53 protein-coding genes (1 of these 53 running past the window's edge) are annotated in these 56981 nt (G+C 61.4%); 26 read left to right on the forward strand and 27 right to left on the reverse strand.

The window, feature by feature from the left end; genetic code table 11:
• Positions 1–81 precede the first annotated feature (81 nt).
• The 9 genes from DET50_RS02185 to DET50_RS02225 all read left to right on the forward strand — a co-directional run bounded on the left by DET50_RS02185 (position 82) and on the right by DET50_RS02225 (position 9627).
• Positions 82–873, forward strand: coding sequence for a carbohydrate porin (locus DET50_RS02185; RefSeq protein ID WP_258546031.1), 792 nt, complete (start codon positions 82–84; stop codon positions 871–873).
• A gap of 45 nt (positions 874–918) precedes the next feature.
• Positions 919–2175, forward strand: coding sequence for an ABC transporter substrate-binding protein (locus DET50_RS02190; RefSeq protein WP_404932713.1), 1257 nt, complete (start codon positions 919–921; stop codon positions 2173–2175).
• A gap of 6 nt (positions 2176–2181) precedes the next feature.
• Entirely contained in the window at positions 2182–3174 is a 993-nt protein-coding gene (locus DET50_RS02195; RefSeq protein WP_113861263.1) for a carbohydrate ABC transporter permease, read from the forward strand.
• Entirely contained in the window at positions 3171–4013 is an 843-nt protein-coding gene (locus DET50_RS02200; protein ID WP_113861264.1) for a carbohydrate ABC transporter permease, read from the forward strand. Before DET50_RS02195 ends, DET50_RS02200 begins: the two co-directional genes overlap by 4 nt.
• Positions 4014–4029: 16 nt before the next feature.
• On the forward strand, positions 4030–5640 hold the full coding sequence (locus tag DET50_RS02205; RefSeq protein ID WP_113861265.1) for an alpha-amylase family glycosyl hydrolase: 1611 nt from the start codon (positions 4030–4032) through the stop codon (positions 5638–5640).
• A gap of 50 nt (positions 5641–5690) precedes the next feature.
• Positions 5691–6827: an ABC transporter ATP-binding protein gene (locus DET50_RS02210; RefSeq protein WP_113861266.1), complete on the forward strand. Its 1137-nt coding sequence runs from the start codon at positions 5691–5693 to the stop codon at positions 6825–6827.
• A 27-nt stretch (positions 6828–6854) separates the two neighbouring features.
• Positions 6855–7904: a LacI family DNA-binding transcriptional regulator gene (locus DET50_RS02215; protein WP_113861267.1), complete on the forward strand. Its 1050-nt coding sequence runs from the start codon at positions 6855–6857 to the stop codon at positions 7902–7904.
• A 21-nt stretch (positions 7905–7925) separates the two neighbouring features.
• On the forward strand, positions 7926–8882 hold the full coding sequence (locus DET50_RS02220; RefSeq protein WP_113861268.1) for a carbohydrate kinase family protein: 957 nt from the start codon (positions 7926–7928) through the stop codon (positions 8880–8882).
• A 133-nt stretch (positions 8883–9015) separates the two neighbouring features.
• Entirely contained in the window at positions 9016–9627 is a 612-nt protein-coding gene (locus tag DET50_RS02225; RefSeq protein WP_113861269.1) for a Yip1 family protein, read from the forward strand.
• An 81-nt stretch (positions 9628–9708) separates the two neighbouring features.
• Here DET50_RS02225 and DET50_RS02230 read toward each other — a convergent pair whose 3' ends face one another.
• Both DET50_RS02230 and DET50_RS02235 read right to left on the reverse strand, forming a co-directional pair.
• Positions 9709–10812 carry a PilT/PilU family type 4a pilus ATPase gene (locus tag DET50_RS02230; protein ID WP_113861270.1) on the reverse strand — a complete coding sequence of 368 codons (1104 nt, stop codon included), beginning with the start codon at positions 10810–10812 and terminating at the stop codon, positions 9709–9711.
• 107 nt (positions 10813–10919) lie between these two features.
• The gene (locus DET50_RS02235; RefSeq protein WP_113861271.1) at positions 10920–13346 is read right to left on the reverse strand and encodes a phosphoketolase family protein; all 2427 of its coding nucleotides are present in this window, start codon (positions 13344–13346) and stop codon (positions 10920–10922) included.
• Positions 13347–13515: 169 nt separating this feature from the next.
• On the opposite strand from DET50_RS02235, the gene ilvD reads away from it, so the two are divergent.
• A complete protein-coding gene (gene ilvD, locus DET50_RS02240; protein WP_113861272.1) occupies positions 13516–15192 on the forward strand; it encodes a dihydroxy-acid dehydratase in 1677 nt (558 codons plus the stop codon).
• Here ilvD and DET50_RS02245 read toward each other — a convergent pair.
• Positions 15189–17795: an EAL domain-containing protein gene (locus DET50_RS02245; protein ID WP_113861273.1), complete on the reverse strand. Its 2607-nt coding sequence runs from the start codon at positions 17793–17795 to the stop codon at positions 15189–15191. The two genes, ilvD and DET50_RS02245, sit on opposite strands and share 4 nt — an antisense overlap.
• 213 nt (positions 17796–18008) lie before the next feature.
• On the opposite strand from DET50_RS02245, the gene pbpG reads away from it, so the two are divergent.
• A complete protein-coding gene (pbpG, locus tag DET50_RS02250; protein WP_258546032.1) occupies positions 18009–18926 on the forward strand; it encodes a D-alanyl-D-alanine endopeptidase in 918 nt (305 codons plus the stop codon).
• An 18-nt stretch (positions 18927–18944) separates the two neighbouring features.
• Entirely contained in the window at positions 18945–19424 is a 480-nt protein-coding gene (locus tag DET50_RS02255) for an asparaginase domain-containing protein (RefSeq protein ID WP_113861274.1), read from the forward strand.
• On the opposite strand, the gene rsuA is transcribed toward DET50_RS02255, so the two are convergent.
• The 8 genes from rsuA to DET50_RS02295 all read right to left on the reverse strand — a co-directional run bounded on the left by rsuA (position 19425) and on the right by DET50_RS02295 (position 26771).
• Complete coding sequence (rsuA, locus tag DET50_RS02260) at positions 19425–20123, reverse strand: 16S rRNA pseudouridine(516) synthase RsuA (RefSeq protein WP_113861567.1); 699 nt, start codon at positions 20121–20123, stop codon at positions 19425–19427.
• Between the two features lie 5 nt (positions 20124–20128).
• On the reverse strand, positions 20129–21157 hold the full coding sequence (locus DET50_RS02265) for a metal-dependent hydrolase (protein ID WP_113861275.1): 1029 nt from the start codon (positions 21155–21157) through the stop codon (positions 20129–20131).
• A gap of 32 nt (positions 21158–21189) precedes the next feature.
• A complete protein-coding gene (locus DET50_RS02270; protein ID WP_113861276.1) occupies positions 21190–22434 on the reverse strand; it encodes a lytic murein transglycosylase in 1245 nt (414 codons plus the stop codon).
• A 133-nt stretch (positions 22435–22567) separates the two neighbouring features.
• Positions 22568–23890 carry a phosphate regulon sensor histidine kinase PhoR gene (phoR, locus tag DET50_RS02275; protein WP_113861277.1) on the reverse strand — a complete coding sequence of 441 codons (1323 nt, stop codon included), beginning with the start codon at positions 23888–23890 and terminating at the stop codon, positions 22568–22570.
• A 55-nt stretch (positions 23891–23945) separates the two neighbouring features.
• Positions 23946–24638, reverse strand: coding sequence for a phosphate regulon transcriptional regulator PhoB (phoB, locus tag DET50_RS02280; protein ID WP_092003304.1), 693 nt, complete (start codon positions 24636–24638; stop codon positions 23946–23948).
• A gap of 77 nt (positions 24639–24715) precedes the next feature.
• Positions 24716–25603: a 4-hydroxybenzoate octaprenyltransferase gene (ubiA, locus tag DET50_RS02285; protein ID WP_113861278.1), complete on the reverse strand. Its 888-nt coding sequence runs from the start codon at positions 25601–25603 to the stop codon at positions 24716–24718.
• A gap of 84 nt (positions 25604–25687) precedes the next feature.
• The gene (locus tag DET50_RS02290; protein ID WP_113861279.1) at positions 25688–26233 is read right to left on the reverse strand and encodes a chorismate--pyruvate lyase family protein; all 546 of its coding nucleotides are present in this window, start codon (positions 26231–26233) and stop codon (positions 25688–25690) included.
• Entirely contained in the window at positions 26214–26771 is a 558-nt protein-coding gene (locus DET50_RS02295) for a hypoxanthine-guanine phosphoribosyltransferase (RefSeq protein ID WP_113861280.1), read from the reverse strand. Before DET50_RS02295 ends, DET50_RS02290 begins: the two co-directional genes overlap by 20 nt.
• Before the next feature lie 301 nt (positions 26772–27072).
• Here DET50_RS02295 and DET50_RS02300 point away from each other — a divergent pair, with 301 nt between their 5' ends.
• The 3 genes from DET50_RS02300 (at position 27073) to DET50_RS02310 (ending at position 29387) form a co-directional block, all read left to right on the forward strand.
• Positions 27073–27240 carry a rubredoxin gene (locus tag DET50_RS02300; RefSeq protein ID WP_008173532.1) on the forward strand — a complete coding sequence of 56 codons (168 nt, stop codon included), beginning with the start codon at positions 27073–27075 and terminating at the stop codon, positions 27238–27240.
• Between the two features lie 17 nt (positions 27241–27257).
• The gene (locus DET50_RS02305) at positions 27258–28412 is read left to right on the forward strand and encodes an FAD-dependent oxidoreductase (protein WP_113861281.1); all 1155 of its coding nucleotides are present in this window, start codon (positions 27258–27260) and stop codon (positions 28410–28412) included.
• Between the two features lie 117 nt (positions 28413–28529).
• Complete coding sequence (locus DET50_RS02310; protein WP_113861282.1) at positions 28530–29387, forward strand: acyl-CoA thioesterase; 858 nt, start codon at positions 28530–28532, stop codon at positions 29385–29387.
• 15 nt (positions 29388–29402) lie between these two features.
• Here the strand turns inward: DET50_RS02310 and DET50_RS02315 are convergent, their stop codons facing one another.
• From DET50_RS02315 to DET50_RS02325, 3 genes are all read right to left on the reverse strand, one after another.
• On the reverse strand, positions 29403–31970 hold the full coding sequence (locus DET50_RS02315) for an EAL domain-containing protein (protein WP_113861283.1): 2568 nt from the start codon (positions 31968–31970) through the stop codon (positions 29403–29405).
• An 85-nt stretch (positions 31971–32055) separates the two neighbouring features.
• Entirely contained in the window at positions 32056–32502 is a 447-nt protein-coding gene (locus DET50_RS02320) for a flavodoxin (protein ID WP_113861284.1), read from the reverse strand.
• A gap of 78 nt (positions 32503–32580) precedes the next feature.
• Complete coding sequence (locus DET50_RS02325; protein WP_113861285.1) at positions 32581–33684, reverse strand: GGDEF domain-containing protein; 1104 nt, start codon at positions 33682–33684, stop codon at positions 32581–32583.
• Positions 33685–33889: 205 nt separating this feature from the next.
• Between DET50_RS02325 and DET50_RS02330 the strand changes: the two genes are divergently transcribed.
• A complete protein-coding gene (locus DET50_RS02330) occupies positions 33890–35452 on the forward strand; it encodes an inorganic phosphate transporter (RefSeq protein WP_113861286.1) in 1563 nt (520 codons plus the stop codon).
• Positions 35453–35540: 88 nt separating this feature from the next.
• Positions 35541–35807 carry a hypothetical protein gene (locus DET50_RS02335; protein WP_092003337.1) on the forward strand — a complete coding sequence of 89 codons (267 nt, stop codon included), beginning with the start codon at positions 35541–35543 and terminating at the stop codon, positions 35805–35807.
• A 236-nt stretch (positions 35808–36043) separates the two neighbouring features.
• Here the strand turns inward: DET50_RS02335 and panP are convergent, their stop codons facing one another.
• From panP to DET50_RS02355, 4 genes are all read right to left on the reverse strand, one after another.
• Complete coding sequence (gene panP, locus DET50_RS02340) at positions 36044–37720, reverse strand: pyridoxal-dependent aspartate 1-decarboxylase PanP (RefSeq protein ID WP_113861287.1); 1677 nt, start codon at positions 37718–37720, stop codon at positions 36044–36046.
• Between the two features lie 190 nt (positions 37721–37910).
• A complete protein-coding gene (locus DET50_RS02345) occupies positions 37911–38252 on the reverse strand; it encodes a DUF503 domain-containing protein (RefSeq protein WP_113861288.1) in 342 nt (113 codons plus the stop codon).
• 196 nt (positions 38253–38448) lie between these two features.
• Positions 38449–40149, reverse strand: coding sequence for an acyl-CoA dehydrogenase family protein (locus DET50_RS02350; RefSeq protein WP_113861289.1), 1701 nt, complete (start codon positions 40147–40149; stop codon positions 38449–38451).
• A gap of 2 nt (positions 40150–40151) precedes the next feature.
• Positions 40152–40781, reverse strand: a complete 630-nt coding sequence (locus DET50_RS02355) for a TetR/AcrR family transcriptional regulator (RefSeq protein WP_113861290.1) — start codon at positions 40779–40781, stop codon at positions 40152–40154.
• A gap of 276 nt (positions 40782–41057) precedes the next feature.
• On the opposite strand from DET50_RS02355, the gene DET50_RS02360 reads away from it, so the two are divergent.
• The 4 genes from DET50_RS02360 to DET50_RS02375 all read left to right on the forward strand — a co-directional run bounded on the left by DET50_RS02360 (position 41058) and on the right by DET50_RS02375 (position 45959).
• Positions 41058–41279, forward strand: a complete 222-nt coding sequence (locus tag DET50_RS02360) for a hypothetical protein (protein WP_092003349.1) — start codon at positions 41058–41060, stop codon at positions 41277–41279.
• A gap of 273 nt (positions 41280–41552) precedes the next feature.
• Entirely contained in the window at positions 41553–42575 is a 1023-nt protein-coding gene (gene hemB, locus DET50_RS02365; protein WP_113861291.1) for a porphobilinogen synthase, read from the forward strand.
• A 54-nt stretch (positions 42576–42629) separates the two neighbouring features.
• On the forward strand, positions 42630–44774 hold the full coding sequence (ppk1, locus tag DET50_RS02370; protein ID WP_113861292.1) for a polyphosphate kinase 1: 2145 nt from the start codon (positions 42630–42632) through the stop codon (positions 44772–44774).
• Positions 44775–44789: 15 nt separating this feature from the next.
• The gene (locus tag DET50_RS02375; RefSeq protein ID WP_113861293.1) at positions 44790–45959 is read left to right on the forward strand and encodes a DUF945 family protein; all 1170 of its coding nucleotides are present in this window, start codon (positions 44790–44792) and stop codon (positions 45957–45959) included.
• A 73-nt stretch (positions 45960–46032) separates the two neighbouring features.
• Here DET50_RS02375 and DET50_RS02380 read toward each other — a convergent pair whose 3' ends face one another.
• The 5 genes from DET50_RS02380 to DET50_RS02400 form a co-directional block, all read right to left on the reverse strand.
• Positions 46033–46281 carry a YfhL family 4Fe-4S dicluster ferredoxin gene (locus DET50_RS02380; RefSeq protein WP_113861294.1) on the reverse strand — a complete coding sequence of 83 codons (249 nt, stop codon included), beginning with the start codon at positions 46279–46281 and terminating at the stop codon, positions 46033–46035.
• A gap of 18 nt (positions 46282–46299) precedes the next feature.
• Positions 46300–46776, reverse strand: coding sequence for a pantetheine-phosphate adenylyltransferase (gene coaD / locus DET50_RS02385; RefSeq protein ID WP_113861295.1), 477 nt, complete (start codon positions 46774–46776; stop codon positions 46300–46302).
• A gap of 282 nt (positions 46777–47058) precedes the next feature.
• On the reverse strand, positions 47059–48651 hold the full coding sequence (locus DET50_RS02390) for a GMC family oxidoreductase (protein WP_113861296.1): 1593 nt from the start codon (positions 48649–48651) through the stop codon (positions 47059–47061).
• Between the two features lie 26 nt (positions 48652–48677).
• A complete protein-coding gene (locus tag DET50_RS02395; RefSeq protein ID WP_113861297.1) occupies positions 48678–49316 on the reverse strand; it encodes a hypothetical protein in 639 nt (212 codons plus the stop codon).
• Between the two features lie 169 nt (positions 49317–49485).
• A complete protein-coding gene (locus DET50_RS02400) occupies positions 49486–50931 on the reverse strand; it encodes a coniferyl aldehyde dehydrogenase (RefSeq protein ID WP_113861298.1) in 1446 nt (481 codons plus the stop codon).
• Between the two features lie 177 nt (positions 50932–51108).
• Here DET50_RS02400 and DET50_RS02405 point away from each other — a divergent pair, with 177 nt between their 5' ends.
• Complete coding sequence (locus tag DET50_RS02405; RefSeq protein ID WP_113861299.1) at positions 51109–51777, forward strand: TetR/AcrR family transcriptional regulator; 669 nt, start codon at positions 51109–51111, stop codon at positions 51775–51777.
• A gap of 193 nt (positions 51778–51970) precedes the next feature.
• Here DET50_RS02405 and yihA read toward each other — a convergent pair whose 3' ends face one another.
• The gene (gene yihA, locus DET50_RS02410) at positions 51971–52609 is read right to left on the reverse strand and encodes a ribosome biogenesis GTP-binding protein YihA/YsxC (protein WP_113861300.1); all 639 of its coding nucleotides are present in this window, start codon (positions 52607–52609) and stop codon (positions 51971–51973) included.
• Positions 52610–52783: 174 nt separating this feature from the next.
• Here yihA and DET50_RS02415 point away from each other — a divergent pair, with 174 nt between their 5' ends.
• The 3 genes from DET50_RS02415 (at position 52784) to DET50_RS02425 (ending at position 55108) form a co-directional block, all read left to right on the forward strand.
• Positions 52784–53392 (forward strand): c-type cytochrome, encoded by a 609-nt coding sequence (locus DET50_RS02415; RefSeq protein ID WP_113861301.1) that lies wholly within the window; start codon positions 52784–52786, stop codon positions 53390–53392.
• A 157-nt stretch (positions 53393–53549) separates the two neighbouring features.
• Positions 53550–54185, forward strand: a complete 636-nt coding sequence (locus DET50_RS02420; protein ID WP_113861302.1) for a thiol:disulfide interchange protein DsbA/DsbL — start codon at positions 53550–53552, stop codon at positions 54183–54185.
• A gap of 62 nt (positions 54186–54247) precedes the next feature.
• Positions 54248–55108: an endonuclease/exonuclease/phosphatase family protein gene (locus DET50_RS02425; protein ID WP_113861303.1), complete on the forward strand. Its 861-nt coding sequence runs from the start codon at positions 54248–54250 to the stop codon at positions 55106–55108.
• 62 nt (positions 55109–55170) lie between these two features.
• On the opposite strand, the gene rpmG is transcribed toward DET50_RS02425, so the two are convergent.
• The 3 genes from rpmG to radC form a co-directional block, all read right to left on the reverse strand.
• Positions 55171–55326, reverse strand: coding sequence for a 50S ribosomal protein L33 (gene rpmG / locus DET50_RS02430; RefSeq protein WP_008173465.1), 156 nt, complete (start codon positions 55324–55326; stop codon positions 55171–55173).
• An 11-nt stretch (positions 55327–55337) separates the two neighbouring features.
• Positions 55338–55574 (reverse strand): 50S ribosomal protein L28, encoded by a 237-nt coding sequence (gene rpmB / locus DET50_RS02435; RefSeq protein WP_008939672.1) that lies wholly within the window; start codon positions 55572–55574, stop codon positions 55338–55340.
• 219 nt (positions 55575–55793) lie between these two features.
• Positions 55794–56468, reverse strand: coding sequence for a RadC family protein (gene radC / locus DET50_RS02440; RefSeq protein ID WP_113861304.1), 675 nt, complete (start codon positions 56466–56468; stop codon positions 55794–55796).
• A gap of 187 nt (positions 56469–56655) precedes the next feature.
• Between radC and coaBC the strand changes: the two genes are divergently transcribed.
• Positions 56656–56981, forward strand: partial view of a bifunctional phosphopantothenoylcysteine decarboxylase/phosphopantothenate--cysteine ligase CoaBC gene (coaBC, locus tag DET50_RS02445; RefSeq protein WP_113861305.1) — the 5' portion only. It continues 871 nt past the right edge of the window; only the first 326 of its 1197 coding nucleotides appear in the window; its start codon is at positions 56656–56658; its stop codon lies off the right edge, out of view.

Genomic DNA, 56981 nt, shown 5'->3' on the forward strand with positions numbered 1-56981 from the left:
GCGGTTAGTGTTGGTTTTTTGTGTAGGAGCTTGAAATCATAACACTTTCAGCCGCTTCTTCCTTCCTTACGCTACCTTCTCATGAGAAATCCGGGCTATGGCCGCAGTTTTATCGACTTTCCCGCGGATACGGATTTTGTCCCGGAAGGGAGCTACAGCACCGATAACCTGATCCTTACCGCCAACAATTACTTCGGCAACGTACAGTGGATGATCAGTGGCATGAAGGCCCAGAACAACGACCAGCGCGTTGTCGAAGGCAATGCCACGGCCGCCGAGACCGGCGTTCACACCATGTTGGCCTACCATGGTGACAGTTTCTTCGGTGTTTCCGACGGCAACTTCAAGGTTGCGGTGATGCACGGACAGGGGCTGGGGGCCGAGGCCAAGAATATCGGCGCCGATGGCGACCTGCACGAGGACGCGGTCAGCACCCGCGTCGGGGTGTATGGCACGACCTATCTGAGTGACAACTGGCGTCTGGCGCCGGCGATTCTGGCGGAAACCAGCGAAGACCGTTATATCAAGGGTGATGAATACCAGTGGCTGACCCTCAATGCCCGCCTGGCCCAGGAGTTCAATGCCAATTTCGAGATGCAGTATGAGGCCTCCTGGCAGACCATGGATATTACGCCTATGGGCTATTCCGGTCGCAACGCGGTAGAGGGCGACTACAGCCGTTTCACGGTCGCGCCGACGTTCAAGCCCCAGGTTGGTGGTTTCTGGAACCGTCCGGAGATCCGGGTGTTTGCCAGTTATTCCACCTGGGACGATGAGCTGGACACATACGCCGGTGGCGATGCCCTGGGTGCGGACAGCGATTTTGCCAGCGGTCAGTGGACCTTTGGCACCCAGATGGAAATCTGGTTCTGAGCTGAATAACAACAAGACGAGGTAATGATTATGTCCCGTTTTACGATCAAGCACCTGATGCTCGGTGGTGCGGCTGCCTGCCTGCTGGCTGGCGGCCTGCAGGCCAAGACTGTCACCATCTCCTGCGGCGCGGTGGGCGCTGAACGACAGCTATGCGAGGAAGGTACCCGGGCCTGGGAACAAAAAACCGGCCACGAGGTGCAGGTGGTATCCACCCCGAACTCGGCTACCGAGCGTCTGTCCCTTTATCAGCAGTTGCTCGCCGCCCAGTCCGGCGATGTCGATGTGTTCCAGATCGACGTGGTGTGGCCGGGCATGCTGGCCAACCACATGGTGGATCTTTCGGAGTACACCGAAGGCGCCGAGGACAAGCATTTCCAGTCCCTGGTCCGCAACAACACCGTGGACGGCCGGCTGGTGGCCATGCCGTGGTTTACCGATGCCGGTGTGCTCTATTACCGCAAGGACCTGCTCGAGAAATACGACCAGCCGGTGCCGGAAACCTGGGAGCAGCTCACCGAAACCGCCGAGACGGTCATGCAGTCGGAACGTGAAGCCGGCAATGACAAGTTCTGGGGCTTTGTCTGGCAGGGCCGGGCCTACGAGGGCCTGACCTGTGATGCCCTGGAATGGGTGGCCAGCCACAACGGTGGCACCATTGTGAATGCCGATGGTGAGGTCACCATCAACAACCCGCAGGCCCGGGAGGCCCTGGCCCTCGCCAGTACCTGGATCGACACCATCTCCCCCCGTAGTGTCCTGAATTACACCGAAGAGGAGGCCCGTGGCGTCTTCCAGTCCGGCAACGCCCTGTTCATGCGCAACTGGCCTTACGCCTGGAGCCTGGCCCAGAGTGCCGATAGCCCGGTGAAGGGCAAGGTCGGCGTGGTGGCACTCCCCACGGGGGGCGAAGACGGTCGTCATGCGGGCACTCTGGGTGGCTGGCAGCTGGCGGTCTCGAAATACTCGGATAACACCGCCCTGGCCGCCGATCTGGTGCGCTACCTGACCAGTTACGAGGAGCAGAAGCGCCGCGCCATCGAAGGCAGTTACAACCCCACCATTCCGGCCCTGTACAAGGACGAGGAAGTGCTGGCTGCGGTGCCGTTCTTCGGGGAGCTGTTCGAGACCTTCAAGAACGGCGTTCCGCGCCCGTCGTCAGTGACCGGTGAAAGCTATGGCCGGGTCTCCAACGCCTTCTTCAACAGCGTGCACGACGTGCTGTCCGGTGAGGCGGAACCGGAGCAGGCACTGAGTGGCCTGGAGCGCGAGCTCCGTCGCCTGGGCCGTCGGGGCTGGTAACTCGCCATGACACATTCAACCCCGGCACCCGCAGAAACCGAAGCGCTCGGCACCTCGCCGACCGCTTCGTCTCCTGCCCGGCGGCGGCCGAGCAGAGTGCACCGCCAGCGCCTGCGTGCGGCATGGCTGTTCCTGATCCCCATGCTGCTGGTGCTGGCTGCCGTGGCGGGCTGGCCCCTGCTGCGCACTATCTGGTTCAGCTTCACCGATGCCAGTTTTGCCAGCATCAGTGAATACAACTGGGTGGGGCTGGAAAACTACCTGGTCTACGACGACGGTATGTGGTTCGGGGTGCTCGCGGACCCCGCCTGGTGGCAGTCGGTGTGGAACACCCTTTTCTTTACGGTGGTCTCTGTGGGCCTGGAAACGGTACTGGGTCTGATCATTGCGTTGACCCTGAACGCCCAGTTCCGGGGCCGCGGGTTGATCCGTGCTGCCACGCTGATTCCCTGGGCGGTGCCTACCATCGTCTCGGCCAAAATGTGGGGCTGGATGCTGCACGATCAGTTCGGAATCATCAATGACCTGCTGATGACCCTGGGCATCATCGCCGAGCCCCTGAACTGGACCGCCAATGCGGACCTGTCCATGTGGGCGGTGATCATGGTGGATGTCTGGAAAACCACCCCGTTCATGGCCCTGCTGACCCTGGCGGCCCTGCAGATGCTGCCCTCGGACTGCTATGAGGCGGCGAAAGTGGATGGCATCCATCCGGTCAAGGTGTTCTTCAGGGTGACCCTGCCGCTGATCACTCCGGCGCTGATGGTGGCCATCATCTTCCGGGTCCTGGATGCCCTGCGGGTGTTCGATGTCATCTACGTGCTGACCTCCAACAGCGAGGACACCATGTCCATGTCGGTCTACGCCCGCCAGCAGTTGGTGCAGTTCCAGGATGTGGGTTACGGCTCGGCGGCGTCCACCGTGCTGTTCCTGATCATTGCGCTGGCGACCATCACCTATCTCTACCTCGGCCGCAAACAGATCGGAGGTGAGGCATGAACTCCCGTTTGCTGAAAAGAATCGCCGGCAAGATCGGGTTTACCATTCTGCTCGTGGCGATCCTGCTGTTTACCGTATTCCCGTTCTATTACGCGATCCTGACCTCGTTCAAGAGTGGCTCGGAGCTGTTCACGGTGGAGTACTGGATCAGTTCGGTCGACTTTGCCAACTACGCGGCGGTACTGGGGCAGGGCTCGTTCGTAAAGAGCATCTGGAACTCTGTACTGGTGTCCTTCGCCACAGTGCTGATTGCCATGGGGTTCGGCCTGACTGCGGCCTACGCCCTGGGGCGGGTGCAGTTCCGGGGCCGTAGCGCGGTGCTGATGATCGTGCTCGCGGTCTCCATGTTCCCCCAGGTGGCGGTGCTGTCCGGCCTGTTCGAGGTGATCCGTGCCATGAACCTGTACAACGATCCGCTGGCACTGATCTTCTCCTACACCATTTTCACGCTGCCATTCACGGTTTGGATCCTGACCACCTTCATGCGACAGCTGCCGAAGGAGCTGGAGGAAGCCGCCATTGTGGATGGCGCGTCGCCCCTGACCACCCTGTTCAAGGTGTTCGTTCCGCTGATGTGGCCGGCCATGGCCACCACCGGGTTGCTGGCGTTTATCGCCGCCTGGAACGAATTCCTGTTCGCACTCACCTTCACCCTCACCGACGATCAGCGCACGGTTCCTGTGGCCATTGCCCTGATTACCGGTGGCTCCCAGCACGAGTTGCCCTGGGGCAACCTGATGGCGGCCTCGGTGATCGTGACCGTGCCACTGGTGGTGCTGGTGCTGATTTTTCAACGTCGAATCGTGTCCGGCCTGACGGCGGGCGCGGTCAAAGGTTAATCAAGGAGTTTTCTGTATGACCCAGCCATGGTGGAAAGGTGGCATCATCTACCAGATCTATCCCCGCAGTTTTATGGACACCAACGGGGATGGCATCGGTGACCTCAAGGGCGTCACCGAGAAGCTGCCTTACGTGGCCTCACTGGAGGTGGATGCGATCTGGCTGTCGCCGTTCTTCACCTCGCCGATGAAGGACTTCGGTTACGATGTTTCCGACTATCGCGGTGTGGACCCGATGTTCGGCGATATGGCCGACTACCAGACCCTGGTAAAGGAGGCCCATCGGCTCGGCCTGAAGGTCATCATCGACCAGGTGCTGAGCCACACCTCCGACGTCCATGCCTGGTTCGAGGAAAGCCGCCAGAGCCGTGACAATCCCAAGGCCGACTGGTTCGTGTGGGCCGATCCGAAACCGGACGGCACGCCGCCGAACAACTGGTTGTCGATCTTCGGTGGCAGCGCCTGGACCTGGGACAGCCGCCGCGCCCAGTATTACCTGCACAACTTCCTGGCCAGCCAGCCAGACCTGAATTTCCATAATCCGGACGTTCGCCAGGCCCAGCTGGACAACATGCGCTTCTGGCTGGATATGGGCACCGACGGTTTCCGGCTCGATACGGTGAACTTCTATTATCACAGCCAGGGCCTGGAGGATAACCCGCCGGTGCCGGCGGATCAGCCCAAGACCTTCGTGGCCAGCGGCGTAAACCCCTATACCTACCAGCGTCATGTGTACGATCTGAGCCAGCCGGAAAACCTGGATTTCCTGGCGGACCTGCGTCAGCTGATGGACCAGTACCCGGACACCACCCTGGTGGGTGAGATCGGTGACGACAAGCCACTGGAGCGTATGGCCGAATACACCCGGGGCGATGGCCGGCTGCACATGGCCTACTCCTTTGACCTGCTGTCCGACCGCCATGGTCCGGACTGGGTCCGCGACGTGGTGCGCCGGTTCCAGTGCGGTCTGGGCGAGGGCTGGCCCTGCTGGGCCCTGAGCAACCACGACGTGGTCCGGGTGGTGTCCCGCTGGGGCGAGGGCGTGGACGATCCTGCGGCCTATGCCCGTGTTCTCATGGCCCTGCTGCTGACGCTGCGCGGCAGTGTGTCCATGTACCAGGGCGAGGAACTCGGTCTGCCCGAGGCCCGGGTGCCGTTCGAAGCCCTGCAGGATCCCTATGGCATTGAGTTCTGGCCGGAATTCAAGGGACGTGACGGCTGCCGGACACCCATGCCCTGGACGCCGCAGCCCGGCGCCGGGTTCACCACCGGTGATCCCTGGCTGCCCATCGACCCGGCCCACCGGGAGCTGTCGGTTCAGGGCCAGGAGCAGGACCCGGACTCCACCCTCAACCGGGTGCGAGAGCTGATCCGGTGGCGCCAGCAACAGCCGGCCCTGGTGGAAGGAGACCTGGAGCTGTTTGAGGACACCGGCGATGCCCTGTGCTGGGTTCGCCGAACGGATGAGCAGAGCCTTCTGGTTGCCCTGAACCTGACTGGCAGGGAGATCCGGACGCCCTCGCCCCTGGCTGTCGGCAAGGTCGTGAGAGAACCCGGCTTCGAGGGCCGTATCGAGGGCGGCGACCTGGTGCTGCCACCCTACCAGGCCCTGTTTGCGGAACTTTAAACTTCGGAGCGCCCGGCCGGAGCCGGGCGATCAACAGAGGAGTCTCCACCATGGCTTGCGTGGAACTGAAGAACATCAACAAGACCTTTGGTAAAGAAGAGATATTGCCCTGCGTGAACCTGCGCATCGAAGACGGGGAGTTTGTTGTCTTTGTCGGTCCGTCCGGTTGTGGCAAGTCCACCCTCCTGCGCCTGATCGCCGGCCTGGAAGACCCCACCGGTGGTGACATCGAAATTGACGGCGAAGTGGTGACCGAACAATCCCCGAAGGAGCGGGGTGTGGGCATGGTGTTCCAGTCCTATGCCCTTTACCCCCATATGTCCGTGTACGAGAACATCGCCTTCGGGCTGAAACTGGGCAAGGCCAACAAGGGACGGATCCGGGAGTGGGTGGAAAAGACCGCCCAGGTCCTGCAGCTGGAGAAACTGCTGGACCGCAAACCGAGGGAGTTGTCCGGCGGCCAGCGCCAGCGGGTCGCCATTGGCCGGGCCATGGCCCGGGAGCCCAGGATCATGCTGTTCGATGAGCCGCTGTCCAACCTCGATGCCAGCCTCCGGGTCCAGATGCGTACCGAGATCGCCAAGCTGCACGACCGCCTGCAGTCCACCATGATCTACGTGACCCATGATCAGGTGGAGGCCATGACCCTGGCCGACAAGATCGTGGTGCTCAACAAGGGCAATGTCGAACAGGTCGGTACTCCCTATGAACTCTACGAACATCCGGCCAGCCTGTTTGTTGCCGGCTTTATCGGGTCACCCCGGATGAACCTCATGCCGGGCAGGATCGCCGCAGGTGCCGGCAGCGACAGGACCCAGGTCGACGTGGATGGACTTGGTACACTGGCGATCAACCGTGATACCGCAGAACTGGCACAGGGCGACGCGGTCACCGTGGGCGTCCGGCCCGAGCACTTTCACCTGGAAGTCTCCGGCCCGGATCAGGGTCTCGAGGTGGTCAACGTGGAGTACCTGGGCAACGAGGCCTACGTTTACATCGAGTTGCCGGTCATGGAAGAGTTGCTGGTGGTGCGTCAGCCGGTACCCTGTGAGATCACGCCCGGGCAGCGAGTGGTGTTGAGTACCGACGCGGACCTGGTTCACGTCTTCGACAGCAACGATCGGGCCCTGGCGGCCCATGCGCAACAGCCCGAGACGGCCGGGCTGGCCGAGGCGGCAAGCCGTTGACCACAGACACACACCGTTGGAGAAGCCATGACCGTCAGTAACACGCCGAAACGGTTAACCGTGAAGGCAATGGCCGAGAAACTGAACGTCTCCACGGCCACCATTTCCAATGCCTTCAACCGGCCGGATCAGCTCTCCGAGGCCAAGCGCCGCTGGATTCTTGAGGAGTGCAAGCGTCTGGGATACATGGGGCCGAACGCCGCAGCCCGCAGCCTGCGGACCGGACGCACCGGTATCGTCGGGGTCATGCTGGCGGACAACCTGGCCTACAGTCTGACCGACCCGGTGGCCAACGAATTCCTGCACGGGGTGGCGGAAGTCCTCGACCGCCGGCAAATGAACATGCTATTGCTCTCCAGCCACGATGAACAACGCAGCCGCCTGCAGGAATCGATGGTCGATGGCTTCATCATCTACGGCTGGCTCAAGCAAGAGGACACCTACGAACGCCTGAAACAGCACGGCAAGCCCATGGTGGTGGTGGACTTTGACCTGGAAGGCTGTACCTGGGTCAACATCGATAACTACGATGGCGCCCGCCGCAGCGCTGAGCATGCCCTGCGCACGCCGCCGGAACAGGTGGCCATTCTGGGCCTGAGGCTGGTGGACACGGATCGGGTCTGCCGGATCCGGGACCGTGAGCTGTTCAGCGAGACCCGGGCGATATCGGTGCGACGCCTGAACGGCTATCTCGATGCCCTCGAGGCGGCCGGCTACCGGGTGCCGTCGGAGCGTATCTGGTCGACACCCACCAACACCCATCAGGATGCCTACCAGGCTGCGCGGGAGGCACTCACCAGCACGCCCCGGCCGGATCTGCTGCTGTGCATGAGTGACCGGATCGGTCTGGCGGCCATCCAGGCGGCATTGCAGATGGGGCTCAGGGTGCCGGACGATGTCCGGGTGGTCGGCTTCGACGGCATCCCTGAAGGCGCCAACATCCATCCGTCCCTGACCACCGTCTATCAGCAAAGCGCCGAAAAGGGCCGGGTGGCGGCCCGTATCTTCCTCGGCGAGCAGGAGGACCGGAATGTCCTGCTGCAGACCCACTTGCTGGTGCGTGAGAGCTGCCCTTAACTGTTCAAGAGGTTCCAGAAGATGTGCGATGTTCTGTGCTTCGGCGAAGCACTGATTGATATGCGGGGTGAGCAGGGCGAGGGTGGTGTACATTATGTACCGCAGCCCGGAGGTGCCCCGGCCAACGTGGCGGTGGGTGTTGCCCGTCTGGGCGGGCGCGCCGGGTTTGCCGGCCAGGTGGGCAACGATGTGTTTGGTCAGATGATTGTCCGCGCGCTGTCCGGTTACGGGGTCGACACCTCCCTGTTGGCGACGTCGGACTCGTCACTGACTGCACTGGCAGTGGTATCACTGGATGCGCAGAGCGAACGCAGCTTCAGCTTCTACCGAACCGTCACGGCGGACCTCCTGTACCGCTCGGATCAGTTGCCGGAGACTGCGCTGAAGGCCGCCCGGATCTTCCACCTGTGCTCCAACACCCTGACCGAACCGGCGATTCGTGACACCTCGTGGCGCCTGGTGGAACGGGCCCGCCAGGCCGGCTGCCTGATCAGTTTCGACGTCAATTTCCGGACCGGCCTCTGGCCGGTGTGGCAGGACGCCCCGGAGATCATCGGCCAGCTCGCCCGTCAGGCGGACATCGTCAAGTTCAGCCGGGAGGAACTGGAGCAGTTGTATGGAGAGAATGCCAATGCGCTGGTGGACACCCTGCGAGAGCAGGGCGTGCCGCTGCTGGTGGTATCGGATGGTGCCGCCACCCTGCGGGCGTTCGCGGGCGGGGAAACCTTGCGGGTTGAGCCGCCACGGGTCAGCGCCGTGGATACCACCGCAGCGGGGGACTCCTTCGTGGCGGGACTGCTCTTCCGGCTCTGGCAGGACCGGGTTTCCGGCGCCGGCTTCCGGCAATGGCTGGCGCGAGAGGGTGAGCTTGCCAACGCCCTGGAATTCGCCAGCCGCTGCGGTGCGGTAACCGCAACCCGGTTCGGCGCGTTCGATGCCTTGCCAGAACCAAAGGATCTGAAAGCCGTTTCTAAATGACAAAAAGGCATTAAAGCTGCCTTTTAACCCCCTCATTCTTGACTATAGTTAAGTTCAGGTATCGTTCTCAGATCCAGCAGCGTGCGGGAAACGTACCTACCCATACCAACAACAGCAAGAAAAGGGGGTGTCCATGCTCCTGCAACATGCCTTCGGTCTTTTCACGCACCCCGATGAAGAGTGGGTGTCCATTCGCAAAGAACACGAGACGCCGCGACGACTGTACGTGGCCTACGTTCTGGTTCTGGCGGCGATCGCTCCGATCTGTGCTTACATCTCGACGGCCTATTTTGGCTGGACGGTGGGCAACGAACGGTTGATCAAGCTGACGGAAATCAGTGCCCTGCAACTGAGTGTGTTGACCTATCTCGCCATGCTGGTGGGGGTTTTCGCCCTGGGTTACGCGATTAACTGGATGGCGAAAACCTACGGCGCCCGGGAAGAACATGTGCCGTCCAACGGCATTGCTCTGGCGGCCTACTCATGCACTCCGCTGTTCCTGGCGGGCTTCGCCCTGCTGTACCCGGTGCCTTGGTTCAACGCGATCGTGTTCCTGATTGCGGCCTGCTACGGTGCCTGGCTCATGTACGACGGCCTGCCGATCGTCATGGGTATCGAGAAGGAACGGGCCGTCATGTATGCCGGTGCCTTGCTGACCGTGGCCCTGGTGATTCTGGTGTCCACCCGTGTCGGTTCCGTCATTCTCTGGAACTTCGGCGTCGGCCCGGTATTCGTCAGCGGGTGAACGGCGACAGCATCGTCAAACTACTATGAAGCACAAATTAAGGGAGCCGGCGGGCTCCCTTCGAGGTTCTGGCAGCGGGGGTCAGTTGCCGTCGTCGATCCGCAGCCCTGAACTGTCACCCATCTTGCCCTGCTCCAGGCGAATGGCCACTTCCAGATTGTGTCTGGAGTCGGCGTTGGCAAAGGCTTCATCCTTGGTAATCTTGCCCTGGTGATACAGATCCAGAATGGCCTGATCGAAGGTCTGCATTCCCATCTCCCGGCTCTTTTCCATCACCTCGCCAATGCCTCCGATCTCACCCTTGTTGATCAGTTCCCTGATGTAGGGGCTGGACAACATCACTTCCACCGCCGGAACCCGATTGCCGTCGACGCTGCGTAACAGGCGCTGGGAAACCACTGCCCGAAGGTGCAGGCTGAGATCCATGAACAGCTCACGGTGGGCCTCGTCCGGAAAGAAGTTGACGATGCGCCTCAGGGTCTGGTCCACGTTGCTGGCATGCAGAGTGGAGATGCACAGGTGCCCGGTTTCGGCGTAGGTCAGGGCCTGTTTCATGGTATCCCGGTCTCGAATCTCGCCAATCATGATCACATCCGGAGCCTCCCGCATGGCTCGCTTCAGGGCATCCGAGTAGGAGTGGGTATCGACGCCCACTTCCCGCTGGTTAATCACGCTCATGCCATGACTGTGGGTATATTCAATGGGATCCTCAATGGTGAGGATGTGGCCACTTCGATGACGGTTCCGGTAGTCGATCATCGAGGCCAGCGTGGTGGACTTGCCGGAACCGGTGGCGCCCACCACCAGGACCAGTCCGCGGGGTTCCATGATCAGTTGCTCCAGGATGCCGGGCAGGCCGAGGGATTCGATCGATGGAATATCGTTCTTCAGGTAGCGGATCACCATTGCCACCTCACCCCGTTGCCAGAACACATTCACCCGGAATCGGCCGATGTGATCGACGCCGATGGCCATGTCCAGCTCCAGATCCCGCTCGAACGCGGCCCGCTGCCGGTCGTTCATCACTGAATAGGCCAGTGCCTTGACGGCACCGGGCTGAAAGGGGTTCTGGGTCAGCGGCCTGGTCTGGCCTTCGATCTTGATCATCACCGGTGTGCCGGTGGAAAAGTAGAGGTCCGATGCGCCTTTGTCGGCCATGACCTTGAGGTATGCGGGCAACTCCATAAAACTGACTCACTCTCTACAGTTCAAAGTCCACATATTAGCCCAGAGTCCCCGGATGTGCCCGGCCGGAGCGTCAACGGGCTCCGGGCCGGAGTGCCCGTTTCTGCTCAGGCGGTGGGCAATCCCCGGGTAATGGCCGAGGGATCTCCCCGGCCTTCCACAGCAGCCAGTTCGGCGGTGGACAGCCACTCGCCCGGCGGTTGCTCCATGACCTGGGCGCAGGCGGCCAGAACGTGGCCCCAGGAACACTGGTTGGCAAACAGCATGCCGGCTACGTTCAGGGTGCCCCCCTGATTGATGTAGCCCAGCACACGGGCGTGACTCATCTCGGGGAACAGGGTATGGAGGTGCCCGCGGAAGACCTCCGGGCGCATGTGGGTCAGGCAGACCCGGCGCTTAAGGCGATGGGGGAAGAGCCGTTCCCGCTCGAACTCGGAGACGCAGACCGACGTCTCGTGAGCATCCCGGGGCTGGCGGAAACGGCCGGGCTCCTGAACATAGACCAGCCGGAAGGGGGTGCCGGTCTCCCGCAGGCGTTCGCAGGCCCGGATGGCTTCGGACAGCTGATAGGCTCCGTTGGCGATCAGCAGCAGCGGTTCCCCGGCACAGGTGTCCTCATCCACCACCAGGGCGCCTTGCCGGGCCAGGGTGTCGGCTTCGCTGGCGTCAAAGACACAGGGGCGCTCCCGCTTGGGCACCACCATGCAGGTCAGTCGCCCGCGGTCAGTGTAAACCGAGGGCAGGACAGCCAGGGTACTGTTGTAATCCGCCGGGAAGATCACCCGGGAAACGTCGTTCATCTCGCCCAGCAGGTTCTCGCAGAAGGTGGTGTCCTGGTGCGACTGTTCATTCTTGCCGTTCTCCCAGGTGTGAGACGTGGCAATGACCGGAAAGCCAAGCCAGCGCGCGGGCCGGCCGACGGCTTTCTGGTGCCTGGCGAAAATCAGTTCCTGGCGGATCGCTCCCAGCATCTTGACGCAGAAAGCCTCATAGCTGGCCACCAGGTTAAGCCCGGCCTTGTTGGCGAGGCAGGCGGAAATCACCGCTTCCTCGTTCAGCACGGTGATGATCTTGCCTTGGATATCTTCCTGATCATTCTCGGGATCATTGACGCGGTGCTTGAGCGCTTTGAGGATGCCGGTCAGCCGGTTGCTGGCAAGTTCGTCCGGATTGCCGACCCTCGGTCGCAGGCAGGGATTTTCTGCCACCAGCGCGCGGAAAAAGTGATCCACGGCCTTCATGGGCGAGGATGACGGATCGCGACACGGAGCAAGCCGGGGAATGACAGGGTCCACCGGATTGCGGCTGGCCAGGGGGTGATCACGCTCCAGGGGCCGGTTCTGCAGATCATGCTCACCCAGTTGCCGGACCGCCCGCCGGAGCTCGTCCGGATTGACCCAGAGGGGTGCGATGTGAGTATGGAACAACTCCCTGGCTCGGGCGTCGATCCGGGGATTGCCGGGCAGGGGGAGGTTATGGGCGGCATTGCTGCCGGCGCCGTAGAACCCGTAACCCTTGACGGTTTCGGCAATACCATAGGGTATGCGTACCGGGTAGTGTATCTCCCCCCTGAGCGCCGCCTCGCCATGATCCCTCAGAGCCTCTTCCATGAACAGCAGGGCGCAGACAAAGGCCGCCGGGTCGCGGCCGTCGAAGCGGACCGGGTCAAAGCCCCGGTGGCCCAGGTGGGCTTCGAACCGCTCGAGCCCTTCCCTGGTGCCCAACTCGGTCCGCTGCTCAATGCGCCGGCCATTGGCGATCATGATCGGCAGAACGAGACCGCAGTCTTCCTGGCGCCACCACCTTGGGATCCAGTCACTGCCCCGCTGCTCCTCGGCAGCGCCATCGGAAAGGAATGCCACCAGGGATTCGTCCGGCAGCGGCATGTGGGCGTACTGCAGTTCCGCGAACCCGAGGTAACCGCCCTCGATGATACCGCCGGCGGTGTGCGGGTTGACGTGGCTGCCGACCGGCGCTGCCATGGCACCATCGGGTTTCTGCCGGTAGCTGTAGAAATCGTCGGCCAGATGGGACAGACCTTCGATACCCTGGTACCGCTCCCTCTGCTCAGCGTGGAGATTGCCGGTCAGCACGTTGAGTGCATCCACCGCGGCCACGCAATGGCCCTGGCCCATCAACCAGCTCCGGGTCTCACCCGTCAGGTTGTTCAGTGCCAGGTAGGCGGCGTACGCAGGAACCATGTTAAGGGCGCCGCCGGTATGGCCCTCCGGGCTGGTTTTGAAATCCCGGGGACTGAGCGGGGCTCCGGTGATATCCACGCGTCGGCTATAGGTCATGTGTACCACCAGCCACAGGCCGGCGCTGGTCAGGCGATCCAGTGCCGCGAGTTTGCGATAGACCGCTTCGGTGTCCGGCTGCAGCCCCCGTTGAACCAGGCGCTCGGCCAGCAACTGGACCTGGGCACAGGTGGAATCGGTGTGCCGTATCACCCCGTAACCACGGCGCCACAGATCGTACTCCGGGCGGGAATGACCGGTGGTCGGCGCCGGCTGGGATTGTGTTGGCGATGGCATATGATGCCTCCGTGGCTGGGAAGATCTGTCAACGATTGTAAAAGCTGGCATCGCCGGACCGCTTGATGCAGGTCATTCGGAACTGCATATTGTTTTCGACGGGTTTTTTGAGGTTAACTGCCGAATCTGAGATCCTGAATCGATCATTCCTGAAGACCTGGAGGCTGCCATGACCGACGACAAACGACGTCAATACTCTTCTCCCGTGGTGGATGGCATTGGCAAGTCCGCCAGTCGGGCCATGCTCCGGGCCGTGGGCTTTACCGATGAGGATTTCCGCAAGCCCCAGGTAGGCATTGCCTCGACCTGGAGCAATCTCACGCCCTGTAACATGCACATCAACCGGCTGGCCGAGGAATCCGCCGCCGGTGCCGACGAGGCGGGCGGCAAGTCCCTGATCTTCAATACCATCACGGTGTCCGACGGTATCGCCAACGGTACCGAGGGCATGAAGTACTCCCTGGTTTCCCGTGAGGTGATTGCCGATTCCATCGAGACCACTGCCGGTTGCGAGGGCTTTGACGGCCTGGTGGCCATCGGCGGCTGCGACAAGAACATGCCCGGTTGCCTGATGGGGCTGGCGAGGTTGAACCGGCCCTCAGTGTTTGTCTACGGCGGCACCATCATGCCCGGCAAGAACCACACCGATATCATCTCGGTGTTCGAGGCGGTCGGCGCCCATGCCCGGGGTGACCTGGACCTGATCGAGGTGAAGCAGATCGAGGAAACCGCGATACCCGGTCCCGGTTCCTGCGGCGGGATGTATACCGCCAACACCATGGCGTCGGCTATCGAGGCCATGGGCATGAGTCTGCCCGGAAGCTCGGCCCAGAACGCGGTTTCCGAGACCAAGGAGGAGGATTGCCGGGCCGCCGGTGCGGCGGTATTGAACCTGTTGGAAAAGGGTATCCTGCCCTCGGATATAATGACCCGGGAGGCGTTCGAGAACGCAATCACCGTGGTCATTGCCCTGGGCGGTTCCACCAATGCGGTGCTGCACCTGCTGGCGATGGCCAGCACCATCGGTGTGGAGCTGGATCTGGAGGACTTCACCGAGATCGGCAAACGGGTGCCCGTGCTGGCGGACCTCAGGCCCAGTGGCCACTACATGATGTCCGAGCTGGTGGCCATTGGTGGTATCCAGCCCTTGATGAAAATGTTGCTGGAGCGGGGGCTGTTGCACGGTGACTGCCTGACCGTGACCGGCCGGACGCTGTCGCAGAACCTGGCGGACGTGGAGCCCTACCCCGAGGGCCAGGACATCATTCATGCCTTCGAGGATCCCATCAAGGCCGACAGCCATCTGCGCATTCTCTACGGTAATCTGGCGCCCACCGGTGCGGTGGCCAAGATCACCGGCAAGGAAGGCACCCATTTCACCGGTTGCGCCCGGGTCTTTCATTCCGAGGAGGAGGCCCAGGCCCGGATCCTTGACGGCTCCGTGGTGGCCGGAGATGTCCTGGTGATCCGTTACGAAGGCCCGAAGGGCGGCCCCGGTATGCGGGAAATGTTGAGTCCTACGTCCGCGATTATGGGCAAGGGACTCGGTAGTGATGTGGCGCTGATCACCGATGGCCGTTTCTCCGGTGGCAGCCACGGCTTCGTGGTCGGCCATATCACCCCGGAGGCGGCGGAGGGCGGCCCCATCGCGCTGGTGGAGGATGGCGACACGATTACCATCGACGCCGTTGCTAACCGCATCGAGCTGGACGTGTCGGAAGCCGAACTGGAGCGCCGGCGCCAGGCCTGGCAGGCACCGCAGCCGAGGGTGATCCGCGGGGTGCTGGCCAAGTACGCCCGGACTGTAAGCTCCGCCTCCAAAGGTGCGGTCACAGACCTGCCCTAATCCGCCTCCGGCAGCACCGGTGGCCCCCAGTAGTAGCCCTGGCCATGCAGGCCGGGGAACTGCTGGAGCCAGATGGCGATGGCTTCGTCCTCGACCCCTTCCACGACCACATCCAGATCCAGGCTCTCGCCCAGCTCCAGGGCTACCCGGAGAATCCGCTGGCGCTTGGGATAGCGCATGATGTTTTTCAGGAAACTCCGGTCGATCTTCAGTTCATCCAGGTCGAAGGTAGCCAGAGTACCGAGCGAGGAGTGTCCGGCGCCAAAATCGTCGAGAGCAATCCGGAAACCGGTACCACTGAGCAGGCTGATGGTTTTCCGGGCAATGGCGGGATCACTCATCATGGCGGTTTCGGTAATCTCCAGAATGATGTTCTCCGGTGACAGGCCGTGGCTACGGGTGATACGGGCGGCAACCCTGTGAAAGCCGGGCTGGGCAAGATCCTTGGCAGAGATGTTGACCGAGACGGAGATGTGCTGGCCGAACCGTTCGCGCAGGGCGGCAAAGTCCTGACAGGCGCGGTCCAGCACCCACAGGGTCACCGTATGGATGATGCCGACCTCCTCCGCCAGGGGAATCCACTGGTCTGGCGGAACCCTGCCGAACTCGCCGTGATGCCAGCGGATCAGTCCTTCCAGAGAGTCTGTCCGGCCATCCCGGATGTTCACCTTGGGTTGGTACTCCAGCCACATTTCACCGGCCTTCAGAGCCTCCTCAACATCCAGGATCAGCATTTGCTGGCGGTACAGGCCGCGGGCGACCGAGGGGTCATACACCGACAGCGGCCGGGAGTCATCCAGCGAGGCGAATCCCGCGGATGACAGGATGGTGGTCGCATCCCTGCCGTGCTCGGGGGCATGCGCCAGGCCAAGCTTGGGAGCCCAGGAAAAGGAGAACCGGCCTTCCCGGAAGTTCTTGCCCAACCATCCGGTGATGGCATCAAGCGCCGGATCCTCCAGCCCTGCGTTCGGGTCCCGATAAAAGGCGAAGGCATGGTTGCTGGTGTCGAGCGTGGCCAGACCCTGGCCGTTGATGGTAATCAGACGGCCGCCCAGGCAACGTTTCAGGACGCTGTTCAATTGTCTGAGGTATTGCTTCAGCAGGTCTTCCGCCGTGTGGTAGCCGAGCGCCTGCTCGAGCTCGTTGAATCTGGCCAACCGGACGATGCACAGGGTATAGGGTGACTGGCTGCTGTTAATGGCCTGCAGCGCCTCTTCCAGGACGGGGCGGTTGGGTTTTCCGGTTACCCGGTGGGTTTTCATCAGCTGGTCGTATTCCTGTTCGATCCTGGTTCTGAGCTGCCGTTCCTGACGAACGCGGATATCGGATCCCATTCGGCGCTTGCGTTCCTGCACCAGTAACCGGCCAACGCCGCTGGTCAGGATCAGTGAGCCCAGCGCTGCCCCCAGGAAGAAAGCAGAGTCGGTCAGGGTGTTGACCGGGAGCCAGCCGATGGTACGCAGGGACGTTATCGTTGCACCCAGGAGGATGACCAGGATGGACATGGCAAAATAGCGGCCGTAAACATGGTGCCGGTGCCAGAAGGCCAGAGCGCAGATAAAGGCGCCGCCCAGAACGCTGGTTACCAGGAAGCTATCCTGGCCAATCAGCTTGATGGCAAAGGGGGCTGCCAGCAGATGCAGGCTGCCCAGCAGACTGAACGTGCGCAGAAGCCTGGCCGAGGACCTGCCAACGGACAGAAAGTGAGGAGTGAACTCACACAGGGCAATCAGGCAAAGGGGGAGGGTGATCCCCAAAAGCGCATTCAATTCAGGGTGGTAGGGCCACAGTAGCCAGAATCCCAACCCGTCCATCACCAGCTGACTATGAATGACGGCCACCATGAGTACGCTGAGCCAGGCCAGCCCCGGACGCCGGAGCCGGACCACAATGCTGAGATTCAGTAACAGCGCGAAAACCAGGAGGCCTGTAATGAATGCCTTCCAGACCAGTTTGGCGGCACCCTGGCTGGCCACTTCGTTCGCAGTGGCCAACGAAACGGGAAGGAGCACGGGCCCGTTATTCTGCACCTCCAACAGCAGAGTGGTCCGACCGGGTTGCAGGGTAACGGGCCAGATCCACTGGGGCAGGCCAACATAACGGTGATCGAACGGGTAACGATCGCCCAGGATCGCGAGCCGCTCAGTGCGTCCGTCCGGATGGACCAGTGCGGGCTCCAGGTGGTCGAGGTAAGGGGCGGACACGATCAGCTTCCGCTGAGCTGACGTATCGGAGTTGTTTTCCAGCTGAAGACGGTAAGTGACAGGGCGGTAGGGGTAGCCCATGCCGGATTTTTCAGGATCGACCCGGGTCCAGCCGTCTGGCGAGGTCCAGGACCGGCTGGCAAGTATCGTCGTCAGTGACTGGATCCGGTAAGCCCACTGGGGAGAGATGGAAACCGGGGTGTCTCCGGGCGTTTGCTGGATACCAGATAATTCCCGGGCGCCGCTGCCAGGTGCGAGCCAGAGGGTGGCGGCCAGCCCGTAGGTGACGCTGGCAATCAGCATCATCAGGGGCAGCCACCGTTTCAGCCAGGTCGCCGGGAATCGCAGAGTGGAGCCGGGGGCTCGCGCGTTGGCATGACTTTGGGCTTGCGAATCCATCCGGGGTTTCCTGGGGGCCGAAAATGCGGATTGTTACAGTTCGGCTACGTTTGGAAATGAATTGTAATAGCATGAATTAACTGAAATTTTACAGATTTTTAAGTTGTTTTGCATGTGCTCGCCAGTACGCTTCAGGGAAAATGTGACATGTCAGACATTCGTCTCCGCTGATATAGTGGGAGGCTATCACCGAGGCTCGATACAGGGGGAGCAGTGACAGGCACGATCGGGAAATTGAAAAGCGGGGCGTTGCTGCTTCTGCTGATGGTCCTTGTGACTACAGTGCACGCCGGTACGGGACCGAATCTGGCGTCGGTTAACGCCGCGGTGGCCCGCGTTGGTGACGATAATTTGGTCTTTGGCAAGAATGCGGACCGGCAGGTCCCCATCGCCTCCGTCACCAAGCTGATGACCGCCCTGGTGGTGCTGGAATCCGGCGAGCCCCTGGATGAACCGCTTACCTTCCATGAACGTCACACCCCTGCGGCCAACAATGCCTACACCCGGATTCGTGTGGATTCGACCCTGTCCCGCTCCGAGGTGATCCGGATCGCGCTGATGTCTTCGGAGAACTTCGCCGCCTATACGCTCGCCAGCAATCATCCCGGCGGTTACGACGTTTTTGTGCAAGCGATGAATGAAAAAGCCCGGGCTCTGGGGATGTCCGGCACCCGGTTCGTGGATCCCACCGGTTTGTCAGCGCTCAATGTTTCCACGGCCTCGGATCTGGTTCGTCTGGTCAATGCCGTCCTGAAACATCCGGAGATCCGGGAGTATTCCACCACCGGCTATTACCGTGCCCATTTCCGGAACCCGAGATACAGTCTGTCCTTCGGCAACACCAATCCGCTGGTGCATAGGGACAGCTGGGGCGTCGAGTTGAGCAAGACCGGTTACCTGTCCGAGGCGGGGCGCTGCCTGGTGATGGTTTCAGACATGAACGGTGAGAAGATCGTGACCGTCCTGCTGGACTCCCTGGGCACCCGGTCGCCACTGGGGGATTCCGGGCGCATCAAACGCTGGCTGGATACCGGTGAGCCCGGTAGCGTCGCCAAGGCCGCCCGCCGCTATGAGCAGGAAAAGAATGCGGCCTATGCGGTTGCCGGCAACGCCCCCTCCACAGTGAACTGACAGGGACAGACCCGAGCCATGATCGAGATCTTCACCACCGGTGGCACCATCGACAAGGTGTACTTTGATGCCAGCAGCCAGTTCGAGATTGGTGATTCACTGTTGCCCGAACTGTTGTCTGAATCCAACATCCACGAGGGCTACCGTGTCCACGAGGTGTTGCGCAAGGACAGCCTGGATATGACCGATGATGACAGGGACAGGATTTTCGATGCCGTGGCCGGTTGTGAGGGGCAGAAGATCCTGATCACCCACGGTACGGATACCATGGCCCGGACGGCGGAATGGCTGTCGTCCCTGATCGACCGGACCATCGTGCTGTTCGGAGCCATGCAGCCGGCGCGGATGCGCCGTACCGACGCCCTGTTCAACCTCGGCTTCGCCTGGTCAGCGGTGCAGTTGCTACCACCGGGGGTCTACATCGCCATGAACGGCGAGGTGTTCGAGGCCGGCGCCGTTCGCAAGAACCTCGAGGCCAAACGCTTCGAGCGGATCTGATCAGTCCTGACTGACGCTGGCGATCTCCTGCCTGGTCAGGGCGCGGTACTCGCCGGGTGCAAGCTCCGGATCCAGGACGATGTCGCCTACCCGTAGCCGGTGCAGCGCCACCACATGATTACCCACCGCTGCCAGCATGCGCTTGACCTGATGATAGCGCCCCTCGGAGATGGTCAGCTCGATCACCGAGTCATTCACCCGCTTGACGGTCGCCGGGCGGGTTTTCCTGTCCTCATTGCGCAATAACACCCCGGCGGTCAGTGCCTGCTCCGCAGCTTCGGTCAGCGGTTCACCGAGGCTGACCCGGTAGGTCTTCGGACAATCGGTCCGGGGGGAGGTGACACGATGGGACCAGTGGCCGTCGGTGGTCAGCAGTAACAGGCCGGTGGTGTTCAGGTCCAATCGTCCGGCCATGTGCAGGTCCCGGGCAAGTTCGGCCGGCAGAAGATCAAGAGCGGTCGGATGCTCGCTGTCAGTGGTCGCACTGACCACACCCTCCGGCTTGTTCATCATCAGATAGCGCTCGCCGGGCAGGTTAAGGAGTTCGCCGTCCAGACTGACGCGGGCATCATCGGGAATTTTCCGGTTGGCGGTTTTGCATACGGCCCCGTCGACGTTAACGGCGCCGGTGCCAATCGCCCGCTTGGCCTCCTTCCGGGACAGTTCGGTGCAATTGGCGATGAACTGGTCGAGGCGCAGATTCATCAGCAGGTCTGTCCCGGTGCCGGAGTGCTCAGGGTGGCGAGACAGAGCACCTTGCTCTGGCCGGTCAGCCGAGCCCACAGCTGTGCCAGGGCCTGGTCGCTGACGGACGGTCTCGGTAGCCGGCTGCTGGTGATGGGCAGGAACTCGCTGCCATTATGACGGGCCACCACGAAGGTGAAGGGATGGGCGCCGGGCAGACCAAGGCGGATGTCCGTGGCGGTGATCCGGTCGCCGTCGGTGGCATAGTCCAGAAAACCGCCGGTGAACCACTCCAGGCGACGTACTTCCGGCAGGTCGGCCACGGAATCCGCCAGCTGCGGATCGCGGGGAAAGGTTTCCAGGGTCAGCGGCTGGTTACCGTCGAGGAAGCCGGTAACGATCTCCACCCGCTGCTCGTCATTCATGGCGGTGGCCCGCCACAACACCGTGTTGAACGGCATGGGCTGGACCATCAGCCGGGCGTTCTCCATGCCCGCCTGCGCCAGCACGGGAGTGACCCGCTGGGTAATGATCTGTTGCGCGGCCAGGGTCCAGCCGAGGTAAACGGTGGACAGGACCAGGCCAACGGCGAGCGCCCTCTGAGCAGGCGGCCGGATCAGGAACAGTATGCAGCCTGCCAGCAGTGGCAGGGTGTAGGCCGGGTCGATGATGAATATGCTGTTGATGGCAACCGGTCCGCCAAACGGCCAGAACAACTGGGTGCCGTAGGTGGTAAAGGCATCCAGTATCGGGTGGGTCAGCAGGACGAGGCCGGTCAGCAGCAGCCATCGTCGGAAGTCCAGTTGGGGTTTCCAGCGCCACAGCAGCCAGGCCAGCAACAGTGCCAGCGGGGCCAGGACGAAGAGCGAGTGGCTGAAGCCGCGATGCTGGGTGAAATTGGCCACGGCGGAACCGTAGTCGATGACCACGTCCAGATCGGGCAGTGTGCCGAGCGCACCGCCGATCAGGAGTGCCGAGCGTCCCAGGGTCTTGCCCGCGACCGCACCGGCAATGGACGCTCCAAGGGCAACCTGGGTAATGGAATCCATGGTGTTTTCCGACCTCTGCCTTACGTATCGAATCAGTTACCGGTAGATACGTTCAGTCTGGCCAGAACGGCTTGCCCGGGATAGCCATCGGCAACCATGCCGGAGGCAGCCTGGAACTTGCGAATGGCCGATCGTGTGGCCGGACCGAGGATGCCGTCCGGTTTGCCGGTGTCAAAACCCCGGTCAGTCAGGGCTTCCTGCAGTTCCATGATGTCGTCCCGGGACAGCGCCGGTGCATCCTCCGGTGGCGGGTTCTGCAGCTTGCCGGCTCCCGCCACCCGGTCCGCCAGGTGGCCTACGGCGATGGCGTAGAATTCGGAACGGTTCCAGCCCATGATCACCCGGAAATTATCGTAGACCAGAAACGCCGGTCCCTGATGCCCCGCAGGCACCACGAGCTTGGCCTTGATGTCAGCGCGGGACAGGGCGTTGCCAAAGGCATCGGTGATCCCCATGTTGCGCCATTCGGTCAGCGCCAGGCGGCGGCCATCGGCCAGGTTGTAATCAAAGTTATCGGGCAGCAATACCTCGCGTCCCCAGCGGTAGTCCCCGTCCCAGCCCATGGACTGCAGGAATTTTCCGGCAGACATCATGGCATCGGGGAGGCTGTTCCAGAGATCCCGGCGGCCATCGCCATCGGCGTCCACCGCATGCTGGAGAAAGACCGTGGGCATGAACTGGACGTGCCCCATGGCGCCGGCCCAGGAGCCTTCCATCTGGTCAGCGGGTATCGCGCCCTCATCGATGATTCGCAGGGCGGCGATCAGCTGCCGGGTGAAGAAGGTGCTCCGGCGGGCATCACAGGCGAGAGTGGTCAGGGCGCTGGGCACAGACATCTTGCCGAAGTAGCTGCCGAAATTGGTCTCCAGGCCCCAGAACGCCACCAGGTAGGGTGCCGGAACACCGGTTTCATCCGTTACCCGCTGCAGCAGGTCCCGGTGCTCGGCGAGCATCTCCCGGCCCTTGCTGACCCGGGCCTCATTGACCCGACGGTTCAGGTAATCGGCGAAGGTGGTGGTGAATTCCGGCTGCCGGCGATCCAGTTCGATCACCCGGTCCAGGTGTTCCACCTTCGCCATGACCTGGCTGGCGGTGGCCTGGCTGACTCCGGCCTCGATGGCCTGTTGCTCAAGTCTCGCCTTGCACTCGACAAACGCCTGCTGGCTGATTGGCTCGGCCTGGTCCTGGGCAAGGGCGGTGCCCGTCGCCGGAGCCAGGATGCTGGCAATGATCAGGGCCAGCGGCCCGCGGGATTTCCTTGAGAGAGTGAAGCGCACTCGATACCTCGAACCGGATAGTCTTGGATGGAAGCTGTTGTTGTCATGGTAGCGTGTTTTCAGGGCGTGAAAACACCGCAATCACCAGTAGGGCATGACAATTGTTTAAGCTTCCGGTTCCCCGGGGTGCTGGTCAATCGTTGCTGGCCGGTTCCGGTACCCGCTCGACCAGCCTTTCCCTCGGGAAGTGGCAGATGAACTCGCTGCCCTCGCCAATCCGGCTGCGGATCTCCAGGTTGCCATCGTGGTTGAGCAGGACGTGCTTGACGATCGCCAGACCCAGGCCGGTGCCGCCGGTATCCTTGTGGCGGCTGGGATCAGCGCGGTAAAAACGTTCCGTCAGCCGGGGGATATGCACGGGGTCGATACCTATGCCAGTGTCCTTGACCGAAAGATGCGCGCCCTCCCGGTTGGTGGTCCAGGAAACCGTGATATGCCCGTTGGCCGGCGTGTATTTCACGGCGTTGAACACCAGGTTCGAGAAGGCACTTCGCAACTGGTTCTCGTCACCCCGTAGCAACCGGTGGTCGCCGATATTGACGGTGAATTTGTGCTGCTTGTCGCCACTGAGCGCCCTGGCGTCGTGACAGATCTGCTCGATCAGGGCGTCGACGTCGGTCAGGGCATCGTCCACCGTCTGCTCGCCGGTCTCGATCCGGGACAGCAGGATCAGGTCAGTGATCAGGGCCTCCATCCGCGAGGACTGGGCGGCCATGGTATTGATGGCCCGCCGCCACTTGGGAGGCAGTTCGTCGGCGTGGTCCACCAGGGTTTCCAGGTAGCCGCTGATCACTGTCAGCGGGGTACGCATCTCGTGGGACACGTTGCCCACGAAGTCCCGCCGCATCTGCTCAAGCTGGTAGAGGCGGGTGACATCCTTGGCGACGATCAGACGGTCGTCATCGCCGAACAGGCTGATCTGGATCTGCAGATGGATGTGGGGCTTGGCCGGAGAGTTGATCTCCAGCGGGTCCCGGTAGTCCCGCGAATCAAAATAGCTTTTGAACGAGGGGTTGCGGATCAGGTTATGGATGTACTGGCCCTGGTCGGTATTGCGGCGGAAACCCAGCAGGTACTCGGCGGAACCGTTCCACCACTCCATCGCGCCCCGGGAGTCGGTCATGATGACCCCGTCGCGCATGGCGTTGGTGGACTCCTGTACCCGGTTGATACGGGCCCGCAGGCGGTCCTGGGTGCGCAAATGGTTCTGGTGCAGCTTGTTAAGGCCATCGAAAATATCGCCCCACATGCCAATGCTCTGGGGCGCTTCATCGGTGCCGCTGGGGTTGGCCAGCCATTGATAGAGGCGACGCGCCTGGACCAGGGTCCACCACAGGTAGACCACCAGCCCGAAGGTCAGGCCCCACAGCGGCCGATCGAAAATGAAGCCCACCAGCGTCGTAACGGCGAGCCCGGCAATGATTATCCGCAGGTAGCGTGACCAGTTGTGGTGCATCGAAAGCTGCCTTGTGTCAGTTCCGGCCTGATGCAGAATGAGTGGCCGGCAGTGCTTATGCGGCTCTGGTGGAGAAGCGGTAACCGGTTCCCCGAACCGTCTGGATCAGGTGGTCGTACTTGTCTCCCAGCGCCTTGCGCAGCCGCCGGATGTGGACATCCACGGTGCGCTCCTCGACGTAGACGTTGCCGCCCCAGACCTGGTCCAGAAGCTGGGAGCGAGTATAGACCCGTTCCTGGTGCGTCATGAAGAACTGGAGCAAACGGTATTCAGTCGGGCCCATGGTCAGGGCGCCTTCCTCGGTGGTTACCCTGTGGCCAACCGGGTCCAGGGTGAGGCCCTCCACTTCGATTGGCGAGTCGACGCCGGGCGGGGTGGCGCGGCGCAACACGGCCTTGAGGCGGGCAACCAGCTCGCGGGGGCTGAAGGGTTTGGTGATGTAGTCATCGGCTCCCACTTCCAGGCCCTGGATCTTGTTGTCTTCCTCGACCTTGGCGGTGAGCATGATGATCGGAATGTCGGCGGTGGCTTCGTCTTTCTTCAGCCGCCTGGCCAGCTCGACGCCACTGGTGCCCGGAAGCATCCAGTCGAGCAGAACCAGATCCGGTTGCTTGTCGACAATCAGGGCATGGGCTTCCCGGGCATCCGCTGCCTCAATGTAGTCGTAATCTGCCATTTCGAGGGCTACGGCAATCATTTCCCGGATAGGGGCCTCGTCATCGACGATCAGGACAGTTTTTCCATTCATGGGTTTGTAACCTGTGTCAGACCTTGATTTGTTGCTGCCTCATTACAACGTCGAAGTATGACAAGTATATGACAGCCTCAGCTGAACAACAGGTCGATCACCAACCCGGCAAAGATTGCAAAGCCGGCCCAGTTGTTATTCAGGAACGCCTTGAAACAGCCCTCCCGTGCCCGATCCCTGGCCAGGTACTGATGGTAGGCAAACAGGCAGGCCATGACGGCGACCCCCAGATAGTAGAACACGCCCAGCTCCGCCCGGTGGCCAACCATGACCAGGATCAGGATGACCAGGGCCTGGAGCATGCCGATGATGGCCTTGTCGGCATCCCCGAACAGGATGGCGGTGGACTTGATGCCCACCTTGAGGTCATCGTCCCGGTCGACCATGGCGTAGAGGGTATCGTAGGCCACGGTCCAGAGTACGTTGGCGGTGAACAGCAGCCAGGTCAGCTGGCTGAGTTCGTTGGCCTCCGCCGCCCAGGCCATGGGGATGGCCCAGGAGAAGGCGGCACCCAGGAAAAGTTGAGGCAGGTGGGTATAGCGTTTCATGAACGGATAGATGAACGCCAGGATGACTCCACCAAAAGACAGGTACAGTGTCAGGGTGTTGGTGAACAGAATCACCATCAGGAACGAGATCAGGCACAGACCGGCAAACAGGGCAAGGGCCTCCCAGGCCTGGATGCGCCCGGCCGTCAGCGGCCGGTCTTTGGTGCGCTTGACGTGTTTGTCCCAATCCCGGTCGGCAAAGTCGTTGATGGCGCAGCCGGCGGCACGCATGAAGAACACGCCCAGGGTAAAGATAATGATATTGCCAATACCGGGATTGCCGTCGCCGGCGAGCCAGAGTGCCCAGTAAGTGGGCCAGAGCAGGAGCAGTGAGCCGATGGGGCGATCGATTCGCAGCAGTCTGGCGTAATCGGTCAGGCGGCTCTGGACGTGGTCGGGCATGGCGTTCGGGATCATGGCGCGCATCCGGTTGCAGCAAATGGAAAAACGGAAAGATCTGCGGATTATAGCCAGCCGGTTCCGGCCAGTTAAAGGTCGGGCTCAGGAATACAGGATCGGCAACAGGTATTCGCCCACCAGCAGGGCGTGATTTCCGTCATGGAAGATCGAGCGTCGGGCCAGGCGAGGTTGCTCGCTGCCCTGTGGCGCACACAGTCCGGTTTCCAGAGGGCCCCGTTGCCAGCGGGGGCTGCTGAACAGGTAGGCGCCAAGGGGTTTGTTGCCCAGGTTGCGCAGGATGCGGTTTCGCCCCTCCAGGCAGCCCAGGGGGATGATGGTGCGGGCCAGCACCCAGGGGCGCCCGTCCCCGCAGAGCCGGACCTCGCGGATCCACGCCTGCTCACGCTCGGGTATGGCCAGCCGTTGCGCCTCTTCGAGGGTGGGGCGGCCGAAGCCTTCCCGCTGGATCTCGACGTGGAAGGATTCGCGGCATTCTTTCTGGAGGGCACGGGTAAACGAGCCCTCCAGCTGCAGCCAGTAGCGGGCCGGGCCACGAACCTCTGGGTTGCGAAGGCTGGCTGCGGCAAGGGAACGGTACCAGCGGGTCAGGGGAATGCCGGGTTGGTGCTCAGAGTCCCTTGACGGCATAGATCCCGGGGGCGTTGCGCCAGTAGCCTTTGTAGTCCATGCCGTAACCGAACAGGAAGCGGTCTTCCACTTCCAGGCCGGTGAAGTCGGCCTTCAGGCCGGGGCGGGCCTTGCGGTCGTGCTGCTTGTCCACCAGTACCGCGGTCAGCACCTCGGCTGCACCATGGGCCAGGCAGTAGTCCGCAATCGCGCACAGCGTAGTGCCTTCGTCGAGAATGTCATCGACGATCAGTACGGTACGGCCATTCATGTCGGCCTCGGGCTGGAGCTTCCATTCCAGGATGCCGCCGGTGGTTTCCTGGCGGTATCGGGTAGCGTGAAGATACTCGGCCTGGACCGGGAAGGTAAGCCGGGTCAGCAGCTGGCCGGTGAGGATCAGGCCCCCGTTCATTACACAGAACAACAGCGGATTGCTGTCCTTGAGACGGGCGGTAATGTCGTCAGCCAGATTGCCGATGGCAGCCTGTACCTGCTGTTCGTCAACCAGGCAGTCGGCCTCGGCCATGACCTGGTTCATTTCGGCGACGGTATCGGTCATAACGGTCGGATCCTGTCTAAAACGGGCGATTATACCGGAGTGGCTGGTCAGAAGGGAGGGGCGGTTGCGGGGGCCAATATCTGTATTTATGGCTATTGGCAGAAAACTCTCCGGGTGGCCGTCCGTAATGGCATTGGTGTCGGGGAAAGCGGCCGGTATGATTACCCGTAAAGCCATGGTGGCCTGCAATGACAGCAGTCAGTAGCCGGGAACAGGCAAAAATAACTTGCGTGTACGATTGTCGGACAATTAACATGCGCGCAGCGATTCAACTATATGCGAATGTTCGGGGAGAGTATTGATGAAAAAGTGGCAGTGCGTGGTCTGTGGACTGATCTATGACGAAGCCGAGGGCTGGCCGGAAGACGGTATTGAGCCGGGTACCAAATGGGAAGATGTACCCGAGGACTGGGTGTGCCCGGATTGCGGTGTGGGCAAGGAAGACTTCGAGATGATCGAGATCGGTTAACGCACGGGAGTACCGCTATGTCTGAACAGGCCCCCATCGTTATTGTCGGGACCGGTTTGTCCGGCTACTCCCTGGTCCGGGAGCTGCGGAAACAGGACAAGGACACCCCGGTGGTCATGGTTACCGCTGATGACGGCGTCAGCTATTCCAAGCCGATGTTGTCCACCGGATTCACCAAGGGCAAGGATGCCGATGGCCTGGCCCAGGCGTCCACCGAGGCCATGGCGGAGCAGCTCGATGTCCGGCTCCGGACCTTCACCACGGTGACCGGTATCGATCCCGAGGCTCACGAACTGATCCTCGGCGATGAACGACTGAAGTACAGCAAACTGGTGCTGGCCTGGGGTGCGGATGTGATTCGCCTGACCATTGCCGGTGATGGCCAGGAACATGTGTTCTCCATCAATGACCTGATGGACTATCGGGCCTTCCGCGGCGCGCTGGCCGATGGCCAGCGGGTGGCAATCATGGGTGCCGGTCTGATCGGCTGCGAGTTCGCCAACGATCTGCGCAATGGCGACTACGAGGTGGACGTTATCGCGCCATCGGAAGTGGTGATGCCGGGCCTGTTGCCGGAGCCGGCCGCCAATGCCGTGCAGCAGGAGCTGGCAAACCTGGGTGTCCGGTTCCACCTGGGGACCGTGGTCGATCGGATCGATCGTCAAAACGGTGGCGTCCGGCTGACCCTGGCCAACGGCGAGAGTCTCGAGGCGGATGTTGTCCTCTCTGCCGTGGGACTGCATCCCCGCACGGGTCTGGCCGAAAGCGCCGGTCTGGATGTTGGCAAAGGCATCAAGGTGAACCGTGCCCTGGAAACCTCCGCCCCGGATATCTATGCCCTGGGGGATTGCGCCGAGGTGGATGGCCATGTACTGCTTTACGTGCTGCCACTGATGGCCTGTGCCCGGGCGCTGGCCAAGACCCTTACCGGCGAACGCACAGAAGTGAGTTATGGCACCATGCCGGTGATGATCAAGACCCCATGCTGCCCGACCGCCGTGTGCCCGCCCCCGTCCGGGGCCGACGGCCAGTGGGAAGTGGAGACCGAGGGTACCAGTGTCCGTGCCCTGTTCCGCAATGGTGCGGGAGAGGTGTTGGGGTTCGCAGTGACGGGTCGCTTCGCCGTGGAAAAACAGGCGCTGGCGAAGGAAGTACCGCCCATCCACAACTGAGCCCGTCATGGCCTGTGGTAGCGGCGTCATCACAGGCCATGCCTGCTTGTCATTGCGAAAAAGCCCTACTTGGGGTAGAAAACCTCTTCGTGAGCTAATTAATTGACAGGAGCAGGCATGCTAGAAGTCACACAGAAGCTGGTGGAGCTGCTGGACCTTTCGCCCATCGGCGACGATCACTTCCAGGGCGACAGTGAGGACCTGGGCTTTCCCAACGTGTTCGGTGGCCAGGTTCTCGGCCAGGCGCTGATGGCGGCCAGCCGCACCGTTGAGGGTCGTCTGTGCCACTCTCTCCATGCCTATTTCCTCAGGCCCGGCAACCACAGCATGCCCATCGACTATGAAGTGCAGCGGGTCCGGGATGGCGGCAGCTTCTCCGTACGCCGGGTGATCGCCCGTCAGGACGGCAAGGAAATTCTCACCGGCTCCATGTCCTTCCAGGGTGAGGAACCAGGCTTCGAGCACCAGTTCGATATGCCCGATGCGCCCGAGCCGGAAAGCCTCAAGTCCGAACAGGAGCTGGGCCGGATCCTGGCACCACAGGTGCCCGAGCGCTTCCGGGAGACCCTGACCCGGGACCGGCCCATCGAGATCCGCCCGGTGGATCCGGTCAATCCGTTGCAGCCGGAGAAGCGTCCGCCCTACCGGCAGAGCTGGTTGCGGGCCCAGGGTCCGCTGCCGGAGGACCCGGTACTGCACCGGTGCCTGCTCACCTACGCTTCCGATTTCCATTTCCTGGCCACGTCCATGCAGCCCCATGGCCTGACCTTCACCAGCAAGAACATGCAGGTGGCCAGTCTGGACCACGCCATCTGGTTCCACTGGGATTTTCGCATGGACGAATGGCTGCTCTATGACAAGGACAGCCCGAGAAGCTCCGGTGGTCGGGGCTTCAACCGGGGCAACTTCTATAACCGGGACGGCGTGCTGGTAGCATCCACCACCCAGGAAGCGCTGATCCGCAAACGTTCCTAGTGTCCCGCCCGGACACTAGCCCAGTTTGCGAGAGGGCTGGCGGCCATTGGCGTTGAGCCAGTCCAGGAACTCGTCCACCGGCAGCGGCGGTGTCACCAGGTAGCCCTGGATCATGTCGCAGCCCATGTCTCTCAGCAGGTCCGCGGTCGCCTGATCCTCCACGCCTTCCGCCACCACCTGGTAGCCCAGGTTGTGGCACATATCGATGGTGGTCTGGACGATGACCCGGTCTTCGGCCTGGCTGGGCAGGTCGGTGACCAGGGAGCGGTCGATCTTGATCTCGCTGGCGGGCAGCTGCTTGATGTACGACAGCGAGGAGTAGCCGGAGCCGAAGTCATCGATGGAAACCCGGATTCCGGCGGCATTCAGGGCATTGAGGGCCTCCAGCGAGTTGGCCGGGTCCAGCATCATCGAGGTTTCGGTGACCTCGAAGGTGACTGCGCCCCGGTGGCCATCGTACTGATTCATCAGGCGCTGCACATAAAGGGAGAAATCCGCCTCCCGCAGGTTGTTGGGCGAGATGTTGGCGGACAGCTCCAGATCCCAGCCCTGCTCCAGCAACTGCGTGCGAAGGCGCAGTGACTCTTCCAGCACCCAACGGGTCAGCGGCTTGATCAGCCCGGTCTGCTCAGCCAGAAGGACGATTTCGTCAGGGCTTGCCGTCTTCTGGCGCCCCGGCCACCGTATCAACGCCTCCATTCCCACCACCTGGCCTGTGGTCAGGGACTGCTTGGGTTGCAGGTAGAGCGCCAGCTCGTGGCCGTCCAGGGCCTTGCGCAGTTCCGAAACCATGGTCAGCCGATCCGCGCTGTAGGCATCCCGGGACGGCTTGTAGTAGGCCATGCCCCGATCCCGGGCCCGCTCGGAGCCCTCGGCGATGATGGCACGACGGATCAGGGTATTGGCGTCGCTGCCGTGGTCCGGGAAGATGGCCACGCCCATCCGCAGGTCCAGCGGAACCTGCATGCCCAGGTAATCGATAGACTGGCGCAGGCTGTCCAGACCGGTGACCACGGCCCGGGGCGCGGCTTCGGCCAGGGTGGCATCGACGATGAAGCCGAAGGACTGCTGGTCAAGGGAAGCCAGGAAGTAATTGCGCTCATCGGTCTGCTCGACCGGGAGGGCTCCCGGTATGGTCTGGACCACCGAGTTGTAGTGCAGGGCCGCCAGTTCCAGGATCCGGTCGGTATTGCGGTGGCCAAGGGTTTTGGTGACCGAAGGCATGTTGTTCAGGTGCACCACGGCAATGCCGTAACGTTTTTCGGGATGCCGCATGATGAGGTCATTGAGCATCATCTCGAAGCTGCTGCGGTTCGGCAGGCCGGTGAGAGGGTGGTGCAGGGCCTGATCCATCAGCCTTAGTTCCACGCTTCGGCGGGCTTCGAGGGCGCGAAGCTCCGCTTCCCGGGCCAGTACCTTGTCCTGGCGTTCCTGGTAGATCCTGCTCGCCATGGCCAAGGCGAGCAGGACGGCCTGCAGGGCCGAGCCAATCTGCATGGCATAAACGCTCAGGAAGCTGTTGGGTAGCAGCCCGTACTTGTTGGCTGCGGTCACCGCACTGCCCAGGGTCAGCGCACCCCAAGCCAGGGTGTAATAGATTGCCTGCCGGTTGCCCCGGAGCCATTGCTGCGGGCCGAGCAGTGTTAGCAGCAGGCAGCTGGGTATGGTCAGGGCGACTACCAGACGGATCGCGGTGTTGTAGTCGGTCAGGAAAGTGGCCACCGCCGCGATGGTATTAAGAATAATGGCGAAGCTAACCACCCGGGCGGTGGCGGGGCTCTGGTTCCTCAGCTGGAGAAACGCATGGGCAAACCAGAGTGTGAAGACCATGGCAAAGGGAATGCCCAGCACCATGGACCGGTTCTGTATCTCCGGATTGGCCGGCCACAACAGCTGGTAGGCGATGCCATTCAGGCTGCCGATGATCACCAGATAACCCAGGGTGGAGAGCACGTACAGAAGGTAAATCTTTTCCCGCAGCGCGATGAAGATGAACAGGTTGAAGCAGATGACGGTAATCAGGATGCCGTAATAGACGGCATGGATCAGATCCTCGAAAAACGCGCTCTCGAAGAAATCCTTGTCGTGCCACAGGTGCACCGGCACCTGCACCGCTCCACTGGTGCGCACTTCCAGCAGGATCTGCTGGTTGGCTTCAGGCGCATGATCGAAGCGGAACAGGAAGTTGCGATAGAGTACCGGGCGTTCGAGGAAGGGCAGCCGGTCGCCGGCCGTGGCCTCGCTTACGATCTCACCGTTTTCCACCAGGAAGAAACGGATGTGGTCCAGATGGGCGTAACCGATTTCCAGCAGATTGATATCGCCCCGCTCGGGAACCGGGAAGCGCAGCCACACGGTTTTTCGGATATAACCGAAGTTCGGGCTCGGGTCTTCCAGTGACTGCCAGCCGTCCATCTCCAGAGCCTGCGACGGGGTTGCCGGTGAGTCCGGGTCGGTCAGCAGGAAGTCCATGTCCGGACGCACGCTGTTGCCAGCAGCAAAGGATGGGACTGCCAGGACCGACAATACTATCAGGGTGAAGAGAAGCTGGAACGGGCGGGTCGGGGTCACAGGTTGTCGCATTTCTTATCATTGTCTCCCGAGTATGGCCCGTCGTTACCAGTGGCTCAAGCGCCGGATCGACCTTCCATGCGTTTGTTGCAACCGCTCAGAGCTTCTTGATCCAGTCCCGGACCCAGGGCAGCGCCTTGCCTTCCGGTTCCATGGTTTCCATGGCATCGATACGCAGGGTGTCTCCCACTTTCCGGGCGGCGGTCTCATACAGGGCTTCTTCCATCAGCTCGCCGGCTCCGCAAAAGGTGTCACCGTAGGAACTGTCGCCCAGCACGATGATGCCGAACGGGCGCCCGGGTTGCTGCGGCAGTTGCTCTCTCAACTCGACATAGAAGTGCAGCAGGTTCTCCGGGATCTCGCCCTGGCCCGTGGTGGAAGTGCAGACCAGCAAGGGCTCGTCGTTGGACGTGATATCCGGGAGCTTCGGATTCTCCAGCACCGTGACCTGGTGGCCGTCGGCCTCGAGTTCCTTCCGGATCTCCCGTGCGGTCATCAGGGCGCCGCCGTAAACGCTCCCGACCAGAATTCGGATTGCTGTCATTGTCAGTCCTGTGAAAGTTGCCTTATTCGGACCCTGTGCCCGAGTCGCGCCTGATCATAGCGATCGAGGTGCCCGCTCTCAAGCCGGCGAACCCATGGGGTGGTCCTCACCGCGGCTGCGAACCCGTGGCGCGATCCGGTTGCGCCCTGCGTCCTTGGCGTTATAGAGGTTGAGATCGGCCTGTTTGAGCAGTTCATCGATGGAGGCCGCCTTGGCGATGGAGCAGACCCCGGCACTGATGGTGACCGGCAGGCAGTGGCTCTTGAACCGGAAGTGTGCTTGGGCGACCTCCGCCCGCAACCGCTCGGCCAGGGTGAGGGCCTGGAGCAGCGACGTGTCCGGAAGCAGCAGCAGGAATTCCTCGCCGCCCCAGCGGGCGGCCAAGTCGGTCTGGCGGACGACGTCCCGCAGCAGGGCCGAAAACTGGCGCAGGACGGCGTCGCCGGCGTCATGGCCGTATTCGTCATTGATGCTTTTGAACAGGTCCAGGTCAATGAGCACGATGGAGAAATGGTGCCCGGCCCGCTGGTACCGTGAAAACTCGCTGGCCAGCCGGTGTTGTATGTCCCGACGGTTGGACAGGCCGGTCAGTTCGTCGGTCCTGGCGGCGTGCTCGTGAGTCACCACCAGTTCCAGCAGTTCATTGCGGGCCCGGAGTCGTCCGGCCTCCAGTACGAAACAGAAGATGGATTCGAAAGTGAGGGTGGCAAAAAAGCGGATCTTGAAGTCACTGGAATACTCCGCAGTGACAAACGGCAAGTCGGGGAACTGGAACACCACCGCGGCCACCAGGTAACAGATGAGCAGAACCACCGTGCCGGCTTTCAGGCTGGTCAGGAAAAACAGCAGCGGCGGAAAGACATAGAACCACAGTGGACCGGTATTGCTCTCGCCGCCGGAGGCGATCAGGTACGCGAACAGCAGGCCCACCACCACAATCAGGCCGCCTTTCTGGCGCACCCCGTTACCGCTCAGGGCAAAGTACACCATGTTCAGTCCCACCAGGACGGAACAGGACCAGAGCACCCAGCTATGCAGCGTGTGCCCGGAGTACCATGCCTTGAGCCCGATACCCAGCAGGAAAAGGATGGCCGCGAACGACAGCCACGTCAGCAACCTCGATACCTGCGCATCCTCGCGCGCACCGGCGGCCTGGTGGCTGATGGACTGGGACTGATTCATAGGAGATTCAGGGTTTTATTGTATTTTTTGGCGTCATATCTGGTCATTATGCGCCAATTGGTGGCGCGTTCGCGGTTCTGGATCACAGTTGCGGATGCTGCGTATCCATATGACCGTCAGGTTTCAATTTAGTGACAAAAAAATTATAGTTGCCGCGCGGCCCAACGGCCTGTTTACATTCCGACCAAATGAGACCTGATCTGTTATGGCCCGTTCAACCGGATTCCTGGATACCGTCCTCACCAGCCCTTCCACGGAAAGATACAGGGTCGGAATCAGCCTGCTGTTCCTTCTCGGCATCTGGCTGACTGTTGGTTCTTTCAGCGATGGAATGCCCGGCAGCATGCTGTTGATGGCTGCGGCCGTTATCGGTGGTTACATGGCGATCAACATCGGTGCCAACGATGTCGCCAACAACGTGGGCCCGGCGGTGGGCTCCGGAGCCCTGTCCCTGGGGGCGGCGGTCCTGATAGCGGCAGTCTTCGAGGCTGGCGGGGCGCTGGTTGCCGGGGGTAATGTGGTGTCCACCATCAAGGGCGGCATCATCGACCCGTCCACGCTGGACGATGGCCGTGCCTTTATCTGGCTGATGACCGCGGCACTGCTGGCGGGCGCCCTCTGGCTGAACCTGGCTACCTGGATGGGCGCGCCGGTCTCCACCACCCATTCCATCGTTGGTGGCGTCCTGGGGGCCGGTATTGCTGCTGGTGGCTGGGGCATTGCCGACTGGGCGGTCATGGGCAAGATTGCCGCCAGTTGGGTCATCTCGCCGGTGCTCGGCGGGGCGCTTGCGGCCCTTTTCCTGTTCGCCATCAAGAAAACCGTTCTCTACCGCCAGGACGTGGTGCCGGCGGCCCGCACTTTCGTGCCCTGGCTGGTGGCTATCATGGCGTGGGCCTTCGGCACCTACCTGATGATCAAGGGCGTCAAGAAAGTGATCAAGGTCGACTTTCTCGAGGCTTCCCTGGTGGGCCTGGTCGCGGCTGCAGTGGTCTTTATGGCGGTGCGCACCCTCGTGGGCCGCAAGGCGTCCACCATGGAGAACAGCTCCGCCGGGGTAAACACCCTCTTTACCTGGCCGCTGATCTTCGCCGCTGCCCTGCTCAGTTTCGCCCACGGTGCCAACGACGTGGCCAACGCCATCGGTCCGCTGGCGGCCATCAATGATGCCCTGGCAGGCGGCGCCGTCGTTACCTCTGCGGCCATTCCGTTGTGGGTGATGATGGTCGGGGCCCTGGGTATTGCCGTCGGCCTGATGCTGTTCGGACCGCGCCTGATCAAGACCGTGGGCAGCGAGATCACCGAGCTGGACAAGACCCGGGCCTTCTGTATTGCCCTGTCCGCGGCGCTGACCGTGATCCTGGCGTCCCAGCTGGGGCTGCCAGTCTCCTCCACCCACATTGCCATCGGCGGTGTCTTCGGTGTCGGTTTCCTGCGGGAATACCTGAAGCGCAACTACGCAACCCAGTTGCACAAGATCATCGAGCACCACGACCCGGACGAGCAGGAGCGCCTGAAGCCCTTCCTGGACGATTTCCGCAATGCTTCGGTGGAAGAGATGGAGAGCCTGCTCAAGCAGGCGAAGAAACAGAAGCAGCAGGTGCCGCTGTCCAAGTCCGAGCGCAAGCGCCTGAAGAAGATCTACAAGGAAGAGATGGTCAAGCGATCACACCTGGTCAAGATTGCCGCCGCGTGGATCATTACCGTGCCGGCCTCTGCCATCATGGCCGCGATCCTGTTCTTCACTCTTCGGGGCTTGTTGATCTGACCGGGCTGGTTGTATAAAGCCAGTTTGGTCATACTATCTGAAAAAGGGGGTGTCTCACCCCCGAGCCTATCTGTCCGGGGAGTGAAGTATGAGTTCATCCGTTGAAAGCCGTCAGGCGAAGATGATTGACGAGCTGAGGACCTTCATCAAGAAGGTGCTGAGCGATCCGACCATTGCCGTGAAGTCCATGGAAATCGCCCGCAAACACCGCGGCCAGCCGAACGCCAACGAGCTGATTGCCGAGGAAATCAGTGCCAGCACCAATATCCGGATTCCGGAGAATTGGAGCGAGGCGGACCGGATGTTTCTGGATATCATCCACGATGTGCTGGATGACGAAGAGGCGCTTTACTGATCAAGATGTTGTGAGTCCCCCCGGTAAGGTCTGGCCAGGGCCGAATGCTTATGATTGGTCTGACTGAACCTCGGAGCGGGGAAGGGGGAAGGATCTCCCGAAACCGTGCGGAGCCATGGATGGCGGAGCCGAGCGTACAGGGACGTATTCACAGCGTGTTTTGGGAGATCCTTCCCCCTTTCACGCGGACTTAGGTTAACCCGCCTTGCTTTGAGGCCTGTCTGGCACCCCCAGAATCAGGCCTGCCGTGCGCTGGGCTCGTGCTGCTTGAGGACCGCGTCGGCCATCTGGTGCAGGATGGTCATCTCGTCAGAGATCCCTTCTTCTTTCGACAGCTCACGCTGTTCCTTCAGAATATCCGCCAGGATTTCCCTGGTAGTCAGCGGGTTGGCCAGCACCACACGGAAAACGATGCAGGGGAAGTGGTAGTAACGGGCCGGCTCCAGCCGGGTCCGGGAGACGAACGCCTTTCCCCGCTCCCGCTGGGTTTTCTGGATAAACTTGGTGATCCGGTTCAGACAGGTGTTCAGTTTTTCCGCCTGTAGCTCATCGGCGACCGCCAGCGCTTGCTGCACGTCCTCCGGGCAGTAGCGGTAGGTGAGGATGTTCAGTTCCGGCTTGGTGACCAGCTCGAAATCCGCCTCCGCATTGATCATGTCCGCAAAGGTGTGGGCCTTCTCGATACCCTGGTCGATCAGGATCTCGTAGCCCTCGCGGCCGAGGATCTTCAGGCCGGAATGGATCAGCATGGACATGCCGGGCCGGGAGCCTTCCAGGGTGGTGCTGCCAAGGTCCCGGGAGCCCTTGCGGATGATGTACTGGGCATGATGCTCTACCGCGGTTGGCAAGGTAGGGTCCTTGAACACCACCAGGCCGGCGCCCATGGGCACGTATAGCTGTTTGTGGGCATCGAAGGTGACGGAGTCCGCCTTCTCGATGCCACGCATCAGGGTCTTGTAGGTGCGGGAGAACAGGGTTGGCCCGCCCCAGGCGGCATCCACGTGGAAGTGGGCGCCGAACTCCCGGGCGATATCGGCCACTGCGTCCAGCGGGTCCACGTTGCCGGTTTCGGTGGTACCGGCCACGCCGCAAATGGCCATGACCTTGATCTTCTGCTTCTGCAGCTCCAGGCACTTGTCCCGCAGGGCATCCGGCTGGATACGATTCTCGTCATCGGTATCCACCGGCACCAGGGCATCACGGCCCAGGCCGAGTACGTCGGCGGCCTTGCGCAGGGAGTAGTGGCCGCGGCGGGACACCAAAATGGCAGCACCTTCATACCCGTAGTATTTCAAGGCCCGGAACAGACCTTCCTGGTGCAGGCCACGGAAGCTGCCCTCCGCCGGGAAGGCGCGGTTGCGGGCGACCCACAGGGCGGTCAGGTTGGCAATGGTGCCGCCAGAGCACATGACGCCCAGGGTGTGGCGGGGGTCGTGCATCCACTTGCGGTAGAAGGAACCATCCTCCTGGTACACCAGCCGATGAATCATGCCCAGCACCTGGCGCTCCATGGGCGTAAAGGCCTTGGAGGTTTCGGTCTTCACCAGGTTCTGGTTCAGGGCGATCATGATCTTGGACAGCGGCAGCATGAAGTACGGCAGTGCCGAGGTCATGTGCCCGATGAACGCCGGGGATGCAGTATGTACGGAGTTGGCCACGAGCTTGTCCAGCAGGAACTGGGCCTGCTCGGACACGAACACGGGTTTCTCCGGGATGTTGTACTCGGCAAAGTCTTTCTCGACTTCCGAGAGGTCCCGCTCGACCGCAACGATATGCTCCTGCAGGAAGCCTGCAAGATTGCGGGAGATGTCCTGGTCGATACGGCTGAGAGTGGATTCCGGTGCCTCGGGCACGGTGAATACACGGTACATCGCCTCGACCGAGGCCTGGGCGGATTTTTTCTTTCCGGTCATAGGCACCACACAGAATCAGTGGTCGTCCGCGGGGCTGGTTCCGGATGCCCCCCGGATTCGGCCGGATCCATGTCCGGCATTGGCAAACTGTAAACCTGCATCTGGCAGGTGCGCTGACGTCCCTGAGGGGCGGTAGTATACGGCCTGGCAGGCGGCTGCGCCACACGCCACTGCTCCGGGGCCCCCGGGGTCAGAGAATTTCGCGCTGCACTTCCAGTATGGCAGCATCTATGCGGTCCTGGATGGCTTTTTCAACCAGGTCCAGGCGTTGGCTGATCTGCTGGGAGGAGGTGCCCAGGGCGGCGACGGTCCAGGTGGCGCAGTCGAGGGCTTCCTGATCGGCGGTTTCGGCCACTGCCAGGTCCGGTTCTTTGCCCCAGACGGCGCGCAGGGCGGTGAATACCTTGCGTTTGGCTTTGAGGTCTTCGCAGCCATAGAGCTGGAAGTGCAGTATCATCACGCCTACGTGGGGGGTGATGACGGGCTGTTGGGGGTTGCTCTCTTTGAGCAGTTTTCGGAGTGCTTCAGACATAGGTATTCCGACTAGGGTGCAGGAACCGGTGAGGGATGGCTTTTCAAAACCCGCTCCTTCGGCACGTCCCTGTGACGCTTGAGCTCCGCCATCCATGGCTGCGCACAGTTTTGGAAAGCCATCCCTCACCGGTTCGCCAACAAATCAGGTGGAGTCTCCGGGGCTGGGAATCAGAATGGCCCGGGAGACACACCAATTAGCCTACTACAGGCGTCGCCCGTTTGATAATGGCCGCGGCGTCGGTGCCCGAGGGCAGGTTGCCGTAGTTCATGCCGCCGTTGCTTTCCAGCCGGGATGCGCAGAAGGCGTCAGCCACGGCGCTGGGAGCGTTGCGGATCAGCAGGGAAGCCTGCATCGCGAGAGCCATGCGATCCACCAGGTTGCGGGCGCGGTACTGGAAATCGCTGATGTCGGCGAAGTCGTTCTGCAGCTGTGCCAGGAAGCGGTCGAAGCGGGCATCGGCGCCTTTGGCTTCGGCGGCCTCGCGGAAGAAGGCTTCGAGAGTGTCGGGTTCTTTCTGCATGGCCCGGAGGGTGTCCAGGCACTGGACGTTGCCGCTGCCTTCCCAGATGGCGTTGACCGGGGATTCCCGGAACAGGCGGGGCATGATGCAGTCTTCCATCACGCCGCTGCCGCCGATGCATTCCATGGCCTCGTAGGCATGGTTGGGGGTGCGCTTGCAGATCCAGTATTTGCCGACCGGGGTGGCCAGGCGGGCCAGCAGGCGTTCGTGTTCCTGGTCCTGGTTGTCCAGGGCGCGGGCGATGCGCATGGTGTAGGCCAGCGCTGCTTCACTTTCCAGGACGAGGTCGGCCAGGACGTTCTGCATCAGCGGCTGGTCGATCAGGCGGTTGCCGAAGGCGCTGCGGTGGCGGCAGTGGTGGGTGGCCTGGGCCACGGCCTGGCGCATGCCGGCGGAGCTGCCGATCATGCAGTCGAAGCGGGTCATGGCGACCATTTCGATGATGGTGGGTACGCCGCGGCCTTCTTCGCCGACCATCCAGGCCAGGGCACCGCGCAGTTCCGCTTCGCTGGAGGCGTTGGCGACGTTGCCCATCTTGTTTTTCAGGCGCTGCACCTGCCAGGGGTTCTTGGTCCCGTCCGGGCGCCAGCGGGGCATCAGGAAGCAGGACAGCCCGCCGGGTGCCTGGGCCAGTACCAGGAAGGCATCGCACATGGGGGCGGAGACGAACCACTTGTGGCCCACCAGTTCGTAAGCCTGGCCGGGGCCTTCGGTGCCGACCGGGTAGGCAAGGGTGCTGTTGGCCCGGACATCGCTGCCGCCCTGTTTCTCGGTCATGGCCATGCCGATGGTGACGGAACTCTTTTCGGTGTGCGGCACGTTGCGGGGATCGTAGCTGTTGGCCAGGATTTTCTGTTCCCATTCCCGGGCCAGTTCCGGTTGTTTGCGGATCGAGGGGATGGCGGCAAAAGTCATGGTGACCGGGCAGCAGTGGGCCGCCTCGACCTGGGAGTGCATGTAATACCTTGCGGCCCGGGTAACATGGGCGCCGGTGCCGGGGTTGGTCCAGGGGCTGCTGTGCAGGCCGTTTTCCAGGGCGATGCGCATCAGTTCGTGGTAGGACGGATGGAAGTCCACTTCGTCGATGCGATGGCCGAACCGGTCGTGGGTATTGAACACCGGTTTGTTGGTGTTGGCTCGAAAGCCGAGATCGATGGTGTCAGCCTTGCCCGCCAGATCGCCAAAGGCGCGCAGGCTCTCCACGGCGTGGCCGGCGCCTTCCCGTTCCGCAGCCTCCCGGAGGGCCTGGTCGTGGTCGAACAGGTTGTAGTTCTCCAGTGCCGGCGGCTGGTTGGTGACTTCATGGGTCACCGCAAGGTAGCGGTCCCCGGTGAAGGGTGCGCTTGCTTCGGGCTTGGGCTGACGGGCGGTCATGGCTACCTCCTGGTGCCGGTCAACCCCTGCATGCAAAAACGGATGATGGAGTCGACCAGTTTGTTTTTGTCGATATCGGCAATGGTTATCTGGCCGGCCAGCGTCGGTGACAGCGGGCCCACCAGGCTTTCAGCAATGGCGCCGACCAGGCAGGTACTGCTCTGGCGGGCGTCCTGATCCGGAATGCAGCCTTCCTCGATGCCGTCCCGGATCGCCTTTTCAAACAGTTCGGCGTAGGCCCTGCGGTAGACCAGCCGTTCCTCTTCCAGTTTCGGGTCCACCGGCTCGGCAATCAGTGCCCAGGCCATCATCGGCCCGCGCATGGCCCGTTCCGCGAATTGGCGGAGCGCGGCCTCAAGCCTGACGGCGGCATCCCCGTCGGTATTCAGGGCTTCCGCGACCTTGTCCACTTCGCGCTGGGTGGCGGTCCGGAAGATTTCAGCAAACAGGTCCTCTCTGGATTCGAAATGCCTGTAAATAGTTCCCGTGGCAACGCCGGCCAGGCCCGCAATGCGGGTGATACGGGCACTCCGGAACCCTCCGTTGGCGACGCATTCATAGGTGCAGTCGATGATGCGTTGGCGTGCCTGCGCCTTGCGCTGGCGCATTTTCTCCGTTTCGCGATAGGCCATGCCGGCTCCTTATAAGCAGTGAATCATTATTCATTTCTTGTGTCAACGAATCAGGGTGCGCGTCCCCAGTTATTTTGCCATGTAAAATCATGGGCTTATTTTAGGTTACAAAAAATTACAAAAAAGACGTTGCCAGGAAATAGCGCGGTAAACAAAACGAGATTATAAAGACGCCAAGACGAGGCCGCAGGCGGTATTTTCGTCGAAACAGAGTGTGTTCGCCCGCTGGGGTTGGACATCACTTTCGGATCTGTTTTCGTTGATGGAGAGAAGACCATGAGTGAATTCGACGAAAGCAACCTGGAGCAGTCAGGAAACTGGAGCAGCGACAGCGACGACACCCATTCCGTCGCCGGTCGGGCCCGGGTACGTGCGCAGCTGGAGGCCGATATTGCAGCCTTCTTGCAGCAGGGCGGCCAAATCCAGCAAGTGGATACCGCCTTCCGTTCCGACTCGCCTCGCAAGGTGGAAGTGGGATTCAACAATCGTTCCCTCTGATTTCGGCCAGGGGCGGAGCTACTCCGCCCCTTGTCCCGTGATCGGCCGTTCCCCGATATTTTGCTGCTGATAATAGCAGCTGGTTGAGTATTTGGCCGACTCTGTCCGTTGCCTCATGCGGGCCCTGTTGTCATATATCTGTCACCGATCCCTGCTAGTGTCCTCCCGGCAACTGCAACCACGGGCCCTTGCCGTGTATCATGGCGAGAGCAGGCGTTCCGGCGCCAGGCAACCAGTCCATCCCTACACTGTTGCTTTACCAGGAGGTTACCCGTGCCAAGTCCCACATCCCGTTCGTTCCCCGCGACCCGTTTGCGCCGCAACCGGGCCAGTGACTTTTCCCGCCGGCTGGTCCGGGAAAACCAGCTGACGCCGGACAACCTGATTTATCCGGTCTTCGTGCTGGAAGGGGAAGGGCAGCGGGAGACGGTGCCGTCCATGCCCGGTGTGGAGCGCCTGAGCATTGACCTGCTGGTCGAACAGGCCGCGGAACTGGTGGATCTGGGAATTCCGGCGGTGGCGTTGTTCCCGGTGGTGCCGGCGGACAGGAAGAACCTGTCAGGCTCCGGTGCCTGGGATTCTGACGGCCTTGCCCAGCGGGCAGTGCGTGCCCTGAAAAAAGCTTTTCCGGAGCTTGGGGTCATCACCGATGTGGCACTGGATCCGTTCACCACCCATGGCCAGGACGGCATCATCGATAATGACGGCTATGTGCTGAATGATGTCACCGTGGAAGCCCTGGTGAACCAGGCGCTTTCCCACGCCGATGCCGGCGCCGATGTGGTGGCTCCCTCGGACATGATGGACGGCCGCGTTGCCGCTATCCGGAACGCCCTGGAGACCGCCGGTTATGTGAACACCCGGATCCTGGCCTATTCTGCCAAGTATGCGTCGAGCTACTACGGCCCGTTCCGGGATGCGGTGGGTTCCGCCGCCAACCTGGGCAAAGGCAACAAGGCCACCTACCAGATGGATCCTGCCAACAGCGATGAAGCCCTGCACGAGGTGGCGATGGATCTGGCCGAGGGCGCCGACATGGTGATGATCAAGCCCGGCATGCCTTACCTGGACATCGTGTACCGGGTAAAGAAGGAACTTCAGGTGCCCACCTTCGTTTACCAGGTGAGCGGTGAGTACGCCATGCACATGGCAGCGGCGGAGAATGGCTGGCTCGATGGCGACGCGGTGATGATGGAGAGCCTGATGGCCATGCGCCGGGCCGGCGCTGACGGTATTCTGACCTATTTTGCGGTTCGGGCCGCCCGTTTGATGCGGGAACAGCGGCGCGGATCCTGACACACTGGAACGCAGCCCCGGCCGATCGGGGCGCAAGTGCGGAATCGAGGAACGATGACAACTGAAACAGCAAAAACACAGGCGGTGGTGGACGGTGACCAGAGTATTCCGGCGCCGGTGGAAGTGCCTCCCACCGGTGAAGAGATCAATCTGGATGCCAGCGAAAACTACTTCAACCGGGAGCTGAGTCTGCTGCAGTTCAATTACCGGGTGCTGAAGCAGGCTCTGGACACCACCCATCCTTTGATCAACCGCCTGATCTTCTGCTGTATTTTCAGCAGCAACATGGACGAGTTCTTCGAGATCCGGGTTGCCGGTCTGCGCCAGCAGATGAAGTATGGCCGGGAAACCATCGGTGCCGACGGGATGATGCCGGAGCAGGCCCTCAGCGAGATCAGCCGGGTCGCCCACGAGTACATCCACGAACAGTACGACATCCTCAACAATGTCCTGATTCCGGAAATGGAACGGGAAAACATCCATTTCGTTCGCCGCCGGGAATGGACGCCGGAGCAGGCCGAGTGGGTGCGCAACTACTTCGAGGAAGAGATCCTGCCAGTGGTCAGCCCCATCGGACTGGACCCGTCCCACCCGTTCCCGCGCCTGGTCAACAAGAGCCTGAACTTCATTGTTGAACTCGATGGCAAGGACGCGTTTGGCCGGGAGACTGGCATGGCGATCGTGCCCGCACCGCGGTCCCTGCCACGCCTGGTGCGCCTGCCGGACGAGGTCTGCAATGGCGGTGACAACCTGGTGTTCCTGTCGTCGATGATCCACGCCCATGCCGACGAGCTGTTCCCCGGCATGGAAGTGAAGGGGTGCTACCAGTTCCGCCTGACCCGTAACGCGGACCTCGAGCTGGAAGATGACCTGGAAGACCTGGCCTCGGCCCTGCGTGGTGAGCTGCTTAGCCGTCGTTTCGGTGATGGTGTGCGGCTGGAGGTGGCCGACAACTGCCCGCAGGAGCTGGTGCAGTTCCTGCTGACCGAGTTCGGTCTGACCGAGCGGGATCTGTACCAGGTACATGGACCGGTGAACCTGACCCGGCTGATGGCGGTGGGAGGTCTGGTGGACCGGCAGGACCTCACCTATTCCGGGTTTTCGCCCTCCATTCCCCGGCAGATCCGCAGCAAGGAGTCGATGTTCGACGCCATCCGCAAGCGTCCGATCCTGCTGCTGCATCCTTACCAGAACTTCAGCCCGGTCGTGGATCTTCTGCGCCAGGCCGCCAAGGACCCCCAGGTACTGGCCATCCGCCAGACCCTGTACCGCACCGGCGCCGATTCCGAGATTGTCGAGGCCCTGGCGGACGCCGCCCGCCGTGGCAAGGAAGTTACCGCCGTCATCGAGCTGCGGGCGCGATTCAGTGAGGCCGAGAACCTGGAGCTGGCCAGTCGGCTGCAGGAGGCCGGGGTGATCGTGGTGTACGGCGTGGTGGGCTACAAGACCCACGCCAAGATGATTTTGATCGTGCGCCGTGAAGAGGGTCGCCTGCGTCGCTATGTGCATCTGGGGACCGGTAACTACCACGCCGCCAACGCCCGGTTGTACACCGATTACAGTTTCCTGACCTGTGACGAGTCGATCGGCGATGATGTCAACAAGCTGTTCCAGCAGCTCACCGGCATGGGCAAGGCCCTGAAGATCAAGAAGCTGTTCCATTCGCCGTTCACCCTGCACACGCGCCTGTTGAGTCTGATCGACCGGGAAGCGGGTTTCGGCGAGAAGGGCCGGATCATTCTCAAGTTCAATGGTCTGACCGAGATCCAGCTGATCAAGGCGCTGTACCGGGCGTCCCAGGCCGGTGCCAAGATCGATCTGATCATCCGGGGGATCTGTTGCCTGCGCCCGGAAGTGCCCGGGCTGTCCGATAACATCCGGGTCCGTTCGATCATCGGCCGGTTCCTGGAACACACCCGGGTCTACTATTTTGGTAACAACGGTCGCCCGGAGGTGTACTGTTCAAGTGCCGACGGCATGGAGCGGAATCTGCTCAGCCGGGTGGAGACCGCCTTCCCCATCGAGGACCCGGCGCTGGTGGCGCGCCTCCGGGAGGACCTGGATACCTACCTGGCCGACAACTGCCAGTCCTGGATGCTGCAGCCGGATGGCAGTTACATCCAGAATCAGCCGGCCGAGGATGAGGAACGCTTTGCATCCCAGCTGGTCCTGCTCGAGCGACTGACGGGCAAAACCTGACAAACGGAGGCGCCAGTGAAGCGCGCATGGATTGTGGCCGGTGTGGTACTGCTGGCTGGTGGAGGCATCCTGCCCTGGGGCGTTGGGTACCTGACCGAGCATCAGTGGCAGCGGGCGGTCACCGAGGTGAACGACACCCAGCCGTTCATGCGGGTGGACACCCGAGATTACCAGCGCGGCATACTGGGCGCCGAGGTACGCGGCACGCTGGTGCTGCAGGATCCCGAAGCCGGTGAGAACCGCCCCCTGGAATTCGTCGCCCACGTCACCCACGGGATTACCGGTAGCCTGATGACCTTCGAGCCGGCCGACGGCTGGTCCTCAATGGAGGCTGACTGGTTTCCGGGCGAGGATCCCACATTGACCCTGGAAACCCGGCTCTGGGGTGAGGTGACGCTGAAGCTGGATCTGCCCGAGTTGATGATCTCCGATCCGGATATGGATGTCCGGGTTGTGGGCCTGCAGCTGGACCAGTCCCTGGAGCACCTGAGTGGCGATGTCTGGACCGGGCAGGGGGAACTGCGGCTGGATTCCCTGGGGGTCTCCCCGGTCGGCGGCTCGCCGGTCAGTCTGTCGGACGTGATTGTCACCAGTACCAGTGAACCCCGGGACGACGACACCCGCCTGGATTCCCGGGTCGAGTTCAACCTGGGTCAGGTGGAGGTCTTGGATGGGACCTATGGTCCGCATCGGCTGGTCTTTGCCCTGGACAACCTGGAGGTCGCCAGCTGGAATCAGTTGGCGAACGGGATGGCTGAGCTTCAGGCCAACACCCTGGAGGGCGGCCAGAATACCGGGTTCGAGCGGCAGATGCAGGCCATGGAACAGGTCAACCAGGCGTTTCGACGCCTGGCAGCGGCAGGTTTTTCCATGTCCATTCCGGAGCTCAGTGTCGCCACTCCGGAGGGTGATATCCGGGGCCAGATGGAAATCCGCCATCCTGAACTGGATGCAGAGCAGGCGTCGTCAATGCTGCTGGTGATGCAGGGGCTGACCGGGGATCTGAACCTGACCCTGCCGCTGGCGCTGGCCGAGCAGCACCCGGCGGTGATGCTGCAGTTGGCGCCGCTGATCAAGCAGGGATTGTTGGTCCAGGAAGGAGACCGCCTGGTGATGAAGGGGCAGATGGAAGATCTGCTGCTGACGGTGAACGGCATCGAGATTCCATTGCCGCCCCTGCTCTGACTCATTCAGGCGCAGATACAGAAAAGCCCCGGAATCCGGGGCTTTTCTGTATCTGGTTGCTCAATCCGGTTACTCAGTTGCCGGTCAGGCTATGGTATTTCTCCATCAGCTGTTCGCGGCTTTCCGGACGCTCGGGATCCAGCGGAATGCAGTCCACCGGGCATACCTGCTGGCACTGCGGTTCGTCGTAGTGGCCAACGCACTCGGTGCACTTGTTCGGGTCGATCACGTAGATCTCATCACCCGGGGAGATCGCCTCGTTCGGGCATTCCGGTTCGCAGACGTCGCAGTTGATGCATTCGTCGGTAATCATCAGGGCCATCTTGTGGTTACCTCAGGCTCAGTTGAACTTCTTTTTCAGAGCGGCCTCAACGGAGGGATCGACGAATTCTGATACATCTCCGCCCAGGGAGGCGATTTCCCGGATCAGAGTGGAGGAGATATAGGACAGGTGGTTCGAGGGTGTCAGGAAGACGCTTTCCACTTCCGGGGCCAGGCGGCGGTTCATGTCCGCCAACTGGAATTCGTACTCGAAGTCGGAGACGGCGCGCAGGCCCCGCAGGATGACGGTGGCACCCTGTTCCCGGACGAAGTCGGCCAGCAGGTTGCTGAAGCCGGTGACGGTCACATTGGGGAGGTGGGCCGTTGCTTGTCTGACCAGTTCGCAGCGTTCTTCGAGGTCGAAGAGGGGCTGTTTCTTGGGGTTGTAGGCGACGGCGACGACGATTTCGTCGAACATGCGGCCGGCGCGTTCGATGAGGTCGGTGTGGCCGTTGGTGATTGGGTCGAAGGTGCCCGGATAGATGACTTTGGACATGCACAGCTCCTTTCTTCGCTGGGTGCAATCATATCAGCATTCCTGGTTGTTCTGTAGTTGCCGTGGGTGGGATTCCGGGGCTTAGGAGTGGGGGAATTAACTTCGTGGCTGGGCCAATCGGATGGGGCTTTCCGGAAACCGCTACGAGCACATCCCTGTGCGCTTGGCTCCGCCATCCATGGCTCCGCACATTTCCGGAAAGCCCCATCCGATTGGCCCGGCGAACGGTGTTGCAGGCCGCCCCGACTTCCTGGGAAGAACGGGACAGGCGTGCCGAGCCGATCAGGTCTTGAGGCGATTGGCCAGTCTTGTGCTGTTCCGCGCCGAAAGCGCATACACCGACAACTGCGGGTTCGCACCGATGCTGGTCGGGAAGATCGAGGCATCATGCACACTCAGGTTGCCGACGTGGTGGTGTTCCCCGAAGCCGTTGACGACCGATTCCTCGGGATTGGCGCCCATGCCGCAGCCGCCCATCTGGTGGGCGGTGAACAGGCGGACGCGGTGCAGCTCCATGGGGAGTTGGTCGATGGCGGCTTTGGCGTCGGCTAGGGTGGTGTACCAGTCGGAGTCCAGGTGCATGAGGCGGACGCGTTTGGCGCCGGCGGCGAACTGGATTTCGGCCATGGTGTGGAAGGCGCGGCGCAGGCCGTCCCAGAGGTAGTCGGTAACCGGGTAGTCCAGGTAGGGGCTTCCGTCGTCGCGCAGGCCGATGGTGCCGCCGGGGCTGTCGGGGTGGAAGCCATCCCGGAGCAGGGCGATGACGGAGTTCATCCAGGGCAGGCGGGCCATGGTGTTGATCTGGATGTCGCCGTGGCCGGGGATGACGCCGCTGGACATGGCCGGGTGCAAAGGGGGCACCTCGAGTTTGTAGCCTACCGGGCCGTCGACGCCGCCGCTGAAGTTGAAGTGGTCGGAGTAGATTGACTGGGGCGCGCCGTAGAAGGGTTCGACCTTTTCCGGCATTTCCGCGACGCAGGCGTTGACCGGATGGATGAAGGAGCGTTTGCCGATGCGGTTGTGCGGGTCAGGGATATCGGAGCGCAGCAGCAGGCCCGGGGTGCCGATGGCGCTGGCGGCGGCAACGAAGTGCCGGGCTTTCAGGGTGACCGTGACGCCCGAGGGTGTGATGCCGTCGGCGGCCATGGCACTGGCCTGGAGGTGGTCGACCCGGTCCTGGTTCATCACCAGTTTGTCCGCCCGCAGGCCGTGGATCAGGTGGGCATCGTTATCCAGAGCCCCCGGGACGGTGGTTAGCAGTGCGCCCTGTTTGGCGTTGGTGGGGCAGCCGACGCCGCAGTAGCCCAGGTTCCAGCAGCCTTTGACGTTACGGGGAATAACCTGCCAGCTGTAACCGAGCTGTTCGCAGCCCTGGCGCAGGATGTCGTTGTTGACGTTGGGCTTCACCGCCCAGGGTTCCATGTTATGGCGCTGTTCCCGGCCGTCGAACCAGGGCGCCATGGCGTCCGGGGCGAGGGCGTCTAGGCCGAAGCGTTCGGCCCAGTAGTTCAGAGTGGCGTCCGGGGTGCGGAAGCTGCTGGTCCAGTTCACGGTGGTGGAGCCGCCAACACAGCGGCCCTGGAGGATCGCAATGGCGCCGTCTTTGGTGACCCGGCTCATGCCCTCCTGGTACAGGCTGGCGTAGGCGCTGAGTTCGTCCATCTTGAAGTCTTTCTGGTAATACAGCCGGCCCTCTTCCACCAGGATGACGGACAGGCCGCTTTTGGCCAGGATCTCGGCGGTGGTGCCGCCACCGGCGCCGGTGCCGATCACCACGACATCGGCTTCAAGGGTGCGATTTTCAGTCAGGGTAGCGCCATCGGTGACTTTCCAGCCGGATTCCAGGCCCTGGGCGATTCGATCTTTTAACTGCATGGTTGGCTCCGTCAATCAGCTGGGGGTTACGCGTTCTGGAATTGGGGTAAGGCATCCACCGCCCATTGCGGCGGTCCCGGGTAACCGGAGAGATGCCAGAAATCCTCGTAACCATAGAACGCCACGTTGCTGATCTTGGTCAGGGCGATGTAGCCGTTGTTGAACAGGCCGATACCGCTGGTTCGCCAACGCTCGAGGAAGGCATTGGCTTCTTCGGCGGTAACGTTGGGCCAGCTGGACCAGACCCGGGCGATGGTGACGCGGGTCAGGCCGAAATTGAGCAGGTCAAACAGGCGCCGGAGTTCCTTCTGGTTGGCCGCGCCGAAGTTGTGGATGCCGGCATCGATGCGCTCGATGGTGCCCGCGATTGCCATGCGCCGCGCATGTGGCTGCTCTGGCAAACCCGGACCAATCATCGCCGGTAGCAGGGCTTCGAACAGCTGGATATCGTCCGGGGTCAGGAAGCGGAATTCGTAGCTGGCGTCCATGCGGGTGCCCACGGCACTGATGCGACCGGCGGGCGTGGAACCGCAGCCGCTGAGGCCCGCGGTGACACTGACGGTACCCAGGAATAATGCGCCACCGAGCCCGGTTTTCAGGAAGCTGCGTCGGTCGAGGTTGGCAAAATCAGAGGGGACTGAACGTACTTCAGGATTATCGTTCATTGCTGCCTTCTCTTTTTGTTGTTTGAGGGCGTTTATCCGGAGTCTGATCGTCGAGGTCTGGAAGGGCTTTCCGAAACTGTGCAAAACATGGATGTTTTGCTCAAGCCTACATGGACGTATTCACGGCGTGTTTCGGAAAGCCCTTCCAGACCTCGGCAGCCCCCGAGGGTCAGCGAATAAAGAAGCGGTAAACAAGTCGATGCATAGCCGTACCGTGCGGGGCATAGACATACTTGCCGCTGTTGAACTTCTGCTTGGTGAAGATCGCCCGGTGATGAGAGAAGGTCAGGAAGCCTTCGCGGCCATGGTAGTGACCCATGCCGGAATCCCCGATACCACCGAACGGCAGATCGTCCTGAGCCACATGCATCAACGCATCGTTGATGCACATGCCGCCGGAGTGGGTATTCTCCACCACGTGTTGCTGCTCATCCTTGTCGTAACCGAAGAAATACAGCGCCAGCGGGCGCGGACGGTCATTGATGTAGTGGATAGCCTCATCCAGGGTGCCGTAGGCCACCACCGGTAGGATCGGACCGAAAATCTCGTCCTGCATCACCTTCATGTCCGGGTTTGCTTTCAGCACCAGAGTCAGCGGGATCTTCCGGGTGCCATCCTTCAGATCCTCCCGGGCCGGATTGATCTCGATCAGCTCCGCACCTTTCTCCCTGGCATCTTCAAGGTAACCCTGCAGACGCTCGTACTGGCGCTCGTTGATGATCGCGGTGTAATCGTCATTGTCCCGCAGGCTCGGGTACATTTCTGCGAAACGGGTACGGTACTCGTCCACAAAAGTTTGCACCCGGTCTGCCGGGCACAGCACATAGTCCGGCGCCACGCAGGTCTGCCCGGCGTTGAAGGCCTTGCCGAAAGCAATGCGCTGGGCGGCGTCCTCCATCGGAACGTCCGGGGAAACGATGGCCGGGGACTTGCCCCCCAGTTCCAGGGTCACCGGCGTGAGATTCTCCGCTGCCGCGCGCATCACCATCTTGCCGACCGACGTGGAGCCGGTGAACAGCAGGTGGTCAAAGGGCCGGGAGGAGAAGTCGGCGGCCACATCTGCCTCGCCATTGATCACTGCGACCAGGTCCTCGGCAAAGTTATCCTCGATGATTTCCTTGAACAGCGCCGAGGTATGCGGGGTGTACTCGGACATCTTGATCATGGTCCGGTTACCGGCGGCCAGGGAGGCCACCAGCGGGCCAACCGCCAGGTACAGGGGATAGTTCCAGGGCACGATCACGCCCACCACACCCTTGGGCTGGTAGTGAACCTTGTTGCTGGCGGGCTGGAACAGCACCGAGACATGGCGCTTGGACGGCTTCATCCAGTCAGCGAGGTTCTTAAGGGTGTAGTTGATACCCTGGATCGACGGCATCACCTCGGCAATCAGTGATTCATCCCGGGAACGGCAGCTGAAGTCCCGGTCAATGGCTTCCACCAGCCGGTCCTGGTTGCTGAGCAGGACGCGTTTCAGTCGCTTCAGGTTGTCCTGCCGTTCGGTCAGCGACGGCGCGGGATTGCCCCGGAACGCCTTTTTCTGAGCTGCGAAGACCCGATGGGTATGCTGGATGTGTTTCTTGCTTTCCGTGAGCTGAACGACGGTAGCAGCCATGACATTCTCCCCTGGGTAACCGGCACCGGAGCCGGCAACCTGTTTTGTGGTGTGGCCAAAAAACAGCCAGTTTGCATCAGGGAGTATTATTAGAGTATATACTCTAGGCAGTCAAGCAAGCGCCGATGGCCGATCGGGCCAGTCGACCGAAAGACCACTACAAGTGCTCACAACCTTATGAAAACCAGAGACAAAATCCTCCTGGCCAGTCTCGAACTGTTCAATGAACGGGGCGAGCGCAACGTCACCACCAACCACATTGCCGCCCACCTGGCGATCTCTCCCGGCAACCTCTATTACCACTTCCGCAACAAGTCGGACATCATCTACGAGATCTTCCTGGAGTATGAAAAGCTGGTGGATTACTACCTGGATATTCCCCGGGACCGGCCACTGACCCTGGAGGATCTGACCTTCTATCTTGAATCCGTCTTCGACGGCCTCTGGAGTTACCGCTTCTTCCATCGGGACCTGGAGTATCTGCTCGACAGCGACCCCCGCCTGCGCAAGGACTACCGGGAGTTCACCAACCGCTGCCTGGCGGCCATCAGCCAGATCTTCGAAAAGATGTCGGAGGCGGGGATCATCGAGCCGCAGCCCGAGGATCTGCGCTCGGCCATGTCGCTGAATGTCTGGCTGGTGATCACCAACTGGATGGCTTTCCTGAAAACCGCCCATGCGGCGGATGAGCCAGCCAGTCTCAGCCTCACGGAGCTCAAGCAGGGCATCTACCAGGTGCTTACCCTGGAGATTCCCTATCTGACTCCGGGATACCGGGAACAGGTGATGGCCTTGCGGGAAAAGTACCGGCCGTCGCTTCCGGAGCCGACCGGTACAGGTGTCTGAGCCGAACAGAGTAAGTAAAAGGCGAAATATTGATCAAAAACTGAGCGATTCGGGAACTTCCTGCGTGGGCGCCAATCATATAAGTGACGTTGGGAATTCGGACATTCCTTGCGTCTCCTGAGTGAGTTCTCAGGTTTTAGCACGTCGCAAACCCTGACGTTTCACCGGTCTGTCGCTTGGCAGACCGGTTTTTTTATGCCAGTTCCGGCGATTCCGCCTCCAGCCATTCTGTCAGTGCCTCCCGACACTCCTCGACGCCCCGCTTGGAGGTGGCGGAGAACATGATCAGGTGCTCAACGCACTGGTAGTTCTTCAGCTGTTTGGCAATGCCCAGCATGGCGGTCTTGGCCTGGCCGAATTTCAGTTTGTCAGCCTTGGTGGCAAGAATCATCAGCGGAAGGTGGTTATGTTCGCACCATTCCACCATCATTTGGTCGAAGTCGGTCAACGGGTGGCGGATGTCCATGACCAGGACCAGCCCCCGCAGACACCGCCGGTCATTCAGGTAATGGCCCAGGTGTTGCTGCCAGTCGTCTTTCATGTCCCGGGACACCTTGGCATAGCCATAGCCCGGCAGGTCCACCAGCCGGCATCCTTCCCGGTTCAGGGAGAAGAAGTTGATCAGGCGGGTGCGCCCGGGAGTCTTGGAGGTGCGGGCCAGCTTGCCGTTGGCGGTGATGGCATTGAGCGCGCTGGATTTACCGGCGTTGGAGCGGCCGGCAAAGGCAACTTCCGCCCCCAGATCGGGCGGACACTCGTCCAGCCGGGATGCGCTGATCAGGAATCGGGCGCTGTTAAAAGAGATGGATTTTTGAGTCAGATCAGGGTCCACAACGGTTGGCTTTCCTTTGGATTTCAGTTATTGGCGATTAATGTATAATGCTACACCAATTCCGGGCGGCGCGCTGTGCGTGGCCGCTTTCAGTCCCGGTTTTGAGCCTGCCTGGTCAGCGCCTGCCGGCTGCATGATGAAGAATACCTTTAAGATGAGAGAAGCGGAGCGAGCATGAAAAAACTGATCGCAGGAGTTGTTCTTGGTGTAAGCCTTACAACGCTGGCACACGGAGCAGGAGATCCTCAGGCAGGTGAACAGAACGCAGCGGTATGTGCAGGCTGTCATGGTCAGGGCGGCCAGAAGCCGGTGATGGGGGTGTACCCGAAGCTGTCCGGACTGGGTGAGGTCTATCTTTTCAATCAGCTGAAAAACATCAAGTCCGGCGACCGGGCCATCCCGGAAATGACTGGTCTTCTGGATAACATGTCCGAGCAGGATCTGCAGGACCTGGCGGCGTACTTCGACAGCCAGGACATGATCGTTAGCCAGGCCAGCCCGGATACCATCGACCAGGGCGCAGCACTCTACCGTGGCGGCAACCTGGCGACCGGTGTGCCGGCGTGCGCGGGCTGCCACAACCCGCAGGGCAAGGGTAATGAGCCGGGTGGCTACCCCGCGCTGGGGGGGCAGAATGCGGAGTATGTTATCAAGCAGCTGAACGCTTACCGCGACGGCTCCCGTAACACCGGTGCCAACGCTGCCATCATGATGGACGTTGCTGCCAAGCTGACCGACGCCGAAATCCAGGCTGTCGCCAACTACGTTTCCGGTCTCAACTGATATCGGAATGTGTTGTTGAAAAACCCCGCCCTGGCGGGGTTTTTTGTTGGTTGCTTACCATGCTGTAATTCACCGCTGTCGGCCCCGTTGTGGAACTTTTGCCGATTGCTGGGTCATAATCCCTCACAAAATGCATTCAGGAAATCGGAGACATTGAATGATCAGATCACTTGGAGTGGCAGCTTTTCTGGCGATGGCCGTCGCCGTTACGGGAACCGCCAGTGCCCAGAGCTGGGAAGAAGGAGTTCACTACCGCAAGCTTGAGACGCCGGTGCGAACCGCAAGCGAGAGCGGGGTCGAGGTAGCCGAGGTGTTCTGGTATGGCTGCCCCCACTGTTACAACTTCAAGCCGCTGGCCGAGGCCTGGGAGGCCGATGCACCGGATTACGTGAATTACGTCCGTATCCCGGCCGCCCTGGGCCAATCCTGGGAGCCCCATGCCCGGGCTTTTTACGCCCTCGAAGCCATGGGTGAGCTGGAGAAGGTGCATGATGCTCTGTTTGACGCCCTGGCGGGTGAGCGCCGGCCCCTGAACGATGGTGAATCCCTGGCGGATTTCGTGGCCGGCCATGGCGTGGATCCGGAAGAGTTTCTCAAGAACTACAACAGCTTCGGTGTGAACGCGAAGATGCAGCAGGCCCAGGCCAAGATTCGCGGCGCGCGGGTTACCGGTACACCGACTATGCTGGTTGATGGGAAGTATGCGGTGACGGCTTCCATGGCCGGTGGTCACGAGGCCGTACTGAAAGTTGTGGATTACCTGGTAGAGAAGGAAAACAACGCCGGGCAATGACAGATAGCCCGGTGGCACGGCCTTGCCACCGGGCCTTACAGGCAGGAAGAGACTGCCGTCCTATGTACAAGCGTATTCGCAAACAGATCGATGGATTTCTCAAATCGGAGCAGGAGCCGCGAAGTCGTTGCTCCGGCTTTGAGCATGTGCCGGAATTTGAGCCCCACCGCCATATCCGGCTGCTGACCTTCAATATCCAGGTGGGTATCAATACCACGTCCTACCGACACTATGTGACCCGCAGCTGGCAGCATGTCCTGCCCCATCGCAACCGTATCGAGAACCTGGACCGGATTGCCCGGCTGGTCAGCAATTACGATGTGGTGGCGCTGCAGGAGTGTGACGGCGGCAGCCTCCGCAGCGGCTTTATCAATCAGGTGCAATACCTGGCCGAGGCGGCCGGGATCCCCTACTGGTACCAGCAGTTGAATCGCAACATGGGGCAGATCGCCCAGCACTCCAACGGCCTGCTCAGCCGGTTCCGCCCGCTGGATGTCACCGAACACCGGTTGCCGGGGCTGATTCCCGGGCGGGGTGCCATCATTGCCCGTTATGGCGCGAAAGAGGATCCCCTGGTACTGGTGCTGATGCATCTGTCCCTGAGCAAGGCCGCGCAGCAGCGGCAGTTGGGCTATATCCGGGAGCAGATTGCCGATTATCAGCATGTGGTGCTGATGGGCGACATGAACGCCCACGCCGAGCAGCTTCTGACCCGGACCCCCCTGAAGGAAACCGACCTGGTTCCCTTGCCGGAGACCGCGCACAGTTTCCCGAGCTGGCGGCCGGAGAAGGCGCTGGATCACATCCTGGTCAGCCCGAGCCTGGAAATCCGCCGGTCCGAGGTGGTGAGCTATCCGGTTTCCGATCACCTGCCCATAGCCATGGATGTGGCGCTGCCGAAGGGCTACCTGGAAACCTTCTGATGATTATTACAGGCACAAAAAACCCGGCAGCTGCCGGGTTTTTTGTGAAGGCCGGATCAGGATTACTTGATCTTGGCTTCCTTGTACGCAACGTGCTTGCGGACAACCGGATCGTACTTTTTGATCTCGATCTTTTCCGGAGTGTTACGCTTGTTCTTTTTGGTCGTGTAGAAGTGACCAGTGCCTGCTGAAGATACCAGCTTGATTTTCTCGCGCATGATGCGGCTCCTTATACCTTCTCGCCGCGGGCACGAAGATCGGCCAGCACAGCGTCAATGCCTTTTTTGTCGATGATGCGCATGCCCTTGGTGGATACGCGCAGCTTCACGAAACGCTTCTCGGATTCAACCCAGAAACGGTGGTTCTGCAGATTCGGCAGAAAACGGCGACGAGTGTGGTTCATCGCGTGGGATACGTTGTTACCGGATACCGGACGCTTACCGGTAACCTGACAAACTCTGGACATACTTGCCTCCGACCTGAGCAGTGGTCTCAATCAATACGAATTCGTTTTTAATGCGTCTCTGGTTGCCGGGGAGCCAGTTTGCTCCCTGTTCGCGCCTTTAAACGGAACGCTGCCTGCCAGACGCCGCCAGAAAGGGACGCTTTTATACCAGAACTCGCCACCCAACGCAAAAAATTGTTGGGAATTTGGCCAGTCGCCGGGGCGTCATTTTACTGACAGTCACATCAATCCTCTTTCGGCGAGGGATATTACCTCACCGTGGCCGACAACCATATGGTCAAGAACCCTGATATCCACCAATCCCAGCGCTTCTTTCAGGCGTCGGGTCAGGGAAATGTCGGCCTGGCTGGGTTCGGCCACACCCGAGGGGTGGTTATGGGCAAAGATGACCGCAGCGGCATTGTCCTCCAGGGCCTGGCGAACCACCTCCCGGGGATAAACGGCGGCGCCGTCGATGGTGCCCCGGAACAGTTCCCGGTACTGGATGACCCGGTGGCGGTTGTCCAGGAACAGGCCGGCAAACACTTCGTGGGGATAGGTCCCCAGGCGGCTGGTGAGAAACCGGCGGGTGTCGGCCGGTGAGCGCAGCGGATCCCCCTGGCGCAGCGGTTCGTCCATCACCCGCCGGGACATCTCCAGGGCAGCCTGCACCTGGGCATACTTGGCCGTGCCCAGACCCTTGACCTGGCAGAATTGCCGACGGGAGGCGGTCAGCAGCCCGCGCAGGCCGCCGAACTCGTCAATCAGGTGCCTTGCCAGGGCCATCACCGGCATGCCGGCAGTGCCTGTGCGCAGAAAGATAGCGAGTAACTCGGCGTCGGACAGGGATTCGGGGCCGTGCGCCAGCAAGCGCTCACGAGGGCGCTCGTCTGCCGGCCAGAGTGAAGTGGGCATGCCTGGCTTCCTTGCATCTGTTGGTGGTTGTGCGGTGCTTCCTGCACCGGGAATGGCGTCTCAGGGTTACAAAGGTTACTCGAAAAAGTAACATTCGGTAAATGTTAAGATTTCCGGCCTGGCTGTTACTGATAACCGGGCGTGCTATCTTATAACCCTTTTCAATATAAGGAATTGTGGAGCCGGTATGGGCGCCAAACGAATTCTGTTGGGAGTGACCGGTGGCATTGCCGCCTACAAGAGTGCCGAACTGGTGCGGCTGCTGAAAAAGGCCGGCTGTGAGGTTCGAGTGGTGATGACCTCCGGGGCCGAGGCGTTCGTGACCCCGCTGACCTTCCAGGCGCTCAGCGGTGAACCGGTCCGGACCTCGTTACTGGACCCTGAAGCGGAAGCCGGCATGGGCCACATTGAACTGGCCAAGTGGGCCGAGCAGGTGGTGGTGGCACCGGCCTCGGCCGATTTCATGGCCCGGCTGGCCAACGGCCTGGCAAATGACCTGCTGACGACCGTCTG

The organism is Marinobacter pelagius (genome assembly GCF_003315345.1).
GTDB lineage: Bacteria > Pseudomonadota > Gammaproteobacteria > Pseudomonadales > Oleiphilaceae > Marinobacter > Marinobacter pelagius_A.

Excerpts from the sequence above, each read along its gene's own strand:
- DET50_RS02185 (WP_258546031.1), top strand. The coding sequence starts at position 82 with ATGAGAAATCCGGGCTATGGCCGCAGTTTTATCGACTTTCCCGCGGAT.
- DET50_RS02195 (WP_113861263.1), top strand. The coding sequence starts at position 2,182 with ATGACACATTCAACCCCGGCACCCGCAGAAACCGAAGCGCTCGGCACC.
- DET50_RS02200 (WP_113861264.1), top strand. The coding sequence starts at position 3,171 with ATGAACTCCCGTTTGCTGAAAAGAATCGCCGGCAAGATCGGGTTTACC.
- DET50_RS02205 (WP_113861265.1), top strand. The coding sequence starts at position 4,030 with ATGACCCAGCCATGGTGGAAAGGTGGCATCATCTACCAGATCTATCCC.
- DET50_RS02210 (WP_113861266.1), top strand. The coding sequence starts at position 5,691 with ATGGCTTGCGTGGAACTGAAGAACATCAACAAGACCTTTGGTAAAGAA.
- DET50_RS02215 (WP_113861267.1), top strand. The coding sequence starts at position 6,855 with ATGACCGTCAGTAACACGCCGAAACGGTTAACCGTGAAGGCAATGGCC.
- DET50_RS02220 (WP_113861268.1), top strand. The coding sequence starts at position 7,926 with ATGTGCGATGTTCTGTGCTTCGGCGAAGCACTGATTGATATGCGGGGT.
- DET50_RS02225 (WP_113861269.1), top strand. The coding sequence starts at position 9,016 with ATGCTCCTGCAACATGCCTTCGGTCTTTTCACGCACCCCGATGAAGAG.
- DET50_RS02230 (WP_113861270.1), bottom strand. The coding sequence starts at position 10,812 with ATGGAGTTGCCCGCATACCTCAAGGTCATGGCCGACAAAGGCGCATCG.
- DET50_RS02235 (WP_113861271.1), bottom strand. The coding sequence starts at position 13,346 with ATGCCATCGCCAACACAATCCCAGCCGGCGCCGACCACCGGTCATTCC.
- ilvD (WP_113861272.1), top strand. The coding sequence starts at position 13,516 with ATGACCGACGACAAACGACGTCAATACTCTTCTCCCGTGGTGGATGGC.
- DET50_RS02245 (WP_113861273.1), bottom strand. The coding sequence starts at position 17,795 with ATGGATTCGCAAGCCCAAAGTCATGCCAACGCGCGAGCCCCCGGCTCC.
- DET50_RS02255 (WP_113861274.1), top strand. The coding sequence starts at position 18,945 with ATGATCGAGATCTTCACCACCGGTGGCACCATCGACAAGGTGTACTTT.
- DET50_RS02265 (WP_113861275.1), bottom strand. The coding sequence starts at position 21,157 with ATGGATTCCATTACCCAGGTTGCCCTTGGAGCGTCCATTGCCGGTGCG.
- phoR (WP_113861277.1), bottom strand. The coding sequence starts at position 23,890 with ATGCACCACAACTGGTCACGCTACCTGCGGATAATCATTGCCGGGCTC.
- phoB (WP_092003304.1), bottom strand. The coding sequence starts at position 24,638 with ATGAATGGAAAAACTGTCCTGATCGTCGATGACGAGGCCCCTATCCGG.
- ubiA (WP_113861278.1), bottom strand. The coding sequence starts at position 25,603 with ATGATCCCGAACGCCATGCCCGACCACGTCCAGAGCCGCCTGACCGAT.
- DET50_RS02290 (WP_113861279.1), bottom strand. The coding sequence starts at position 26,233 with ATGCCGTCAAGGGACTCTGAGCACCAACCCGGCATTCCCCTGACCCGC.
- DET50_RS02295 (WP_113861280.1), bottom strand. The coding sequence starts at position 26,771 with ATGACCGATACCGTCGCCGAAATGAACCAGGTCATGGCCGAGGCCGAC.
- DET50_RS02300 (WP_008173532.1), top strand. The coding sequence starts at position 27,073 with ATGAAAAAGTGGCAGTGCGTGGTCTGTGGACTGATCTATGACGAAGCC.
- DET50_RS02305 (WP_113861281.1), top strand. The coding sequence starts at position 27,258 with ATGTCTGAACAGGCCCCCATCGTTATTGTCGGGACCGGTTTGTCCGGC.
- DET50_RS02310 (WP_113861282.1), top strand. The coding sequence starts at position 28,530 with ATGCTAGAAGTCACACAGAAGCTGGTGGAGCTGCTGGACCTTTCGCCC.
- DET50_RS02315 (WP_113861283.1), bottom strand. The coding sequence starts at position 31,970 with ATGCGACAACCTGTGACCCCGACCCGCCCGTTCCAGCTTCTCTTCACC.
- DET50_RS02320 (WP_113861284.1), bottom strand. The coding sequence starts at position 32,502 with ATGACAGCAATCCGAATTCTGGTCGGGAGCGTTTACGGCGGCGCCCTG.
- DET50_RS02325 (WP_113861285.1), bottom strand. The coding sequence starts at position 33,684 with ATGAATCAGTCCCAGTCCATCAGCCACCAGGCCGCCGGTGCGCGCGAG.
- DET50_RS02330 (WP_113861286.1), top strand. The coding sequence starts at position 33,890 with ATGGCCCGTTCAACCGGATTCCTGGATACCGTCCTCACCAGCCCTTCC.
- DET50_RS02335 (WP_092003337.1), top strand. The coding sequence starts at position 35,541 with ATGAGTTCATCCGTTGAAAGCCGTCAGGCGAAGATGATTGACGAGCTG.
- panP (WP_113861287.1), bottom strand. The coding sequence starts at position 37,720 with ATGACCGGAAAGAAAAAATCCGCCCAGGCCTCGGTCGAGGCGATGTAC.
- DET50_RS02345 (WP_113861288.1), bottom strand. The coding sequence starts at position 38,252 with ATGTCTGAAGCACTCCGAAAACTGCTCAAAGAGAGCAACCCCCAACAG.
- DET50_RS02350 (WP_113861289.1), bottom strand. The coding sequence starts at position 40,149 with ATGACCGCCCGTCAGCCCAAGCCCGAAGCAAGCGCACCCTTCACCGGG.
- DET50_RS02355 (WP_113861290.1), bottom strand. The coding sequence starts at position 40,781 with ATGGCCTATCGCGAAACGGAGAAAATGCGCCAGCGCAAGGCGCAGGCA.
- DET50_RS02360 (WP_092003349.1), top strand. The coding sequence starts at position 41,058 with ATGAGTGAATTCGACGAAAGCAACCTGGAGCAGTCAGGAAACTGGAGC.
- ppk1 (WP_113861292.1), top strand. The coding sequence starts at position 42,630 with ATGACAACTGAAACAGCAAAAACACAGGCGGTGGTGGACGGTGACCAG.
- DET50_RS02380 (WP_113861294.1), bottom strand. The coding sequence starts at position 46,281 with ATGGCCCTGATGATTACCGACGAATGCATCAACTGCGACGTCTGCGAA.
- coaD (WP_113861295.1), bottom strand. The coding sequence starts at position 46,776 with ATGTCCAAAGTCATCTATCCGGGCACCTTCGACCCAATCACCAACGGC.
- DET50_RS02390 (WP_113861296.1), bottom strand. The coding sequence starts at position 48,651 with ATGCAGTTAAAAGATCGAATCGCCCAGGGCCTGGAATCCGGCTGGAAA.
- DET50_RS02395 (WP_113861297.1), bottom strand. The coding sequence starts at position 49,316 with ATGAACGATAATCCTGAAGTACGTTCAGTCCCCTCTGATTTTGCCAAC.
- DET50_RS02400 (WP_113861298.1), bottom strand. The coding sequence starts at position 50,931 with ATGGCTGCTACCGTCGTTCAGCTCACGGAAAGCAAGAAACACATCCAG.
- DET50_RS02405 (WP_113861299.1), top strand. The coding sequence starts at position 51,109 with ATGAAAACCAGAGACAAAATCCTCCTGGCCAGTCTCGAACTGTTCAAT.
- DET50_RS02415 (WP_113861301.1), top strand. The coding sequence starts at position 52,784 with ATGAAAAAACTGATCGCAGGAGTTGTTCTTGGTGTAAGCCTTACAACG.
- DET50_RS02420 (WP_113861302.1), top strand. The coding sequence starts at position 53,550 with ATGATCAGATCACTTGGAGTGGCAGCTTTTCTGGCGATGGCCGTCGCC.
- DET50_RS02425 (WP_113861303.1), top strand. The coding sequence starts at position 54,248 with ATGTACAAGCGTATTCGCAAACAGATCGATGGATTTCTCAAATCGGAG.
- rpmG (WP_008173465.1), bottom strand. The coding sequence starts at position 55,326 with ATGCGCGAGAAAATCAAGCTGGTATCTTCAGCAGGCACTGGTCACTTC.
- rpmB (WP_008939672.1), bottom strand. The coding sequence starts at position 55,574 with ATGTCCAGAGTTTGTCAGGTTACCGGTAAGCGTCCGGTATCCGGTAAC.
- radC (WP_113861304.1), bottom strand. The coding sequence starts at position 56,468 with ATGCCCACTTCACTCTGGCCGGCAGACGAGCGCCCTCGTGAGCGCTTG.